Source organism: Paenibacillus sp. NN59 (genome assembly GCF_057597225.1).
Window position 1 is genome coordinate 5420852 of the sequence record NZ_CP199678.1, and the last position, 57671, is coordinate 5478522.

Annotated in this window: 46 protein-coding genes, 1 pseudogene and 1 riboswitch; of the genes and pseudogenes, 12 read left to right on the forward strand and 35 right to left on the reverse strand. The window is 46.3% G+C overall.

Features of this window, described 5'->3' with window-relative positions:
- Positions 1-512: 512 nt before the first annotated feature.
- From ACT89M_RS23800 to yyaC, 4 genes are all read right to left on the reverse strand, one after another.
- Positions 513-1754 carry a class I SAM-dependent methyltransferase gene (locus ACT89M_RS23800; protein WP_090924494.1) on the reverse strand — a complete coding sequence of 414 codons (1242 nt, stop codon included), beginning with the start codon at positions 1752-1754 and terminating at the stop codon, positions 513-515.
- 122 nt (positions 1755-1876) lie between these two features.
- The gene (locus ACT89M_RS23805) at positions 1877-2602 is read right to left on the reverse strand and encodes a DUF6483 family protein (RefSeq protein WP_308723226.1); all 726 of its coding nucleotides are present in this window, start codon (positions 2600-2602) and stop codon (positions 1877-1879) included.
- Positions 2603-2806: 204 nt separating this feature from the next.
- Positions 2807-3598, reverse strand: coding sequence for an alpha/beta fold hydrolase (locus ACT89M_RS23810; protein WP_308723225.1), 792 nt, complete (start codon positions 3596-3598; stop codon positions 2807-2809).
- Positions 3599-3676: 78 nt separating this feature from the next.
- Positions 3677-4216: a spore protease YyaC gene (gene yyaC, locus ACT89M_RS23815; protein WP_308723224.1), complete on the reverse strand. Its 540-nt coding sequence runs from the start codon at positions 4214-4216 to the stop codon at positions 3677-3679.
- A gap of 212 nt (positions 4217-4428) precedes the next feature.
- Here yyaC and ACT89M_RS23820 point away from each other — a divergent pair, with 212 nt between their 5' ends.
- A complete protein-coding gene (locus tag ACT89M_RS23820) occupies positions 4429-4650 on the forward strand; it encodes a DUF1128 domain-containing protein (protein WP_123065974.1) in 222 nt (73 codons plus the stop codon).
- A 104-nt stretch (positions 4651-4754) separates the two neighbouring features.
- On the opposite strand, the gene ACT89M_RS23825 is transcribed toward ACT89M_RS23820, so the two are convergent.
- Both ACT89M_RS23825 and ACT89M_RS23830 read right to left on the reverse strand, forming a co-directional pair.
- Positions 4755-5492: a pirin family protein gene (locus ACT89M_RS23825; RefSeq protein ID WP_090924491.1), complete on the reverse strand. Its 738-nt coding sequence runs from the start codon at positions 5490-5492 to the stop codon at positions 4755-4757.
- Between the two features lie 150 nt (positions 5493-5642).
- The gene (locus ACT89M_RS23830; protein ID WP_154985129.1) at positions 5643-6647 is read right to left on the reverse strand and encodes an asparaginase; all 1005 of its coding nucleotides are present in this window, start codon (positions 6645-6647) and stop codon (positions 5643-5645) included.
- Positions 6648-6826: 179 nt separating this feature from the next.
- On the opposite strand from ACT89M_RS23830, the gene ACT89M_RS23835 reads away from it, so the two are divergent.
- The 4 genes from ACT89M_RS23835 to ACT89M_RS23850 all read left to right on the forward strand — a co-directional run bounded on the left by ACT89M_RS23835 (position 6827) and on the right by ACT89M_RS23850 (position 8838).
- Positions 6827-7528, forward strand: coding sequence for a phosphatase PAP2 family protein (locus tag ACT89M_RS23835; RefSeq protein ID WP_090924489.1), 702 nt, complete (start codon positions 6827-6829; stop codon positions 7526-7528).
- A 131-nt stretch (positions 7529-7659) separates the two neighbouring features.
- A complete protein-coding gene (locus ACT89M_RS23840; protein WP_090924488.1) occupies positions 7660-7917 on the forward strand; it encodes a GlsB/YeaQ/YmgE family stress response membrane protein in 258 nt (85 codons plus the stop codon).
- Positions 7918-7981: 64 nt separating this feature from the next.
- Positions 7982-8389 carry a YtxH domain-containing protein gene (locus ACT89M_RS23845; protein WP_090924487.1) on the forward strand — a complete coding sequence of 136 codons (408 nt, stop codon included), beginning with the start codon at positions 7982-7984 and terminating at the stop codon, positions 8387-8389.
- 83 nt (positions 8390-8472) lie between these two features.
- Positions 8473-8838, forward strand: a complete 366-nt coding sequence (locus ACT89M_RS23850) for a DUF5665 domain-containing protein (RefSeq protein ID WP_139168946.1) — start codon at positions 8473-8475, stop codon at positions 8836-8838.
- Between the two features lie 23 nt (positions 8839-8861).
- Here the strand turns inward: ACT89M_RS23850 and ACT89M_RS23855 are convergent, their stop codons facing one another.
- The 11 genes from ACT89M_RS23855 to ACT89M_RS23905 all read right to left on the reverse strand — a co-directional run bounded on the left by ACT89M_RS23855 (position 8862) and on the right by ACT89M_RS23905 (position 21129).
- On the reverse strand, positions 8862-9881 hold the full coding sequence (locus tag ACT89M_RS23855; RefSeq protein WP_261769624.1) for a magnesium transporter CorA family protein: 1020 nt from the start codon (positions 9879-9881) through the stop codon (positions 8862-8864).
- A gap of 138 nt (positions 9882-10019) precedes the next feature.
- A complete protein-coding gene (locus tag ACT89M_RS23860) occupies positions 10020-10793 on the reverse strand; it encodes a sigma-70 family RNA polymerase sigma factor (protein ID WP_090924486.1) in 774 nt (257 codons plus the stop codon).
- Positions 10790-11242, reverse strand: a complete 453-nt coding sequence (rsbW, locus tag ACT89M_RS23865; protein WP_090924485.1) for an anti-sigma B factor RsbW — start codon at positions 11240-11242, stop codon at positions 10790-10792. Before rsbW ends, ACT89M_RS23860 begins: the two co-directional genes overlap by 4 nt.
- Before the next feature lie 18 nt (positions 11243-11260).
- Positions 11261-11599 (reverse strand): STAS domain-containing protein, encoded by a 339-nt coding sequence (locus ACT89M_RS23870; RefSeq protein WP_090924484.1) that lies wholly within the window; start codon positions 11597-11599, stop codon positions 11261-11263.
- Positions 11600-11686: 87 nt separating this feature from the next.
- Positions 11687-13363 (reverse strand): response regulator, encoded by a 1677-nt coding sequence (locus ACT89M_RS23875; protein ID WP_154891719.1) that lies wholly within the window; start codon positions 13361-13363, stop codon positions 11687-11689.
- A gap of 16 nt (positions 13364-13379) precedes the next feature.
- Positions 13380-14252, reverse strand: a complete 873-nt coding sequence (locus ACT89M_RS23880) for a CheR family methyltransferase (protein WP_308723222.1) — start codon at positions 14250-14252, stop codon at positions 13380-13382.
- A gap of 69 nt (positions 14253-14321) precedes the next feature.
- A complete protein-coding gene (locus ACT89M_RS23885) occupies positions 14322-18047 on the reverse strand; it encodes a response regulator (RefSeq protein WP_154960152.1) in 3726 nt (1241 codons plus the stop codon).
- Complete coding sequence (locus ACT89M_RS23890) at positions 18044-19213, reverse strand: PP2C family protein-serine/threonine phosphatase (protein WP_154891721.1); 1170 nt, start codon at positions 19211-19213, stop codon at positions 18044-18046. Before ACT89M_RS23890 ends, ACT89M_RS23885 begins: the two co-directional genes overlap by 4 nt.
- Positions 19214-19576: 363 nt before the next feature.
- A complete protein-coding gene (locus ACT89M_RS23895) occupies positions 19577-19921 on the reverse strand; it encodes a YflT domain-containing protein (RefSeq protein WP_154891722.1) in 345 nt (114 codons plus the stop codon).
- A 93-nt stretch (positions 19922-20014) separates the two neighbouring features.
- The gene (locus ACT89M_RS23900) at positions 20015-20551 is read right to left on the reverse strand and encodes a hypothetical protein (RefSeq protein WP_154891723.1); all 537 of its coding nucleotides are present in this window, start codon (positions 20549-20551) and stop codon (positions 20015-20017) included.
- 68 nt (positions 20552-20619) lie between these two features.
- On the reverse strand, positions 20620-21129 hold the full coding sequence (locus ACT89M_RS23905) for a DUF948 domain-containing protein (protein ID WP_090924477.1): 510 nt from the start codon (positions 21127-21129) through the stop codon (positions 20620-20622).
- Positions 21130-21351: 222 nt separating this feature from the next.
- On the opposite strand from ACT89M_RS23905, the gene ACT89M_RS23910 reads away from it, so the two are divergent.
- Complete coding sequence (locus ACT89M_RS23910) at positions 21352-21516, forward strand: DUF1328 domain-containing protein (RefSeq protein ID WP_090924476.1); 165 nt, start codon at positions 21352-21354, stop codon at positions 21514-21516.
- Positions 21517-21890: 374 nt separating this feature from the next.
- Positions 21891-22385 carry a hypothetical protein gene (locus ACT89M_RS23915; protein WP_154891724.1) on the forward strand — a complete coding sequence of 165 codons (495 nt, stop codon included), beginning with the start codon at positions 21891-21893 and terminating at the stop codon, positions 22383-22385.
- Positions 22386-22490: 105 nt separating this feature from the next.
- On the opposite strand, the gene ACT89M_RS23920 is transcribed toward ACT89M_RS23915, so the two are convergent.
- Complete coding sequence (locus ACT89M_RS23920) at positions 22491-23420, reverse strand: cation diffusion facilitator family transporter (RefSeq protein WP_090924474.1); 930 nt, start codon at positions 23418-23420, stop codon at positions 22491-22493.
- Between the two features lie 245 nt (positions 23421-23665).
- On the opposite strand from ACT89M_RS23920, the gene ACT89M_RS23925 reads away from it, so the two are divergent.
- A complete protein-coding gene (locus ACT89M_RS23925) occupies positions 23666-23854 on the forward strand; it encodes a hypothetical protein (protein WP_090924473.1) in 189 nt (62 codons plus the stop codon).
- Between the two features lie 107 nt (positions 23855-23961).
- Here ACT89M_RS23925 and ACT89M_RS23930 read toward each other — a convergent pair whose 3' ends face one another.
- From ACT89M_RS23930 to ACT89M_RS23955, 6 genes are all read right to left on the reverse strand, one after another.
- A complete protein-coding gene (locus tag ACT89M_RS23930) occupies positions 23962-25587 on the reverse strand; it encodes an ABC-F family ATP-binding cassette domain-containing protein (RefSeq protein ID WP_090924472.1) in 1626 nt (541 codons plus the stop codon).
- A gap of 257 nt (positions 25588-25844) precedes the next feature.
- Positions 25845-26900, reverse strand: a complete 1056-nt coding sequence (locus ACT89M_RS23935; protein ID WP_308723221.1) for an MBL fold metallo-hydrolase — start codon at positions 26898-26900, stop codon at positions 25845-25847.
- Between the two features lie 92 nt (positions 26901-26992).
- Positions 26993-27265: a hypothetical protein gene (locus ACT89M_RS23940; RefSeq protein ID WP_154891725.1), complete on the reverse strand. Its 273-nt coding sequence runs from the start codon at positions 27263-27265 to the stop codon at positions 26993-26995.
- A 7-nt stretch (positions 27266-27272) separates the two neighbouring features.
- On the reverse strand, positions 27273-28307 hold the full coding sequence (locus tag ACT89M_RS23945; RefSeq protein WP_090924469.1) for a cytochrome d ubiquinol oxidase subunit II: 1035 nt from the start codon (positions 28305-28307) through the stop codon (positions 27273-27275).
- Positions 28304-29650, reverse strand: coding sequence for a cytochrome ubiquinol oxidase subunit I (locus tag ACT89M_RS23950; protein WP_090924468.1), 1347 nt, complete (start codon positions 29648-29650; stop codon positions 28304-28306). The genes ACT89M_RS23945 and ACT89M_RS23950 overlap by 4 nt, the downstream gene beginning before the upstream one ends.
- 381 nt (positions 29651-30031) lie before the next feature.
- On the reverse strand, positions 30032-32881 hold the full coding sequence (locus ACT89M_RS23955; protein ID WP_308723220.1) for an ATP-binding protein: 2850 nt from the start codon (positions 32879-32881) through the stop codon (positions 30032-30034).
- A gap of 339 nt (positions 32882-33220) precedes the next feature.
- Between ACT89M_RS23955 and ACT89M_RS23960 the strand changes: the two genes are divergently transcribed.
- Positions 33221-33919 carry a response regulator transcription factor gene (locus ACT89M_RS23960; RefSeq protein WP_154891727.1) on the forward strand — a complete coding sequence of 233 codons (699 nt, stop codon included), beginning with the start codon at positions 33221-33223 and terminating at the stop codon, positions 33917-33919.
- Between the two features lie 82 nt (positions 33920-34001).
- Here the strand turns inward: ACT89M_RS23960 and ACT89M_RS23965 are convergent, their stop codons facing one another.
- Entirely contained in the window at positions 34002-34418 is a 417-nt protein-coding gene (locus ACT89M_RS23965) for a hypothetical protein (RefSeq protein WP_253491378.1), read from the reverse strand.
- Between the two features lie 253 nt (positions 34419-34671).
- Between ACT89M_RS23965 and ACT89M_RS23970 the strand changes: the two genes are divergently transcribed.
- From ACT89M_RS23970 to ACT89M_RS23980, 3 genes are all read left to right on the forward strand, one after another.
- Positions 34672-35814, forward strand: a complete 1143-nt coding sequence (locus ACT89M_RS23970; protein ID WP_154891729.1) for a virulence factor — start codon at positions 34672-34674, stop codon at positions 35812-35814.
- A gap of 172 nt (positions 35815-35986) precedes the next feature.
- A riboswitch (Lysine riboswitch) is annotated at positions 35987-36205 on the forward strand.
- A gap of 112 nt (positions 36206-36317) precedes the next feature.
- On the forward strand, positions 36318-37808 hold the full coding sequence (locus tag ACT89M_RS23975; RefSeq protein ID WP_154891731.1) for an amino acid permease: 1491 nt from the start codon (positions 36318-36320) through the stop codon (positions 37806-37808).
- Between the two features lie 138 nt (positions 37809-37946).
- Positions 37947-38576, forward strand: coding sequence for a class D sortase (locus tag ACT89M_RS23980; protein ID WP_154891732.1), 630 nt, complete (start codon positions 37947-37949; stop codon positions 38574-38576).
- Positions 38577-38733: 157 nt separating this feature from the next.
- Here the strand turns inward: ACT89M_RS23980 and ACT89M_RS23985 are convergent, their stop codons facing one another.
- The 10 genes and pseudogenes from ACT89M_RS23985 to xylA form a co-directional block, all read right to left on the reverse strand.
- Positions 38734-43278 carry a collagen binding domain-containing protein gene (locus ACT89M_RS23985; RefSeq protein WP_308723219.1) on the reverse strand — a complete coding sequence of 1515 codons (4545 nt, stop codon included), beginning with the start codon at positions 43276-43278 and terminating at the stop codon, positions 38734-38736.
- Positions 43279-43488: 210 nt separating this feature from the next.
- Positions 43489-44616 carry a transglutaminase domain-containing protein gene (locus ACT89M_RS23990; protein WP_090924460.1) on the reverse strand — a complete coding sequence of 376 codons (1128 nt, stop codon included), beginning with the start codon at positions 44614-44616 and terminating at the stop codon, positions 43489-43491.
- 320 nt (positions 44617-44936) lie between these two features.
- Entirely contained in the window at positions 44937-47339 is a 2403-nt protein-coding gene (locus tag ACT89M_RS23995) for a YcdB/YcdC domain-containing protein (protein ID WP_308723218.1), read from the reverse strand.
- Positions 47340-47532: 193 nt separating this feature from the next.
- Positions 47533-48495 (reverse strand): alpha/beta hydrolase, encoded by a 963-nt coding sequence (locus ACT89M_RS24000; RefSeq protein ID WP_253491369.1) that lies wholly within the window; start codon positions 48493-48495, stop codon positions 47533-47535.
- A gap of 211 nt (positions 48496-48706) precedes the next feature.
- The gene (locus ACT89M_RS24005) at positions 48707-49345 is read right to left on the reverse strand and encodes a bifunctional 4-hydroxy-2-oxoglutarate aldolase/2-dehydro-3-deoxy-phosphogluconate aldolase (protein WP_308723217.1); all 639 of its coding nucleotides are present in this window, start codon (positions 49343-49345) and stop codon (positions 48707-48709) included.
- 1028 nt (positions 49346-50373) lie between these two features.
- On the reverse strand, positions 50374-51444 hold the full coding sequence (locus ACT89M_RS24010; RefSeq protein ID WP_373323293.1) for a glycosyltransferase: 1071 nt from the start codon (positions 51442-51444) through the stop codon (positions 50374-50376).
- Positions 51445-51885: 441 nt separating this feature from the next.
- A pseudogene (locus ACT89M_RS24015) lies at positions 51886-52482 on the reverse strand (glycosyltransferase family 2 protein); the annotation flags it as partial.
- 22 nt (positions 52483-52504) lie between these two features.
- The gene (locus tag ACT89M_RS24020) at positions 52505-53254 is read right to left on the reverse strand and encodes a glycosyltransferase (protein WP_308723215.1); all 750 of its coding nucleotides are present in this window, start codon (positions 53252-53254) and stop codon (positions 52505-52507) included.
- A gap of 224 nt (positions 53255-53478) precedes the next feature.
- Positions 53479-54972, reverse strand: a complete 1494-nt coding sequence (gene xylB / locus ACT89M_RS24025) for a xylulokinase (RefSeq protein ID WP_487344855.1) — start codon at positions 54970-54972, stop codon at positions 53479-53481.
- 1137 nt (positions 54973-56109) lie between these two features.
- Positions 56110-57426 (reverse strand): xylose isomerase, encoded by a 1317-nt coding sequence (gene xylA, locus ACT89M_RS24030; RefSeq protein ID WP_308723211.1) that lies wholly within the window; start codon positions 57424-57426, stop codon positions 56110-56112.
- Between the last annotated feature and the right edge of the window lie 245 nt (positions 57427-57671).

Below are 57671 nucleotides of genomic sequence, written 5' to 3' on the forward strand. Positions count from 1 at the left end.
GTATTCACGATTACGCTTCTCACTACCCTTACTCCCCATTTCAATCTCACAACTGGACGCTGATGCCCCGTGCCCAGAGATCAAGAAACGGCGTGGACTGGCTATATCGTTATATGTATTGTGCCGATCTCTGAAATAGCACCCGTTTTTCGGAGGATTACTTGTGCTCACATTCATACTCACTCCCACGAATTCTGATCCGTCAGAGGTTCGCTCTCTGTCCTTCACCCCCATCTCCTACTTCCTTCATTTATTTGAAAATAAAAAAAGGCAGAAGAATCCCTCTTAGGGTCCTTCAGCCTTGGTTTTCATCCTTAACCATTATGAACTTTTTCACGCATCATGCCGACATCAATGGCATCCTATATCTTGCACATCAAGTAAAGCGACCCTGGTACCAGTATGTCCCCTTCTTCAGGTATACAGACCAGTCGTGCACGAAACATCCCTACTTTGGTTCTTCTTGTGTTCTCTTTTGAACCCTTTCTCATCCATTACCTGCATGCCAAACATTAGTGAAGATTACATTTCGCAGACCGCTCTAAGTTTTCCCTGTCCACTTTCCCACCAGTTATGCTTCCTTCAACAGGTAGCAGATCCGCACAAGCACGTTCCAGATATGGATCGGCATGAATGAAATCACGGAATGCAGTGTACTCGTCCCACATGTCCTTCACTTGACCCGCCTGACCGCGAACGGCGCGAATCAGAATATTTTTCGGTGTATTCTCCAGATCAATGAATTCGAGCAACTGTGTTTTATATCCCATAATATCCAGCAGTTTGGCGCGAATCGCATCTGTTGCCAGTGCGGAGAAACGCTCCTTCAAAATGCCGTGAGACAGCAGCGGGTTCATCACCGGAGACTCTACCTGGTCATACAGTTCATGCTGACAACAAGGAACCGACAGAATGACAGAAGCTCCCCAGCGCACTGCTTTCTCCAAGGCCGCATCCGTCGCCGTATCACAAGCATGGAGAGTAACAACCATATCCACTTCGTTCAGTTCATCATAATCCGCAATGTCACCAACGAGGAATTTCAGATCACCGTAATGCAAACGTCTGGCCAGATCATTACAGTGTTCAATAACATCCGCCTTTAGATCCAGACCGATGATGTTAAGCGAACGTCGCTGTTGTACGGACAAATAATGATACAGGGCAAAAGTCAGATACGACTTGCCGCAGCCAAAATCTACAATCGTCAGTGGACGTCCTTCCGGCAGATGAGCAATAACATCCTGCACCATCTCAAGGAAACGGTTGATCTGCCTGAACTTATCGTACTTACGTGCAAGCACACGTCCTTCCTCGTTCATAATCCCAAGTTCAACGAGGAAAGAAACCGGAACGCCCTCTTCAAGTACATATTGCTTTTTGCGATTATGGGACAGATCCACCGCTGTTTTGGATGGGGATTTGGTCAGAATCGATACTTTATATTTTTTGCTGATCAAAATTTGATAATCCGCATCTGCCGTACACAGCAATCCCTGACGGAACGTCTCTTCACACAACAAAGTCATACGCTCCAGCGCTTCAGCCGGGGTCAAATTCTCATGCAGCACTTTATTCGCATAATGAAAAGCAAACTGATAATGAAGCTGATTCTTCAGCGTAACCGGCTTCACCTGCACTTTGGTAAACGAGACATTGTCCCGTCTGCGCAGCTGACTCCAGGTCGCCGTAATCAGCGAGTTCTGTTCAAAAATATCTTGTATAAGCTTTCGCAACGAATCCACGGGGTACATCTCACTTTCGGTTTGGTTTGGTCAACCGTTACCATACCATAATTCCGTTCCCTCTCCAAGTGAAGAGCTACGCTCCATTAGTTCAGTCATCAGATATTCTATAAGTTCAGCGATCCATTCGGTTATTCTTCTGTTACGACCTGCCGACGTTTGGTTTCCAGTGCTGTAATCTGTGCCAGCCCCTCCTCGACCTCAGCCCGCGGCAAACCGCCCTGTTCAAGCCGCTCATCCGTAAGTTCCGTCAACCTCTGATAAAATGCTCGCGCGTCCTCTTCATACTGTACCGGATAATCCGCATCAAGATGCATCAGTCTGTACCAGCCATTCTCCGCCGCATCATATCGGCCCTGTTGCTCCCGATATAACGCAAGTTGCTTCTCCGTTCGCGCAGGAAGCTCATATCCCTTAATTTGCTCTATAATTCCTTCTATACGGTCAGGCACCTGTAATAACTCGCGATTAGCACCATGATTCTGGGTGTACAGGTAAAAATGTAAAGCTCGCATTAAACGAACAAGCGCCGCATCTTCTGCATCCATTTTCTCCTCATCATCAATGCCTTCGACTCTGGCCTTCTCGTGATAGATATATGCTTCTTCCTCAATCAGTCTCGCCGCTTGCTGCAGATTGTCCACCTCAATGACGCCGCGAAAACGGAACATCTCAATCACATCCTCTGCAGGCAGAGAGTTCAGCAGATTGAGATTCATGCCAAATTGTCTGCGCATTAACTCATCCAGTTCAGATAAAGCCTCCGTATGTTTACGTTGTTGTCTAAGCGTAAAAGCCTTGCCAATCGCCTCTGTCATTTCCTCCATCATGCGGAGCAGATAATCCTTCCTGAACATCGGTGCGCCCCCTTATATCTTCACTCATTTATCGCATACTTTATATCGCGTATTCATATGATTTATTTTAATTCATGCCGTGAAAAAAAGCGAAAGTCCTGCTCTCCTGCTTCCGAAGCCGGTCAGCAAACACATCAAAGCCCCTGCTTGTCCATATGGACACACAGGGGCTGCATATACAAACTCGATTGAGTGATCTTATGGTTAGTCAGACAATCCCGTCATAAACTGTTGAATTACCTGAATCAATTGTTCCGGCGCTTCATACATACTCATATGTCCTGCACCTGCAATGGTGGCCTGCACAATATGAGGCTTGTCACTCGTAAAAGTACGTTCCGGTGGAATCAGCCCATCCTTCTCCCCTGCTACAAGTAATACTGGAAGCGGTGTGGCAGACAATACATCATGGCGATCTGGACGTTCACGCATAGCCAGTGCCGCGCCAACCGCACCTTGAGGGGCAGTTTGATACCCAATTTCCTTCACACGATTCACATGTGCCGACATCGATTCAATATGCTCTGGAGCGAACAGACCAGGTACCAGCCCGTCCACAAAATTCACAATGCCTTCGGTCTGAATCGTAGATACTGCACGCAAACGTTTCTCCTTCGCTTCGTCGCCGTCCGGATACGCTGTTGAATGGATCAAACCGAACGCGTTGAGTCGCTCCGGATGGTGCTGTGCAATGGAGAGTGCAATATATCCGCCCATGGAATGTCCTAGAATCACTGCTTTTTCCACGTCTAGCTCATCGAGCAATTGCAACACATCGTTGCCCATCTGTTCAATGGTGTAACTGCCTACAGGTGCATCCGTTTTGCCGTGCCCACGCAGATCAGGTACGATACAACGATAGCTGCGGGCCAGCTCCGGTACTACTTCATCCCAATAGGATGAACTACCGCAGTAACCGTGAAGCAGTACAAGCACTTCTCCCTTACCCTGCTCAGCATAACAAATCGTTGTTCCATCACACATCACTTTTTCCATATTAATCCCTCTCTCTGCGCGAATGTAATATTTCAGGTTGTATATTATTAAGCATTCATCTCATAAATGAAACGTTTATCATACATTCCAGGCTTCCGTCACCGCATCTGCAATCGTTTGTGACATGCCCATGACCAAGTACAGCGAAGTCATCTGCAAAATCGAATAGGGTCTTGGTCCGTTGGCATTTACTACTGCAGCTACACTGTATTCTCCAACAGGTGGCAAATGACCCCCAACGGATTGGGCAGGGCGCAAGGATGTTGCCGATACATAGTATGTCCCGGTAGCATCTTTTGGGCCCAAACATGCATCTATTGCTATAACCTTATGGTGTGAAGGAATGTGGGCCAGTCTCTTTTCAAGAGTATCTGCATCACAAGGCGTTGCCAGTGTACCGATTACATGAGGTATGCCACGCTCCTCCAGCAAAGCCCCCGTCATCGGTCCAAGAGCATCCCCGGTCGAGCGATCTGTGCCGATACATAGAAACGTAATCTCGTTCAGTTTATGGAGCTCGGAGATCTCCTTGAAAAAAAGGGCCATCTTGTCTCCAGGCACGCCTTTGCGTACACCTCGGCTCTGTTGCCGGACAAGTTCCCGTTTATATAAAGCCAAACTGAATTCCTCCTTGTTACACATGAGAATATTGGACAACCCTAGTGCTACCTTTACTTCCAGTCGTTGTGATCTATTCTCATATTGTAACCGATGCTCCATTCTCCCGCAAAATCATTGGCTTGTCCCCTTCTACTCATGCTACAATAACAGAAGTTCCGTTTGGACAAATGAGCAACCCATCTCCGGAGATGGAAAGGATGAAGTTAACGATGGATTTAACACAAGCAACAGCAGAAAATATGGAATATATGATTGAAGCGATCAAAACCAAGCTGCGGATGGCCAGTGGTGCCGCGATGCAAGCTTCAGCGTTCCCGCTTGAGAAATATGAAGATTTGCAGGATTTGTACGAAATGGTGATGAGCAAAGAACATTTGAGCATCTCCGAAGTAGAAGCGGTTGCTTCTGAACTCGGTAAACTCCGCAAATAAACTTCTCTCTCCACATGCGATCTTCACACCTGGCACAAGATGAGCAACAAAAAGGACCTGTCTTACATCAGAACACTGATGCAGGACAAGTCCTTTTTGTTGTATTAAGGAAGATCCACAAGTACGAATTCAGCAGGCTCGCTGCCCGTACTTGTCATTTGTAAATCACAGCTCTTACGGATACGGGCCGCATCTCCGGGCTTGAGATTAAAGTTTCCGTCGGAACACTGCATTTCGAGATGTCCGTTAATGAGAAACAAATGTGTACGACGCTCCTCATGTTGCGGAAACATTAATTTCTTTCCTGACTCCAGCTTGGATAGATAACAGGTTACATCCTGAGCGATGCGAAGTGAGTTTTCTTCTATCGATTCATCCGTTTGGCCAGATGCACCTGACACAACTGGACATAGCCGGTTGAGCTGGGCGGACTCTTCTATTTTCCGATAAGCATAAGATGGCTTCAGCATGCGCTGAGAGGGCAAAAACCACATTTGCAAGAAACGTACCGGTTCATCCGTGGCTGGATTGGTTTCGGAGTGCTCTACGCCTGTGCCTGCACTCATCACCTGAACTGTCCCCGCTTCGAGCAACTGTTCTGTGCCCATACTGTCTGTATGTTTAAGCGTGCCTGATATCACATAACTGACAATTTCAAGGTCGTGATGTGGATGTTTCTTAAAGCCTTCTTGCGGCATCAGTATGTTGTCGTTGTGGGCTAACAGACAGCCAAAATGAGCATTGCTCGGGTCCTCATAATCCGCAAAGGAAAAGCTGAATTCGCTGTGTATCCAACCGCGATCCGACGTGTGTCTTTCTTCCGATGTCACTACTTTAATCATATTCATCCACCTCCAGAGGATTGGAACTGCCGTATGGCAATAATCCATGCGTGTTCAAAATGATATAGGTCAATACCAGTTGGTATGTGATCTTTACCCGGGGTCCGGTCATTCTAATCACGTTCCTTCTAAAGGTTACACGCTATCTTTTCATGAGTGGAGCACAAATTCACTATCCATCCGACCCACTATAGTGCCTGCATCATTACGAATGTCTGCAGAAAATACTTCAGCCAAGCGTGCAATGGTTTTAGGGTTGGAATAGTTTAGTTGCTTCAATATCGATTGTGCAATGGAAGCCCATTCTTCCTCAGAGCCATCCAGCACTTTGAAGGTGATGCCCAATCTTTCTTTTTTCAGTGCAAAACCAAATACACCCTTGAATCCGCCTTTGGCGACAATATTATCGTCTTCCAGCAACACCGAATCCACCCGATTCTGGCCACCGACCATCAGAGGGTGCTGATTCATAGCCGAAGTGATCGTCTTTACAGCCATGCGTGTAGGCTCATCTGCAATCAGGTCAGGACATGCGAGCTTGAGATATGCATTGGCCAGTGCAGACAAAGGTAGCGAAAATACCGGAAATCCACAGCCATCCGTCCCTAGTTGAATCTCTTTTTCTTCAATGCCTGCGAGACCTGCCAGTGTTTCTAGGATTTCTCGTTGCACTGGATGATCCGGCTCGGCATAGCTGCTCAAATCAAGTTTTCTCATCTGGCTATAACCCAGAATGCCCAGATGTTTCCCCGAACAGTTATGCAATATTCTGCGTTTCTCTCCTTGCGCCCTCAACCAGTTATTGCGGCTTTCTTCATTAAGCGGATAGCTTGGTGCACAGATCAGACATTCCTCACCAAGTCCGATTTTATGAGCCAGATGCTCCAGCACTTGAATATGCTCCGGCTCAGAGCGATGTGATGAAGCCATGATTGCAATCTCTTGTGGCTTAAGACTATAATGTCGATCAATTCCGGCCCGAATACCTGGAATCGCTTGAAAAGGTTTGGCCGATGAACGTGTGAACGCTCTGAAATGAGGATCACCAGCCGAATATACAACCCGGCCATGCTCATCTGTAATACATATGTGTCCGTAGTGAGCGCATTCCATCACGCCCGCACGGTATTCTTTAACTAACAAAGCACTCTCCACGCGAGTTTCTCTCCTTTAAATTGCTAATTTCTTCTCTGCTTTGCTTCACGGCGCCGCATGGGATATCCTCATTAGTATAGTACAAAAACGACGGTTTTACAGTTTTTTCGACAGTCGTTTCGGGTAAAGCTTTATCAGCCTTACTGAAGGACTACTCTTTATAGAAGGGGATACGTTTCATGCTACGTAATTCTCAACATCTATCATCTGAATCATCTCATGTGATGTCTTTGCAATCTCTGCTGAAATACGTCCTGATTGCTTCACTGCTAAGCTCAGCTACTGTTTTATTATTGGCTGGTGTTGGAGCCTGGCTGGGTCTGGAACGTTTAATTCGACTGGACAGTCAAGTTCAGCAAATGTTTTATCTCCACTCGCAATCCCGTCTGTCTCTGCTACCCTACACTTCCTTCATCACGGCACTGGGTTCATTTAAAATATCAGCACTTGCTGCAGCAGGGTTCGCACTATTATGTTTCTTACAGCGTCATCCCAGAACGATGATGTATGGTTATATCATCTGCGCAAGTTTCGGAATGATGTGGATTTTGAACACGTTTTTAAAAGAAATCTTTAGACGAAGCAGACCCGAACTGGATCACCTTCTCGTTGTGCATGGATATAGTTATCCCAGTGGTCATGCCATGATTTCGATGGGTTTTTACGGTATGCTTTTTGTCATCTGGGCCATCGAATGGAAGGAACGGGATGTAATTAGAAGATGGCTTCCTGTTATTTGCGGTATTCTATTTGTTCTGTTGATCGGCGTGAGTCGGGTTATGCTGGGGGTTCATTATCCTACCGATGTTTTTGCCGGATTTGCCGCAGGCTTCGTCTGGATTGGCTGTATGATTCAGGGAATAAAACACCCTGCCATTTGATCCCCTGTATCTAATTTCCAGCTTATTCATCGGACAGTTAGTTGTTTCACCATGTTGCACGGCGTTTATATACGAAGTAAGCAAACGCGAACAGACAACATCCTGCATCAAGTTGAAAGGAGGCGGTTGTTATGTGGGGCATTATTATCAGCATTGTCATGGCGATCATTATCGGTTTGATTGGAGATGCACTTGCCGGTCATAACATGCCGGGCGGCGTGATTGGTGCGATGATTGCCGGATTCGCCGGAGCCTGGCTGGGAGCACTTTTGCTTGGTAACTGGGGACCGGTTATCGGTAACTTTGCCGTCATTCCCGCCATCATTGGTACAGCGCTCTTTGTATTCTTGCTGGGGCTTGTGTCCAGACTGCTAAGACAGGCTGCCTGATTCGGGTTAGATGGTGTTCGTTGTTTCGTATTTCTTTCCTAAATTAATGAAGGAGTGATTAGACATGAATAAAGCAGAAGAGCAATATCCTGTACAAAGTGGTTCGACTTTCGCCAAAGGCATTTTCATCGGAGGTTTGTTGGGCGCTGCAGCTGCCCTGTTATTCGCCCCTAAACCAGGACGCGAATTGCGTGGTGATCTTTCTGAAAAGGTAGGTATGGTGACTGACCGTACAAAGGAAGTGGCCACAGTTGTTGGTGACAAAGCTTCTGAAATTGCCAAAACGGTATCTTCCAAAACGTCCGATCTGGCAAGAACAGTAAACCAAGGTCGCAATGACGTTATGGATTCCGTAAGAAAAGCTTCAGCAGATGTTGCTGAGGAAGCAACACGTGCATCTGAAGAAGTGGCTGCCGCTTCCGTAGAAGCGAAGGAAGATGCGCGTAAACAATTGAACTCGACAAGCCTGTAAGGCTTGATGAGATCGAGCAATGAATAGCCAGCTGCATTCCAGCTGGCTATTTTTTATCCAAAGCGAACGGAGGAATGACAGATATGAGTAAAGTCACGATTAATGGCAACACCTCAGTACCGGGAGGAACACCTGCACAGCAGTATGATACCAGTGAACATCCATTCGAATTGCGTCACGAGGTCAAGCGCCTGAACACACGGCTTGATCAGATTGCCGACAGTCTGGAGAGGGCTCAGATCAAAGACATCATTGAAAATTACAGTAGTCCCAAGAAACGAATCATTACCAACTTTACAGCAGGTATGGCTCGTGGACTTGGATTGACCGTCGGAACGTTTGTTGTGCTCGGTTTGCTTGCCTTCATTCTTAGCCAATTTGTCAATATGCCTATCGTGGGTCAATACATCGCCGACTTGCTCGGTTACATTGAGGATTACAAAAAATAAAAAAGGAACCGCCCAGTCTGTGACTATCGCGGTTCCTTTTTTCCTCTGTCCCGGTTTCCCCGAGCGGAGGACTGTGCAGATTTTACTTTTAACAAATCCCCGGTCCATCCTTTCATCATCATCCATATATACATACTGATCATGCTGCAGATGATGAGTACAATAACAAGCACGACTCCCCATGTTTTGTCGATCAGGGGCAAATTCTCAAAATTCATCCCCCATATAGCACCTGCGGCTGTTGCAGGTGTGAATACGGATGTCACAATCGTCAGTGTCTTCATAATTTCGTTGCCGCGTACGCCTGATATCGCGTTGTCGATCGAGATTAAGGTATCAATCTCCTTTTCATAATGCTGGAACAGACACTCCATTCGTTCAACGCGGTATTGAAGTTGCTGATAGAAGCGATTCTCTGTAATTTCTTGAAGATAGGCTTCCCGGGAAGCGGCCATTAATTCGGTATAAGGAATGAACAGGTTACTCCAGTACAGCAATTCGAAGCGTGCTGCCAGAATCTGATCCATTAATGTCCGCGCATTCCGTGATTCCATTCTCCGTTCCAGGTCACGCAGATTCATCTCAAAATGATCCATACCGACATGGTAATAATGTAGAATGGCCCGAAAAAGCACAAACATACCTTCTCTAGCCTGCGTACATTGGTGCAACATGTGCATTCGTTCGCCCGATTTCATAATGCCTCTCGTATTGTCGTCCAAATTAAGCGTGACCAAATTCTGCTTGTCGACATAAAAAAACATCTGATTATCTCTTCGTTGATCTTCTCTCTCATTTTTTACAGCATATAAAAACGAGCCAAAAATAACCGCATCTGTGCCATTAAAATAACGAACGGACAAGTAGTTCGATTCGGCTTCTGGTATTTTGCTTAGCCAGTATTGCATCTCTGGAAATGACTGTTCTAGATCACGAAGTGCGCTCTCCATACTACTAGAATCCGGAGCTACCCAATCCCACCACTGCCAATCTTCGGAGCAGGATAACTGATCACGCCGAGCTTCCAGTTTGATTTGGTCCACCTGACATTCCTCCTGAACATGTTTTATTCTATTGCCACTAAACTTTCCTCTCAATCAATTCAAAAAGGACACGTATGCATTCCAGTGCAATACCGTGTCCTCGTCAAGCCGTATTGGGGCAACAATTAGAATAATGGTTCATAGCAGAGAAGCGTTAGACATAATCTGCTTCAGTTTCTCCGTAGCCCTTTTCTGAATCCGGGAGACGCTCATCTGCGAGACACCCAGTTTCTGGGCTATAGCCCGCTGTGACTGTCCATCCTGAAAGGCTAAAATAAGTACTTTCTGTTCTTGTTCCTTAAGCTGGCCTAATGCCTGCTGCAAATCCATTCGTTTTTCCACCGAATCAAAGTCATTCACATCCGCGCTGATCAGTTCTCCTAGTGTCGCAGCACTGTCATCCTGAGATAATGGAGAATCCAGAGAAACATAGTGGTAACACTCCCGACCAGCCAGAACTTCAATCGTTTCCTCCGGAGTAAGATCCAGGTACTCAGCAATCTCATTAACCCCGGGTGAACGCTCCAGCTTTACCGTCAGCTCATCAATGGCATGTTGCACCAATGCCCCTTTTTCCTTGATTCTTCTCGGTACTTGAATGTACCATGACTTATCCCGTAGATAATTTTTCATATGACCGATCATACTTTTCATCGCATACGGTTCAAATGGAATCCCCAGATTGATATCATATTGCTTCAACAATCGGATCAATGCCATTTGCCCTGTCTGGTACAGATCCTCGTATAAATCAGGTCGATTCCGGGCAATTTTACCCGCAGCCATTTTGACCATCGGCTCATACTTGCGGATCAGAACCGTAGCGATTTCGTTGTCCTGTGTTTGTTGGTATTCCCAGATCAAACCAATCGCTTCAGACATGGACTCTGGGGGAGTCACTTTCTCATTCATACTTTCTCCTCACTTTTTGCAAGACGTTTTACGAGTACTACTTTCGTACCTTTGCCCGTCTCACTTTCAACACTGACATCATCCATCAAGGCTTGCATCAGGTAGAACCCAAGTCCGCCAATCTGAGCGTCTGTCAGTTCTTTGTCATGAAGTCCGGAACGTGTTGCGGCTGGGTTCACATTCTCGAAGCTGGAACCCTCGTCTTTGACAGTGATCGCGAGCATCTCACCATCTACTTCAAAAACGACTTCAACCATACCGCCTTCATGAGAGTAGGCATACAATACGGAATTGTTACAGGCTTCGGATACAGCAACCTTCATATCCTCAATGTCTTCATAAGAGAATCCCATTTTGGACGCAACACCATATAGATTAAGTCTTACAATATCCACATATTCAGCTGTCGCCGGTAAATTCAGCGTAATTCTTTGGACTTCTGCATTCATTCCTTTTTCGATCCTTTCCTATTGGGAATTCTTCTGTGTAACAAAGAATTTAGCTATACCCGTCATATCAAAAAGTTTCTGAATTTGCGCAGGAACTTCCTGTACTTCAAAGCGAGCTTCCATTCCATGTCTGGCCTTGAGAACAGATAACAGGATACCAATCCCTGTGCTATCAATGTACTTCAGATCTTTCATGTTAATAATCAGATCCTGCTCCTTGTTGTCCACGAGCGGTTCCATTACCAAACGGAAGTCAGGAGCAACCGACAAATCCAGTTCGCCAGTCAAATACACTGTGCATACACCGTCATGTGTTTCGGTTCTTGCGTTGAATTTTTCATTTTTATTTGTATTCATTAGACATCTCTCTCCTGATCAATGGTTTCCTTACCTTATAACCCAACTTACGCACGAGTGAAACAGGAAACATAACTGGTAAAAACTTCAATTGGCCTGATTCATTGCTGAACCAGCCGGATTAATAACCTGGCGTTTCTTCTGATAATGGGAAAGTTTCTGTTTGACACTTCCCATTTTCACCGGCTTACTGATATAATCGTCCATTCCTGCCTCGGTACAGCGCTGCTGTATACCTTCCATTACGTTAGCTGTCATGGCTATAATGACAGGTTGTTGCTTCTGAGACACGCTTGCGCGTATTTTTCTCGTACATTCCAGACCATCCATCACTGGCATCTGCAGATCCATAAAAATAAAGTCATATGGCGACGAGCTTTCGAGCACCATGTCGAGAGCCTTCTGCCCATCTTCCGCAATATCTGAGAGAAGTCCAAGCTTGTGCAACATGATGGCCATCAACTTCTGATTGATCGGATGGTCATCCACGATTAATACCGTTGCATGTTTATCTTCATGATTAACGTCTGTCAGCTTCTCTTCGCCGCTACCCTGAACCAGTTCCGTTTCAATGTAACGCTTGGCCTGAATGGTAAACACGAAGGTAGCCCCCCGCTTTTCAGAGATATCAAGATAAATCTGCCCACCCATCATTTCGACCAGTGTTTTACAGATGGCAAGGCCAAGGCCAGTTCCACCATATTTTCGAGTCATGGACGTATCAAGCTGAGAAAACGGCTGGAACAAGCGATCCACTTTCTCAGGTGCGATGCCTATTCCTGTATCTTTGACAGCAAATTCCAAAGACATATTGCCGTCCTTCTCTTCGTTCACGGACACAATGAGATACACACCGCCCTGCTCCGTAAACTTCACCGCGTTGGCAATCAAATTCAGCAGCACTTGGCGGAGACGTGCCATATCTCCATAGATTAATTCAGGCACAGCATCTTCAAGGAAAAAATCCAGTTCCAGACTTTTCTTACCTGCTTCTGCAGCGAACAGACCGAGCACTTCACGTATGCAGGAAACGAGTTCAAATGGATGCTCCTCCAGCTCCATTTTGCCGGACTCCATTTTGGTGAAATCTAGAATATCATTGATTACCGTGACGAGTGCATCGGCACTGCGGCGAACGATATCCACATATTCCTTCTGATCTTCCTTCAACTCGGTTTCCATCAACAGGTCAACCATGCCAATGACTCCGTTCATGGGCGTACGAATCTCATGGCTCATCATGGCCAGAAACTCCGTTTTGGCATTAGCCGCAATCTCGGCTTCTTCTTTGGCCTGCACGAGTTGCTGATTCATCTTCTCCAGTTCCTGTGTCTTCTGGTGAAGCAACATTGTCTGTGTCTTTAGTCTTTTGTTGGAGATAAACATCTCTACAAAACCCTCGATTTTGGACTTCAAAATCTGGGGAATAAACGGTTTGACCATATAATCAATGGCTCCCGCTGAATATCCGGCAAACAAATGCTCAGCCTCTCTGCTATTCGCCGAAATGAAGATGATGGGCACATCTTTGGATTTGTCTCGTGCTTTGATTAATTTCGCTGTCTCAATCCCGTCCATCCCAGGCATCTGCACATCAAGTACAATGACCGCAAATTCGTCTTTGAGCAGACACCGGAGTGCCTCTTCTCCGGAATTTGCCTTGACGAGTTTGTATTGCTCTGATTCCAGAACCGCTTCGAGCGCAAGCAGGTTCTCAGGGCGGTCATCTACCAATAATATGTGGATTGGTTCATTGAGCCCCATAACTAAGCCTAACCCCCTATTTGATTTTCCGGTATATTTTTTCGGTCCGGTCTAACGGCTCATAGGCATCGCTATATTCTGTAAAATGAATGGATTCTTTCGATCCCAGAACGAGTATGCCAAAGTGGCTCAAGCTCTCATGAAACAGCCCGTGCACATGGTTCCGCAGCTCATCGTTGAAATAAATCATGACATTGCGGCAAAAGATAACGTTAAACTCATTAAACGACCTGTCAGTTGCCAGATTATGTTCGGCAAAAATAATGTTTTTCTGAAGAAACGGGTGAAATATAACGGAATTATATTTCGCTGTATAGTATTCGGAGAAGGCTTTCGTGCCCCCTGCCTCCAGATAATTTGTTGTAAACAACTTCATTTTCTCAATACCGTATACGCCTCCCTTGGCCTGTTGCAGTGAGCGGTCATTCATATCCGTTGCATAGATTCGTGCCTTGTCATACAGACCTTCCTCATGCAGCATAATTGCCATGGAATACACTTCTTCACCCGTAGAGCAGCCTGCATGCCATATCCGAATATAAGGATAGGTTCTCAGAATAGGAATGATCTTCTCCCGAAACATGCGAAAAAGCGATGGGTCTCGGAACATTTCCGTTACCGGAATGGATAAATTCTGTACAAACCGTTCAAACGATGAACGATTGTGCAGTACCTTTTCCTGTAGTCCGGATATGCTTTTCACTCCTTCCGCATGCGCATAATGCCATATTCTTCTTCTTAGGGATGGCAACGCATAATTTCTGAAGTCATACCCATACAAACGATGCATTCCTTCCAGCAGCAATTCAATCTCGATCAGTTCCCGTTCTTCATCTTGCGGTATACGGATCGTATCTGCTCCCGTCTCGTTAGGTTCCCACGGTGTCATAACTTCTCTCCACTTCGTCTTTGGTTACTTGCGTATGCGTTATTCTCCTTCATTACCCAAACCATACGCTTACGAATACAGCCATACCCGCATTAACGATAACAATTGATCGGTTTGAATCGGTTTTTTCACATAATCGGATGCCCCAGCCTCAATACATTTCCCTCGATCCTCTTTCATCGCCTTGGCTGTGAGGGCAATAATCGGCAATTTATCAAATTTCGGGTTCTGTCTGATCCGTGTCATCGCCTCGTATCCGTCCATCTCTGGCATCATCATATCCATCAGCACCAGATCAAACTCCGGATTTTTCTCGAGTGCCTCCAGCGCCTCACGACCGTTCTCAGCAAATGTAACATCCATACGGTACCCTTCAAGCACACTGGATAATGCAAACACATTCCGGATATCATCATCGACAAGCAATATTTTTTTGCCTTCGAACAAGGTTTCTTTATTATGAAGCTTCTGCAAAATACGGCGTTTGTCCTCTGGCAGGTTGGCTTCTACCCGATGCAGGAACAATGTCGTTTCGTCCAATAATCGCTCCGGTGACTTCACGTCTTTGATAATAATCGATTCCGCATATTTACGAAGTTTCATCTCTTCCTTGGAATCCAGCTCTTTACCCGTGTAAATGATGATTGGCAAATCATTCAGATATTCATCATCCCGAATCTGATCAAGCAATTCGAAACCTGTCATATCCGTTAGCATCAGATCCAGTACCATACAATCGTAACGCTGGCTGTGTAATTCATTCAGTGCCTCTTGCCCTGTAGAAACAGCCGTGATAGCCACATCATCATGACCGATCAATTCAATGATTGCTTTGCGCTGAATTTCATCATCTTCAACGATGAGCAGTCGTTTTAATTGATTTTCCGTATAGGATTGGATATGGGAGAATGCTTTATCCAACGAATCTTTGCTGGATGGTTTTTTCAGATATGCGATGGCCCCCATCATCAACCCCTGTTTCATATCATCCACAACCGAAATAACATGCACCGGGATGTGACGTGTTACGGAATTACTCTTCAGTTCACCCAAGATCGTCCAACCATCCATCACAGGTAGCTGTATATCCAGAATGATCGCATCAGGCAAGTATTCCCGAGCCATCTCCAGCCCAGTATCTCCCTGAAGGGCAACCAATGCCTTGAAGCCGCGGCCTCTCGCCATGTCCATCAGAATATGAGCAAATTTCACATCATCTTCGATGATCAGCAACGTTTTATCACCTTCTACGATGGTGTTAGCATCGTCTTCTATTCGTGACAGCTCTGCACTGCGAGCAGGCGATAATTCAGCCATACGACTTTCTTCCGGTTCAGATGCCAAAATGGATTGTTGCGGAATACGGACAGGTTGAATATCCGGCACCAGCGTTTGTTGTTGTTCTGAAGATACTGCCGCTTCTCTTGTTGCCTTTTCCTCCGCCCATTCAGCCTCTTCATGATTATCCGGCAGGAACAGGGTAAAGGTGCTTCCCACGCCTTCTGAAGATTTCACCTGTATTGCCCCACCAAGCAGACGTGCCAATTCTCGGCTAATCGATAAACCAAGACCCGTACCGCCATATTTGCGACTCGTCGTACCGTCTACCTGCTGGAACGCTTCGAAGATCAGATCCGTCTTGTCTGATGGAATGCCAATGCCGGTATCTTTGATGCTGAATCCAAGATATTGCTGATTCGTATTCAGATATCCAGGCAATTCCTCTGGCTTCATACGCTTTGCAATCAGACTTACCGAACCACGGTTTGTAAACTTGAATGCATTCGATAACAAGTTCCTTAAAATCTGTTTCACTCGATGACTGTCTGTATAAATCCATTCCGGTAGTGAACTATCAAAATCAATATTTAGATCCAGTTCCTTCTTGTTAGCCATCGGACCAAAGTTCTGGGTGACAAAGCCCGTTAATTCATCCAATCGGACGGTTTCGTAGTTGATGTCCATCTTGCCTGCGTCTACTTTTGACAGATCAAGAATCTCATCAATCATCTTCAGCAAATCTGCACCTGACATATAAATGGTTTGTGCATATTCCTGCTGTTTGCTACTGAGATTGCCATCTTTGTTCTCCGACAATAACTGAGACAATATGAGCAGACTGTTCAGTGGAGTACGAAGTTCATGCGACATATTAGCCAAAAATTCTGACTTGTACTTACTGGTCATCGACAATTGCATCGCCTGTTGTTCCAATTGTGTCTTCGTTTTCTCTATTTCATCATTTTTCTCTTCCACTTCACGTACCTGTTCTTCAAGCGCACGCGTTTTGGCAATCAGTTCGGTATTAAAATGTTCCAATTCCTCCTGCTGACGCTGTAGCAACTCCTCAGAACGTTTAAGCGCATCCGTCTGTTCTTCCAGATTCTCATTGGAACGGCGCAATTCTTCCTGTTGTGTCTGCAGTTCCTCGGATTGCACCTGTAACTCTTCCGTAAGCGCCTGCGACTCCCGCAGCAGCTCTTCCACACGAAGACGTCGCCGAACATTATTGAGGATGACACCCAAATTCATAATCAACTGACCGAACAACTGCTTGTGCATCTCATTAAAACCTTCGAACGAAGCCAGCTCCACCACACCGATTAATTCGTCTTCAAACACAACCGGGTAGATCATAATTCCTGCAGCTCGCGCAGAACCCGAAGCAGAACCGATGCTCACATATTCGTCAGGTGTATGATCCAGCACAATTGGACTCATATCCAGGGCTGCCTGACCAATCATGCCTTCCCCGATCCGATACACCTCTTTACCGAGCTCACCATTTTCTTCAAAAGCATATGAACCATAACGTCTCAGCTCATCCGGATGCTTCTCTTCGTCAATCAAATACACCACACCAAGCTGTGCACCAAGCACAGGTGTAAATTCACTGATAAACATCTGGGAAATTTGACGAATGGAGCCGATTCCCCGCAGAAGTTCGGGCACTCTCGCAATGTTGGAACTCATCCAGTTTTGATCCTGCTGAGCCTGTACATAGGCTTTCTCGATCTCAAGCTTCTCTTCCAGATCGTTAGAGACTTCTTTGAACACGGTGGCAATCTGACCAATCTCATCCGTGGACTTGATTTGAATTCGGCGGATGGTTCTGTATCGCCCTTTGCCAAAACTCGTAATCATCATCGACACTGTATTCAACCCACGTGTAATGCTAGGAAGCACCCACAGGATGACCCCCAAGGCAAGCAGTAATCCCGCGACCATAATACTGATCGTAATCTGAACCGCTCTGGTATATGCAGCGTTGGCATCTTTGATCTCGGCATCAATCTCCTGATCCTGATAACGAGACAATGCATTCAAGCTGTCCACCGTTTCCTTCTGCACCGCAAGTCCAGTGGAATTACGATAATTGTTAGCGTCCTCCACCCGTTTCTGGGACATCAAGCTGGTTATTCTTGTAGCATAATTCGTGTATGCATCCCACGCATTATTCACACGGTCTACAAGTTGATGTTCAGAAGCGGTATCTGCCCGGTCTCTCACCTGCTCTAGATAACGGACACCTCTGTCCTTCATTTCCTTCAGATCTGCTTCTGTCGCACTGACAGAATTGCTCGGGTTTAACAACAAGTTAGCTAGCACTTTGGCAATATCATTGACTTCTCCACGTGCCGCGGAAGTAAATCGCACCTTGAGATAACGTTCCTGATACATCTGGTCGATCTGTTTATTACTGCTGTTAAGCCGCTCATAGCTTACAAAAGTAAGAGCAATCATAATGGCCATCAAGGCGGTAAAACCAATCAGCAGTTTATTTCTGATTTTCATTCCGTTACCGCCCCTTTATCTAGCGTAATCCATACGAGACATTTATCATCATCCCGTTCCGGATTCAATTCATCATCGAAGAACAATGCCTGCATCGCCTCTTCATTCCATGCATGGGAGCCTCTTAATTGCTCTTTCAAAAATTCCAACTGTTGCTCCTGATCGCCCTGAACGGCTTCAAGCAAGCCATCCGTATACAGCGCAATATGTCCATCGCCTTCGTAATGAATAGTCTGCGGTTCAATATCCATTTTGTCGAACAATCCCACTGGGTAGCATACGCTGTCAAATGAAGTTACACTGCCGTCACTACGGAAAAACAGAGCTGGAGGATGCCCCGCATTCACATAATCAATCCGTTTCATACGCGTGTCTACGACTAAATAGATCGCTGTAAAGTAATACTGCACCAGTTGTTTTCCCAGATGCAACTGGTTAAAGCGACGATTTAACTCCTGAATAACCTTCTCCGGGTCTACATATGTCGTCACTGTATCCTTAAGCACAGATGCGATAAACATCGTGAACAGGGATGAAGAGATGCCATGTCCCATCATGTCCAGAAGCAAAACCCCGTATCGTCCCTCTCCAAGCGGGAACCAGGAGTAAAGATCACCTGCGAGCTCAAAAGATGGTTTATAGATGGCATGTACCTGAAACAGCGGATCTTCGATGGCATGACTCAGCACGGCACTTTGCACCATTGCTGCCAGTTTAAGCTCATCCTGAATCCGCTGGTCACGCTCCTTGTGCCAGTCTTTCTCCTGTTTCAGCCGCAAGGCCAGCCGGATTCGGGCCATCAATTCCACTTTGTTAATCGGCTTCGTTACATAGTCCGATGCACCTGCATCGAGCGCTTCGGCCAGCTTCTTGGAATCACCAATCGCAGTCACCATAATAATCGGGATATCTTTCAGGTTTTCATATTTTTGTACAATACTGCATGCTTCGATGCCATCCATTTCAGGCATCATCATATCGAGCAAGATCAGATCAATATCCGACGGCTTGGGACGTAGTTCGCTGTTATCTTCACCAATTCCCAATACTTCGAACATCTCCATAGCTGAGCTTGCTGTCACAATATCGCGGTAATTTTCTTTTTTCAAAATTTCTCGAATGATAATGACATTCGTCGGATTGTCGTCAACAATAAGTATTCTCATTTCTATCTCCTTATCTTTGGCGTCCGGGTTTGTCGATAGTTATCTATTCAACGAACAACCTTATTTATACAAAATTTGCATCTAGAGCGGGCAGTAGACATAACAATTCATAGTCTAACTATAATGATAAATCCAGAAAATGACTATCAGCAAATCAAACCATTAGAGGTAGCTTTCCCTTGATTTTATGGTTTTTGCACCGGTTTATACCAGGGGTTTGGCCCATGACTGAGGCAGAACTTGCAAAAACATAGATAAGGAATGGGGTTTCCCCCATTCCTTATCTATGTTTTTGATTAAGTCTGTCCCGGTTCACCGCAGGGCACTACTTGATATAACACTCCTACGCTCAGGATGTACATATTAGTCTTTCTTTTTGGCAATGATCAGTACCTTGCCTTTATCCAATTCACTTTCATAGAAATCAGCCTCGGCTTCGGTAAAACCCATCGATACGATTTTGGCCCGAAGTTCGTCACCGCGTGAACGGAACAGATTCGCCATGGAATCAAATACACCTTCCTCCTTGATGCCAATCTCGTTAGCATCTGCGGTATCTGCAATGCGATCTGTACGATCCTTCTCATGGGCAAGAACGAAGATATGATCAGCTAAGTATCCAGTCGTCTGCAGTTCTTTCACCGCTTCTACTGCTTGAACTCCGTTTTCTACCACTTTGGCATACGCCTGTGCATTGGTTGAATTCATCGTTTCCACTCTCCTCTGATTAATCTTCTTTATCGCGCTCTTATAGTATATAACCATACTATTTTACGTTGAAACGGAAGCTGGATCAGAATCTCAGGAAACCGTATCGTCGAAAAAGTCAACAGCGTCAATCTGCTTAGAGCCTGATTTCATATATACTTTAATCGCGTAATGACCACGAAGAAACACCTCGCCATCCTCAGCAACAGCGTAAGGCTCGCCCAAGATTTGATGAATAGCATCCATGTGCATTGGGACAGACTCCCCATTCAAGTTCAAGTAGTTATGCGAACCATCCACACGTATGAACTGAATCATGTCTGTGTCTTCACATATCCCCACATTTACATGACGAAAATGATATTCTGGACATCCCATATAAGGATCTTCTTTGATGGCATCTGGCTGACCTAACTTGGCAAATAATTCATGCTTTCCATCCTCTAGTGAAACGCCATTCAGAGTCCGAAACTGCTCGAACGTCTCGGAACGATCCATAGCCAGAGTCATCTCTGGCTCCTGTTCCTCCATTACCGTCCATTGCATGTCGTGAGCAGCTGGTGTTGCTGCCGGTTGAACGGAAAAGGGAGAAATTACGCTAAACATAGTCACTAGCAGTAGTTTCATCATGATTCTCACCCTTTCATCAAGTTCATCACCGCCCTGAAGGCTTCATCGATTATCAGAGAGCAGTCATGTTATTTACGCATCCGTTGCCACACATTAGCGGCGAGATCAATATAATTCATCCAGTTCTTCCCGCCCTTTGTTTTATCCTGATATGTAGCTTCGTAGGATTGCACGGTGCGCTCCGCAGGCGTCGCAGGTGGAGCTGTTACCTGATTGGATTCAGACGTTTTGCCTGCTTCTGCTTTGGAGGGTCTATTCTGAAATCGGGTCATCAGTGTAGTGGACACCTGCTTGGCAGCTGCCGTTACTTCACTCAGAACTTCTCCCAAATTCTCAACGGATTCCATTACCGGGTCAATCTTCTTCATTTTGTGCTGTACATCAGCCGTAATGTCATTGGCATGTCGTACTGTCTGTTTTACTTCATAACTGAGTTCATCAATCGTTTTTTGTACTTCCTGTAGTGTCTGAGAAACATTGTCCAGTGAGCTCTGGGCAGATTTTAACGTGCGAATCAAAAAGAAAACCAGTACAGCAAATGCCACTGCGATTAGGGCCACGCTCAATTGATAGATCATAAAAGAACCTCTCTTTCCATGATTGCGTTCGGTTTTGTTATTGCTATAGTTACCCGAGGTTTTCCCGGGCGAAACAAAAGAAAAATGGTCCTTCAGCGATGTATAGAAGAAGAAAAAAACACCATGTTTCAAGTCATTGGACCTCGGTTAAGGTTAGACTACACAGGGCAGTGAGACAGCACAGTTCACGCCACAAACTTTAACACGAAAGGATGAATTCTCATGTTAAAATGGTCTGTCATATTTCTGATTATTGCACTGGTTGCCGGTATTTTCGGGTTCTTCGGAATTGTTGAAGCGGCTGCTTCGATCGCAAAAGTACTGTTCTTCATCTTTGTAGTACTCTTCGTTATCTCCCTCATTACGGGACGAAGCCGAATGCGATAAAAGCGGATGTCTGAATCTGATGATTGCATTACATACGAAAGCCGATGATGCCTCCGGGCGCGTCGGCTTTTGTGCGTTCCAAGACAGGTACACCTACCTATTTTCTATATTTATGTATTACACTCCCTCCTGCTTTATTCCAAAACACACCGCCGAAGAGTCCTGAAAAACAGGACTTTAATGATATAGTCAGCCCGATTTTATGCCTCGTAAGTCTGATTTTTACAGGCTTTCTATTTACCCACATATGCGCCAGTTGACTCTGGAGGAACCAAGAAAAAATTGTTATAATTTGTGATTCATAGACCAGCTTGCTTGGTTACTTTTAACACAGGACATCAAAAACTACATATTTAACCGAGGAGGAAAAACAAATGAAAAAAATCGTAAGTTTTGCCGCTGCTTTAACATTGATGGGTTCCATGGCTGCCGCTGCAGGTGCCGAGGAAGCGGTTACCGGCACGGTAACACCAACAACTTCCGGTACTGAAGCAACTACAACTTCACCGGCAACAACAAAACCGGCTGTAGAAGTGAACAAACCTGCTGTTCAGACTGTTGAAGGCAAGGTTGAAACCGTTACAGGCAGTACCTACAGCGTAAATGGTAATAATCCTGTGCCTGGATCTGACTTAATGTTTGAAGAGCCGCTTGTAAAACCGGGTGACGAAGTTGTAATGCCAACCATGTTGCTCAACTTGCTGGAACGCACATGGTTCTATGATGCACCAAACGGTAAACCAATCGGTGCTCTGAGCGCGCAAGTTGTTGATACAACAGGTGAAATTGTTGACGGATTCGACGGCGGCGAATGGGTCCAAGTATACACTTGGAAAGGTAAAGCCTGGATTCACGTTGCGATTCAATAATATCGTATAATCGTTTCTAACATAAGTAAAGAGGACAGTACGCCACACTCGCGTCTGTCCTCTTTTTGATATATCTATTTTGTGAAAACTCCTGCTTTAAGTGATTTATGGCAGGTGTGTTTCTTCAGATCGAGGCTCTACATGTACATGAACGTGCATAATGTTATGCGAACGTTTCAGTCGTGCCTCCACCTGATTACAGATTTCATGACCTTCTACCAGTGTTAATCCTCCGTCCACTTCAATGACTACATCTACCAAAACATGGCTACCATGTACTCGTGCCTTCACATCCTTGATCGTTTCTACACCAGGAACTCGGGCAACGGCAGATCTTAAATCCGTCAACTGCTTTTGATCAAATCCATCGGTAAGCAGATGAGTCGAATCACGGAAAATTTCCCAGGCTGTTTTACAAATTAGCAGACCTACCAGGATAGCAGCCACTTTATCCAGCCAAGGGAGTCCAAATTGTGAACCAACGATGCCAACGGCAGCACCGATACTCACCCAGGCATCGGAACGATTATCTTTAGCCGCCGCGTGCAAAGCCTGGCTATTAATTTTCTGGGCTAGACGCGAGTTGTAACGGTACACCCCCAGCATAACCACAGCACAGATCAAAGCTACGCCGGCTGCCCACAGGTTCGGAGCAGTGTAATCGCCAGCATACCAGGATCGTACCGCCTCAACCAATACTTGAAGTCCTACAACTGCCATAATAAATGAGGCAAGTAATGCCGCAATCGTTTCGGCCCGAAAATGACCATAGGCATGATCCGAATCCGGCGGTTTTTGCGATATGCGCAGGCCAACTAATACCGCGACAGAAGCCACAATGTCCGTAGCATTATTGATTCCGTCTGCAACCAGAGCACTGGAAGCAAACAAATACCCACAAATCAACTTAAATGCAGATAATACGAGGTAAGCCGCGATGCTAATCCAGGCTCCCCGCTCTCCTTTACGTATCTCTTCATAAGCGTTCAAGGGGACGACACTCCTTTTCACGTTTCCAATAACTAGTTTTTCCATGGTACCAAATGCAAGCCGTGTGGGTCTATAGAAACAGTGTTGCCGGGTAGCATGGCTGTAGGCAAGCCGAAACAAAGTTTCCAAGAGGCAGGGCTTTAGTGATGAAGAAACAATGTTGGTTCAGGTAAAACTGGTGGAAAACGGCATTTTATCAGGTTGCCCTTGTGAGGCCTTTATAAAACGTATAAAATGAGTACATCCCGTCCAAATTGGACGGCTTACTGCAAGACCGGGAGGGATATATAATGAGCGAAAATAATGAACCGAAAAAGGTCAGCTTGCAAGACGCGATCCGTCAAAAGCTGGCACAAAAGAAAGAACAGCAAAACTCCGGCAACCAGTCGGGTGCTTACTTTGAAGGCGGCCCTAAAGCCATGAAGAGCCAGAACAACAAAAAGCCGAACAACCAGCGTCGCCGTACAGGCGGGTCTTAGGTTCGCGCCAGCATAAGAGCTGTATATCAGCATGAGCACGACAAAAAACCGCATGCCCTCCACTAGGAGGACTTGCGGTTTTTGGCTTGCACGTATTTAAAGTGGAATTAAGCTTCCACCGGGTACATTTTGTTGCGCAGTTCTTTGATTTCGTCGCTTTCCAGATATTCATCATAGCTCATTTGACGATCAATCAGGCCTGTAGGCGTGATTTCGATAATCCGGTTTGCGATCGTTTGGATGAACTGATGGTCATGGGAAGTAAACAACATCGTTCCATCAAAGTCAATCATACCATTATTTAGTGCAGTAATGGATTCGAGATCCAAGTGGTTCGTTGGCTCATCGAGAATCAATGCGTTTGCACCTGTCTGCATCATTTTCGCCAGCATACAGCGAACTTTCTCTCCCCCGGAGAGTACGCTAGCCTTCTTCTGGGACTCCTCACCAGAGAACAACATACGGCCCAGGAAGCCACGCAGATACGTTTCATCCTGATCTTTGGAATACTGACGCAACCAATCTACGAGTGTCATATCCACACCGTCAAAGAATTGGGAGTTATCTTTCGGGAAATAAGCCTGAGTTGTCGTCACACCCCAAGTATATTCACCGCTGTCCGCTTCCGTTTCACCCATGAGAATATCAAACAATAGTGATTTGGCATTTCCGTTCGGGCCAACAAATGCAATTTTGTCACCTTTGTTCACCACAAAGCTCACATCTTTCAACATTTCCACACCATCGACGGATTTGTGAATACGATCCACCGTCAGCAATTGTTTCCCTGCTTCACGCTCAGGTTTGAAGTTAATAAACGGATATTTACGGTTGGATGGACGAAGGTCATCCAATGTGATTTTGTCGAGTTGTTTCTTCCGGGAAGTCGCCTGTTTGGACTTCGAAGCATTCGCGGAGAAACGTTGAATAAAGGCTTGCAGCTCTTTAATCTTCTCTTCTTTTTTCTTGTTGGCATCCCGTTGCAACGCAAGAGCCAATTGGCTGGACTCATACCAGAAGTCATAGTTACCTACGTACATCTGAATTTTACCAAAGTCAATATCTGCGATATGCGTACATACCTTGTTCAGGAAGTGACGGTCATGGGATACAACAATAACGGTGCCTTCATAATCCATCAAGAAGTTCTCAAGCCATTGAATGGATTCGAGATCCAAGTGGTTGGTAGGCTCATCGAGCAACAGGTTGTTTGGACGGCCAAACAACGCTTGTGCCAGCAATACGCGAACTTTTTCGTTCCCGCTCAGCTCTATCATTTTTTTGTCATGCATGTCACGATCAATGCCCAGACCGATCAGGAGTGCCGCTGCATCCGGCTCAGCATCCCAGCCGTTCTGCTCAGCGAACTCCCCTTCAAGTTCACCTGCACGCAAACCGTCTTCTTCTGTGAAGTCTGCCTTCGCATACAAAGCATCCTTCTCTTTCATGATGGAATACAGACGAGCGTGACCCATAATAACCGTTTCGAGAACCGGATACTCATCATATTCAAAGTGGTTTTGCTTCAAAACGGCCATACGTTCGCCCGGGGTGATGTGCACCTCTCCCGAGTTGGCTTCAATCTCACCGGACAAAATTTTCAAAAACGTTGATTTGCCGGCTCCGTTCGCACCGATCAGGCCGTAACAGTTGCCTGGCGTGAATTTGATATTCACATCTTCAAAAAGTGCACGTTTTCCGTAGCGGAGCGTGATGCCGCTTGTACTGATCATTAAGCATACCATCCTTTATTCGTTAATCTGCATACTGCATGAATAGCAACCTGCGTAAAATCATGGATTCAATATCCGATGCCTATTCTGGCACCATATTATAACACAAAAAAGCGGCAAATTCGAAAATCAGCCGCTTTTTACGGATTAAAGTTTTGGTAAATATGCTGTTCATGCACGTATATTTATAGATTACCATATCTGGCTGGCTTTTGTTAGCCCAGTTATTGTACTTTTCATGGAATTTTAATGAATAATCACTCGGTCTCATCAGCTTCATGTCGAATGCGAAGAGTCTCGCCATGTCCCAGCACCCGAATCCGTTCCTTGGCAATACCGAGCCGTTCTCTCTCCGCCTCCAGCCGGTCCAGTGCTTCCTTGGGTGTGTCGTCCGCCAGCTTGAAGGTTCCATAATGCATGGGCACCATAAGCTGTGAGCCTGTCTCCACGAATCCTTGCAAGGCTTCCTCTGGTGTCACATGCTGGGAAGTCATAAACCATTCGGGATCATACGCGCCAATCGGCATCAGCGTTACGCCAATGTCGAAGCGTTCACCAATCGTTTTGAACTCCTTGAAATACCCGGTATCCCCGACAAAATACAGGACAGGTGGATAACCTCCTGCTTGTTTGTCATCGTGAGCTTTCTGCGATTCAGAAATTGCTGAAGCGGACTGTTCCGGCACTTCTCTTGCTGCCGCACTCTCTTCTGATGCATGTACGACATGATTTGGCTCCAATACGTAACCGCCCCAGTGGGACGTATTGGTATCAAATAACGTTCGGCGTGTCCAGTGCTGAGCAGGCACAAACGTAATCTTCACTCCACTAAGCACCATATGATCCCACCATTTCATCTCCTGACAGCGGTGAAATCCCTTACGGATCATCTTGCGTTTCAAGCCGTCCGGCACAATCAGCAGTGTCTTCGATGTAATCAATTTGCGCAGGGAAGCCAAATGCAAGTGATCATAGTGTGAGTGAGAGATAAGGATGACGTCGAGCGGTGGAATATCCTGAATCGGAATGCCGGGGTCACCCAGCCTGCGTTGGAATCCCATCTTTTCCGCCCACACCGGGTCGGTCACGATATTCAGTCCATAATATTGGATGAAAAAGGTGGAGTGTCCGATCCACGTGATCGTGGTTTCTTCCCGGTTGGCATGTAAATAATCCAGTTCAGGCTCGTGCTTCGGCACCTTGTAGGAATAGTCCTTTACTTTGCGGCGCCGCTGTTCTCTCCACTGCTTGAACTCCTTCAGCGTTTTGTCTGTACTGACATTATCGATATTGTTATAACGAATTTTGGGCATGAAGGGGCCTCCTCCCTTCCTCAGTTCTTAACATCAGATTACCCGTATCGGCAGTGGACGTACCACCTGACATAAGTACAGTGTCAATGTAATCAGTCCTTTGGATTTTTGCATACCGCCATATAGATAAACAGAAAGACAATCGCGGTCACCATAATCAGAGGCGGAGCATACATGATCGTAAACGTCTCAAAAAAGCTAAGCCCCGTGATGCCCGGTATGCCTTTCACCCCTTCTTCCAAAAACGGATGCAAGTGCAATCCCGGATAAATACCTGCGGGCCATGCAGATCTCAGCACCGAAAGTTGCCGGGGTAGCAGAGCAGACAGCATATAGAGAATATTCGAAATCGTCGTCGCAAACATGGCGAAGTCATCCTTTCTTTTTCCCGGCGTTACCGCGTACATAATTGGCATCAAACAGGAACAGCTTCATAATCAGCACCAGAGATGGGATGAGCACCAGGAGCCCGAGACTGAATGCTGTGATCAGCGCAATCCCCATCGTTCGGTTCGTGAAGCTATCGTAAATATTGATGTACGGGTACAGAATATAGGGCAGATGTGAGCGACCATATCCGTACCAAGCAAAGGCAAACTGGAGCATCACCGCGATAAAACACCAGCCCAGGTATTTCTCCTTCCACACAAGCGACACCGCGATAACAAAACAGATAAAGGATGCGATAAACATCCAGGACATGTCCACCATACGTTCAAAGTGAGCCGGATTTTGTTTGTTAATTTGCAGAAAAGCCAGAAAACTCGCAAAAATCGTGGGCAAGCTCCACAACAGCGCATACTCCCGAAGTACGCCAAAGGCCGGTTCATCCCCGGCCCGCTTCGCGTAATAGGACAGGAACATCGCCGAAATGTACAGTACACTCACCAAAGCGAGCAATACAACAGACCATGTATAGGGATTTGTCAAAAATTCACGCCAGCGAAAGAACACCTTTTCGCCCACCTGTTCGATAATCCCGCCTTCGGATATCGCCAAAATTGTGGAGAACACTGCCGGGATCAGCAATCCCGTTGCTCCGTACAATGCCAGATAGATTCTGCTATTTTTCCCGTGGTTACCATAAGTATTGTAGGCGTAATACACTCCCCGGATCGCCAGTAGAACAATCGCCAGCGAACCCGGAACAAGCAGGGCTGTACCGTAATAGAACGCACTGTCGGGATAGAAGCCGACCAGCCCCACGACAAAGAAGATGAGAAACACATTCGTCACTTCCCACACCGGTGAGAGGTAGCGCTGAATAATGTTATGAATTTTGTTTTCATGTCCGGTCAATATGCTGTAAAAACTGAAGAAACCCGCGCCGAAGTCAATCGACGCCACGATCAGATAACCGAACAGAAACGTCCACAATATCGCGATGCCCGCAATTTCAAAGCTCAATGCACGATGCCTCCTTCCAGGCCAAGCGAATCCAGTTCCTTCTCCGCTTCCTTGTTACGGAACAACTTGCTGATCACACGAATGCACGAGAAACACAGCACCAGATACAGCAGGATAAAAAGCACGAGCATCCACCCCACCGAAGTCGAGGTCGTCGCCGCCTCGGACACCTTCATATATCCGCGCAAAATCCATGGCTGTCTGCCCACCTCGGCAAACATCCAGCCAAGTTCAATCGCAATCATCGCCAGTGGGCCAAGAAGCACGATGCCAAGCAGTAGCCATTTCGGATAAGGTTTGCGTCCGGGCAACCAGCGGCGTAACACGTACAACACGGGGATCAGCAGGATAATGACTCCTGTTGTTACTTTCAGGTCAAACATATAATGAATGGACAACGGCGGCCTGAGATCGGCAGGATATTCTTCCAGTCCCTTCACTTCTGTATCCGGTCGGTTACCAGCCAAAATGCTCAGCGCATAAGGGATTTCGATGGCATATTTGACCTCGTTGTTTTCATCGAGAATACCGCCATACACCAGCGGTGCTTCCTTCATCGTTTTGAAATGCCACTCGGCAGCGGCCAGCTTCTCCGGCTGATATTTCGCCAGAAATTTACCAGAGGAGTCACCGATCATGACGGTGCTGATCGCAAACACAAGCGCAGATACTGTTGTGAGCTTGAGTGCTTTTTTGTAATAAACATGATCTCGTCCTCGCAGCAGACTGAATGCCGCAATCCCTGCCAATACACCGGCACTCAAGGTATAGGAGGAAGCAAGCACGTGGGATACTTTCGTTGGTGTCGCCGGGTTAAGCATCGCGGCAATGGGATCGATATCTTTCATGATGCCGTTAATCAAGGTGAAACCTTGTGGCTGGTTCATGAACGAGTTCACGGTTGTGATAAATATCGCGGAAGCGGATGAGCCAAGAGCGACCGGAATGAGCAACAACATGTGCGTGTATTTCTTTTTGAAACGATCCCAAGTGTATAGGTAAATCCCGAGAAAAATCGCTTCTACGAAAAAAGCAAATGTCTCCATAAAAAGCGGCAACGCAATCGCTTGACCAGCGACACGCATAAACATGGGCCACAGCAAGCTCAGCTGTAAGCCGATGGATGTGCCTGTGACTACACCTACGGCCACCGTAATGACAAAACCTCTCGCCCATCGACGAGCCAGCAAGGTGTAATGAATGTCATTGGTACGTAGCCCCCGCCATTCAGCCAAAGCAATCATGAGCGGAACACCTACACCAATCGAAGCAAAGATGATATGCACAAACAGGGTCAGACCGGTTAGAATCCGGCTGAGCAGTACAGGGTCCAGAGATGACATGGGTACACTCCTCTTTCAGCGTAATCGTTATTGTTGTTTGATTGTTTCGTTGAATCGTTATGGGTTATGTACATGCCTGAACGGATTTTTAATAACTCATAATACGAATGATGCTTTTGACTACGGCGTACAGTACAACTACAGCCGCCACCAAACAAACGATGATGAGCGTTTTCTCTTGTTTGCGAAACATATACGTGGTGCCCTCCTTTTGCACAGAATGCAAATTATGGCTCTATATACAGTGTGTAAAAGTTCCCGTTTTTTTATCCCAGATGACGAAAAACAAAGTTAGAACAATAAAAAAAGCCTTTACCTTTCCGCACGGTCACGTGCCAAAAGATAAAAGCTCACGATATTATAATAACGATATGTTAAGAACTAGAGAACAACGTCCTGTTTGGGCAACCTGACTTTGAACGTACTGCCTTTCCCTGGCGCCGACATGAAGGTCAGACTTCCTTGATGATCCTCCACAATTTTGCGGGAGATATACAGACCGAGGCCCGTGCCACCAATCTGACGATGATCCGAATTATCTACACGATAGAATTTGTTAAACAGTAGATCCTTCTCACTCTCGGCAATCCCTATGCCATAATCCCTTACATCGATGCACAGTGCTCCCTCTTCTTCCCATAATGTGACGTCGATTCGCTCTGCTCCTGGAGAGTACTTTACCGCATTGCCTATCAGATTATGCAATACTTGAACCATCCGGTTCTGATCCGCATAAGCAAAGAGATCACCATTAAAGACATGCACATAGATCCGCTGAGAAGACTTCATGTTCCATTGTTCTGCTACACCTTCAACAAGGTCCACGAGAGGAACGTAGGTCATATGATAAGTCATCCCTTCATTGTCGAGACGCTGGATATCAAGCACATCATCCAGCAAGCTGCTCAGACGTTTGCCTTCAGACGCAATAGTCTCCATAAACTCCTTACGTTGGGATGTCGGGAGGTCATACATTAACATCAGTTCAACATATCCCATGATGGTAGCCACAGGTGTACGAAGTTCATGAGAAACAACGCTAATCAACTCGTTTTTCATCCGGTTCAGCCGCTCTTCACCCGTTAAGTCACGAAATACGAGCAGGAATCCATGATTTTTCCCTGGCACGTCCATCTGTTTCATGTACAACGAAAAAACGCTTTGCTCCACGTTATCAAAATAGAAATTGGTCTCGATGAATGCTTGTTCTCCATCCAGAAATGCTCTTGTCTGTTCTGTCAGATTGAAGTTATCCGTCTGTACCATCGAATCGATGGCTTGAGCCAAGTCAGTGATGGATTCTCCTAGAAAATTACCTAGTCCAAACATCTCTTCTATTCGGCGATTCACAATTGTAATCGTGCCTGAACGGTCAGACATGACAAGTCCTTCGCGAACCGATTCAATGAATTGTTCACTGATATCGCGCTGTTCCTGAATTGCTGCCTTCTCTTGGAACAACTCCAGGTTAAGGTGCTCCAATACAAGGGCATGACGCACCCGGTCTTCTTCTGCACGAGTACGTTCTGTAATATCTTTGATGAACAGATTGTATAACGTCTCGTTTTTCCCCAATTGAATCTCTACAATTCGATACTCAATCGGAAAAACGGAGCCGTCATTGCGAACACCTAATATTTCATCAACCGTGATATACCGTTTGCCTTCGACATACTCATATTGCTCTAACATCAACTTAATTTCCTGTAAACTAATCCCCTGGAAAAGAGATGAGGCTTCCTTCTGCAACAAAACCTCTTCCCGCCCCAATCCAAACATCCTTTCGGCCTCAGGGTTAAACTCAATGATCACCCCTTGGCAATCAACCGAGATAATGGCATCAATTGAAGATTCAATAATGGCACGTTTAATGCCTTCGCTGTTCTTCAGTTCCTTCGTACGAGCAATGACCCTGTCCTCCAGTGTTAACTTATCGAGTCGAATCTGTTCGAATTGTTCGAGTAACACATCCGCCATCTTGCGTAAGTTTCCAATGAGGATCTGCACTTCGGTCACATGACTGCTCGGCCAATCCATATTTCCGTTTCGAAAAAGTAGACGAGGAAGAGAACCTGTTAACCGGGTCAAACGAAGTAAGGGACTAACCACTTTGCTACTCAAAGGAGCTGCCACAATCATGGATGTAACGATAATAACGAATAAAGATTGAAAAGTAGTCAGATAGATCTTCTCAATTTGCGTGTAATACTGGGACGAATTGGTTTCAACAAACACCTGATAAGGGGTAATAGCCGTTTCCTCAGCCTCATAGATAAAAGAAGCTTGCCTCCAATGATCCAATATATCGCTGTAATGAGCTTTCTCTGAATTTAAAAGAATTGGGCCGCTCCTGGATGTCAGCACCTGAAAACTATCCAGGTTTATGAATTCTCCCGGAAGATACTCGGGGATTCCAGAAACAACGACAGTTCCACGCTGATCTAGTAAAATCACATTCATACCCAGCAAATGGTGGTAACGCTCTACATTTTCTGCAAGGTTATCCGGCGTTACATACTGTTCATCTAAATCCTGAACCACAGCATTCGCTGCATGTTTCATATCCCGTAAGATGGATTCGTTCATCTGGCTCAATTGTCTGCGACTATCCACTGACAACAGGACAAGAGAGACAAACACAACAAAAGTAACCACATATTTAAAAGCAATTCTCGCTAGGGGGATCGTGCCTGCACGTTTCGCCTGATGTTCACCCAAAGTGATCCAAAAATCAACCACAATGCCTGCTATCAGGGCGTTGACCATGCTCACGACAGCCACGTACATATATTCATATTTGGTCACTTCCACAGTCAGGCCTAAAACATAATATCCGTAACCAATTGCAGGAAGTAACATCACAATCCAGAACACAGCGTTAGCTTTGATCAGACTGCCTTTTTTATAATACCTCTGCCACCCCAGCATCCAGATCAGCTCTATAAAATGTCCAGCCATGACATAAAGGTTATGCGAATCCAGCCCAATGATTAGGCTTTTAGATAGATAGACTAACGTAAGTGATACAAAACCGTATATCCCTCCATACAAACGAAGGGCAACCAATGCTGTGGCACTAATGAGTACAAATTGAACACCATAGAACAATGTAAACGGAAAAATGGAACTTAGTGTGCCAAAGAACACCAGAAGACATGTTCCAATCCAGGGTCTTCTCAGGTGCAGTAGAATCCGTTCCAACAGGTTCCTCGCTTCCGTTATCCCATACATATACATCTGTCCTCACCGTGGATTCGAGGTACTTCTGCCCTCTTTGTTCTCTCTAACAACATCTGTTCCCCCTAATAGCTGGCGATAACTTCGAACCTTTTTTCCCTTTAAGCACTCTGATCCATTATACTTTAATTAACATTCAAAATACGTATGGCAAAAATTATGATTCGGCAAAAAAAGTAATCTCATGATAAACTACACTATCAAGGTAAAGTCTTTTTGCAAGTTGGTGCTACTTCCTATATTCTGGAATAGAACCATTAAATTTTTTGCGGTATTTTTCATCATTTCATCGTAATTTCTTAACAAATCCTCGTTCGTAAGGAGTGTGAAGCTATGTCAATCAAAGTACTTCTTATAGAAGATGAAAAGAATTTAGCGGACATGATCGCTTTTTTTCTTGATGAGGAAGGATACATAACCGAGCGGGTTCATCATCCCCGTGAAGCACTTCATTTATTTTCCCAGTTTCAACCTGATATTGTGGTGACAGATTTGATGTTGCCCGAAATTGACGGTAACGAACTTGTTGACTCTTTTCGGCAACATTCCACCGTTCCTGTCCTGATGATATCTGCGAGTACGATGTTAAATGATCGACTTCGAGCCTTACATAACGGTGCTGACGATTTCCTCTGCAAGCCGTTTAGTCTGAAAGAGTTGGACGCCAGAATTAAAGCATTGTTACGCAGGTCGATTATCACTTACCAGGATAAACCCGTTAAAGAGAATCAGCCATCTGAAATGACAGGTCACATTAGTGTAAATGAATACAGGAGAACGCTATTTGTAGATAGTGTTGAAATCGATGTAACCCATATCGAATTTGAGATTATGAAGGAATTGTATCGCAATCCGGGCAAAGTATTTACCCGTAATGAACTGATGGACCGCATCAAAGGCTCAGAACGCGCCTATCTGGATCGAACCATCGACGTACATATCTCTAGTCTTCGCAAAAAAATAGAGCCCGACCCCAAAAATCCCCGTTTTATTAAAACGGTATGGGGTACAGGCTATAAATATATGGTCTAGTTGGTCGTAGGTACAGCCATCACAAAACATAAACATAACAAAGCTGTATAAAAACAGTTGCAAGCACCATGCTTCTTTCGTTTTACCTGATGTGTAAAGCGGAAGGCATGGTTATTGGTGTTTCGTACCCGAAAGTTTGCAGCCATTTCTCGATGCCGCTAACCAATTGATCGGGGTCTTGTTCATTCCAGAGCATCAACTTCGTAACACCAATACCTGTAATCTGTTGCAGATGACGCTTACGAACCAAGGATGTAAAATCGGTAATGACCAGTAGAGGAACATCCGGTACAAAAGCACGGATGGCTTTCGCCGCGGCTATGGCCTGATCAGCGTTCCTATAATCCACAATGCAAAAACGGGAATTCTCCCAATCCCCTCTTCCTGTTCCCTTTACTGAATCTGATGGCGCAGAAGCAATCCAATCCTCAAACAAAGGTTTGATTTTCTCAAAGTTAATACAACGCTCTCCATCCGTTAGCACAGTAACAGGCTCCATAGATATAACCTCCAATAGCTTCTTACCTATATTGTGTCAGGTTTCATTTAAAAATGTTTGTGCACGAACATGAAAGAAGTGTTAACAATCTTCGCACTTCTTCACATACCTGCGCTAATGCTTCTCCTCGGCATGTAATTTCGCAGTTTTCCTGATTTCATGTAAAATAGAGGTGTCCGTTAAAATAAAGGTACTGTGTGATTTATTTTACGGGAGCTTATGTATCAATCTGCTATTATAGGAGGTTTCAACCATGAATATAGTTTCCATTGAACCAACACCGAGTCCAAATACGATGATGTTACATCTCGACGAACGTCTGGAAGACGGGATTCGCAGAACCTATACACTGGACAACGAACGTTCAGCCCCGGCGTTTATTCGCCAGATGTTACACATTCCAGGCGTGAAAAGTGTATTCCACACGACCGACTTCGTTGCTCTGGATCGTAAAGGCAATGCAGACTGGTCTGTGATTCTTGGTGAAGTACAGAGCCGTCTGGGTCAGGAAAGCGTAAATCTGGACTGGATTGAATCAGAAGATGCTTCAGGTGAACACTTTGGAGAAGCACAAGTTTTTGTTCAGTTTTTCCGCGGAGTGCCGATGCAAATTCGCGTCAAAGCCGGAACGAAAGAGGAACGGATTTCACTGTCAGACCGTTTTGTCAAAGCCGTTACGGAAGTTGCCAGCGCTACAATGATCAAAGAACGTAAACTGAGCGATTACGGGGTACGGTACGGTGAGCTACCGGATATTGCGCGTGAAGTTGAACAAGAACTGGAAGCGGCTTATCCACCGGAGCGATTGGAGCAGGTTATTCAGCAAGCTATTGCGCATGGTACAAATACAGAAGAATTCGTTGAGCATCGGCGTGCGCTGGTTGGACCGGAACTGGAAGAAGCTCTTCAGAATGAAGACTGGAATGTACGCTATGCCGCACTGGATGGTATGGAACCAACAGAGGAAAGACTGCATCTGGTAGCAAAGGCACTGCGTGACAGCAAAATGCAAATTCGTCGCTTGGCCGTTGTCTATCTGGGGGATATTCGTACACCTGAAGCGATGGAACTTCTGTACGAAGCGCTTCGGGACAGTTCTCCCGCTGTACGGCGTACTGCCGGGGATACTTTATCAGACATCGGCGACCCTGTTGCCACACCGGCCATGATTGAAACGTTGACGGACAAGAGCAAACTTGTGCGCTGGCGTGCGGCTCGTTTTCTGTATGAAGTCGGAACCGAAGAAGCGGAGCAGGCTTTACGTCTCGCCGCGGAAGATCCCGAATTTGAAGTGAGCTTGCAGGCCAAAATGGCGCTAGAACGTATCGAGTCTGGTGAACAGGCGGCCGGAACGGTGTGGCAGCAGATGGCAGGACGAAATAAAAAGCAGGATTAGATTTATCTTTTAGTTTTGTCCTTTAGGAACCTTCCAGGGAACAATCCAACATTTGTTATTGCACTGTAAATCGATGAGCGGTATACTTGTTTTCTGTTTGATTAACAGGTTACACGCTGCTCAAAGCGTGATTTCTAATTTCATAAACAATAGATACACCTCATCCATTGCATGGTGAGGTAGAGGTCGCGGGTGCGATCAGTAAGCTGAAGAAGGCGCTAGGAGCCGCTGTTGAGATCAGCCGAAAGGTGTACCCGCCGAAGTTTACTGGACGTTCCTTTATCGGTCCGGTGAGCTGGGGCTGCAGCCGAAAGGTGCAGAACTGTCACAGAAGTATTCGTATCTTTTTCTAAAAAAGGTATGACTTCTTCTGTGTTGAGCTATCTTAATCATCTGGGACATGGTGCGGATATAAATATCAAGACCGCAGGCTCATGCCTGTGGTCTTTTTTTGTTTATGGATCTATGATCTGCATCAGCAATACAATTGAAGGAGTGTTTTCATGCAAGACCGCAGCAACCAATCACACACAACAACAACTGGACCTACACTGAAAAAAGGATTGCGTGCACGTCACATGACCATGATTGCCCTGGGCGGCTCCATTGGTACCGGACTCTTTCTGGCAAGTGGTACAGCCATCTCCACTGCCGGCCCTGGCGGTGCATTACTTGCCTACGCGGCTGTGGGAATCATGGTTTATTTCCTCATGACCAGCTTGGGAGAACTCGCAACCTTTATGCCGGACTCCGGTTCTTTTAATACGTATGCCGCACGTTTCGTTGACCCCGCTCTCGGCTTCGCCATGGGCTGGAACTTCTGGTACAACTGGGCGGTAACGATTGCCGCCGAACTCGCTGCGGCTACCGTTCTGATTAAATATTGGTTCCCGGACAGCTCATCCATGTTATGGAGTCTGCTGTTCCTGGTACTGATCTTTGCCTTGAATATCCTGTCCGTCAAAGGATACGGGGAATCGGAGTATTGGTTTGCCATTATCAAAGTGGCCACAGTTATTATCTTCCTGAGTGTCGGCGTATTAATGATCTTTGGTATTCTAGGCGGTGAAGCTGTTGGCTTCAGCAACTTTACAATCGGTGATGCACCATTCCACGGTGGCTTCTTCGCTGTGCTCGGCGTGTTTATGGCCGCGGGTTTCTCCTTCCAGGGAACGGAATTGATCGGTGTCGCCGCAGGTGAAAGTGAGAATCCACGCGAAAACGTACCTCGTGCCATTCGCCAGGTCTTCTGGCGTATTCTGATCTTTTACATTTTGGCGATTACTGTAATCAGTTTGATTATTCCTTACACTCACCCGAATCTGCTCAAAGGTGATCTGGAGAACATCGGGGTCAGTCCGTTTACGCTTGTCTTCGAAAAAGCAGGACTTGCGATTGCGGCTTCTGTCATGAATGCCGTCATCCTGACTTCCGTGCTCTCTGCCGGCAATTCCGGCATGTACGCTTCAAGCCGTGTGCTCTATGCACTTGCCCGGGATGGCAAAGCTCCACGTTTTCTTGGCAAGCTGAATAAACGAGGCATTCCGATGAACGCGCTGCTTGTCACAACCGCTGTTGGCATGCTTGCATTTTTGGCTTCCCTCTTCGGTGACGGTATCGTCTATACTTGGTTGCTGAATGCATCCGGCATGTGTGGATTCATTACGTGGCTGGGTATTGCGATCAGCCATTACCGCTTCCGAAGAGCCTATGTCGCACAAGGCCGGGATTTGAGAGATTTGCCTTACCGTGCGCGGTGGTTCCCGTTTGGGCCGATCTTTGCCTTTGTGCTGTGTATTATCGTTATTCTTGGACAGAACTATCAGGCATTCACAGGTGACCAGATCGACTGGAGTGGAGTCCTTGTTGCTTACCTGAGTGTACCGTTATTCCTGATACTATGGCTCGGTTACAAATGGATTAAAAAGACCAAAGTTGTCCCTCTACAGGAATGCGACTTCACACCTGCTGAATCTTCAGGTATTAAGGAGTAAAAGACTAATCCTCATCCCCTGTTCTACAGAGCAATCTGTTTGGAACAGGGGATTTTTCTGTCCATATTTTGTATAGGTTGATCCGTACAATAGATAAGGGAACACCTATTATACTCTCAACCGAAGGAGAGATGTACTTTGAAAAAGTGGTCTGTCCTGCTTGTGCTATTAGGCCTGTTGACGATCAGCTTTCCAACGCTGCAAGGAATGTATTATGACTGGCAGCAGAGCCGAGTCCTGAGTGAACTGAAACATCTTCAGTCCGGCCTGTCTCAACTGAATCTTACCTTTGAACGCAGTATAGATACCGGTCATTCAGACCAAGAGGGAACTACCGGGGACATTGCCGCCAATAATTCCCTTGCACCCGGAACACTTGGAATTATCTCTATTCCGGTTATTGATGTGCGCTTGCCTATTCTGGAAGGTGCGACTCAGGAAAATATGAAGTTTGCTGCAGCCCATCTGATGGAGACAGCTTCAATCGGACAATCTGGTAATGCGGCGATTGCTGCTCATCGTGCTCATCGAAAAGGTCGATTATTCAACCGGCTGGGTGAGCTTCAAATGGGCGACTCTGTAGAGATCATACTTGCCAATCAAACAACCATACACTACAAAATCGATCAGATTTCCGTTGTAGAGCCTTCCGATGTATCTGTTCTGGAAGACCCGGGCCTTGGAGAAGTTCTAACGTTGATCACCTGTGATCCGCTGATCGATGCAACACATCGGCTCATTATACGCGCTGTAAAAGTAAACACTTAAATGGACTGCTACACCGTGATACAGCCTTAACCAAGAAAAAAACGTCAAAACACCCTCCCGCCTGCTCACGAAGATCAATTCTTCGTGGCATAGGCCGGAGGGTGTTTGATTATACGTTATTCGTATTTGTCCAGGTCAGGGTGTCCAGCATCTCACTTTAGCGTTGGAACTGCTCTCTGCGCCGGAAGTACAAGTACCCTGCACTTCCCATAACCATCAGCATTAATCCCGAGACCGTGTAAACGATGGAGCTCTCTTCACCTGTCTTGGGCAGCATGCCTTGAGCTGACGTATGGCTGCTGTTCCCTGATGAAACCTCACGATCAGAATCTGTACCCGTAGGACGTGTAAGCTCACCATCTTCGCCCGTATCATTTCCTTCTGTCACCTGAGGCTGCGTCTCATTTCCATCGACCGTTTCAGACGCTGGAGGCGATGTCTCGGAATCATCATCCGGCTTGCTTCCACCCGCGCTTCCTTCTGCGGGTTCCGAAGGCTTCGTTACAATCGTACCAGGCACGGATATTTCCGGTGTTTTCCCATCAGGTGTATTTGGTTTCGTTGGTTCTGGAGTGTTGCCAATGTTAGGCGTACCCGGATTATACGGCTCACTCGGCCCGCCTGATACCGGAATAGCCCGGTTTGTCTTTTCTACAACAACGGCCTCGGTTTGTCGATTGGTAATTTCAAATACAACTGGCGTCTGATCCAATTGATAACCAGCAGGGGCCTTCACTTCAACCAACTGATACATATTGGGTTCAAGCTGCTGTAATTTAATCTCACCGTGGAGATCGGTTGTCAATAATGTCGGGTTGATGCCTGTAACCACGTTAAACAGCCATTCTCCATCCGGCCCCATAAGTGCTGATTGAGCACGTAATTCAAAGACCGCACCTTGCAGATGCTGCGTTCGGCTTGCATTATATTTCACCAGCTTTACCGAACGGTCATTTTCCTTGTTTTCGATCGTCACTTGAGTGTCTGGCTTGGTAATGGATACCGAAGTCTCCGGGGTTTCTATCACGAAACCTTCAGCTTTGGTTTCCACCAGTGTATACACATCATAAGTCAGATTGCCAAATTCAATGATACCCTGTTGATTCGTAACCCCGGTATCCACAATCGTGTTGGAGGAATCACGCAGTTCGAACTCAATTCCGCTCAATGGAGCTTGATCCTTGGCATTTACTTTCGTTACGGTCAGTTTACCTCCCGTACCGATGTGGTTCGTTTTTGTAAGTGTCACAATTTGTGTCTGGTTCGCAGTAATCGTGAACGGAATAGGTGTACTATCCACTGTATAAAATTCCGGCGCCTGAATTTCAATTAATTCATACGCCCCTGCTTCCAAATCTCCTTTGGTGATTCTGCCGTTCACTCCTGACGTGAGTTCATTAAGCTTCTCACGCGTTGAGCCCTGAATGTGATATAACTCAAAAACGGCCCCCTCCAGCGTCTTGGCTGGATTTGCTGCATCTACCTTGGTCAGTTCAAAGCCCTGACGAATCTTTTCGTTTACAATCTCGAAGGCTGCATCCGCATCCTTGAACTGTATCGTTTTGCCTGAAATAGAACCATACTCAGCGTCTGTTAGATATCCAGCGGGTGCTGCAACCTCCTTGAGACGGTAGGGTACACCACTCGTGAGATGCAGTCGATAATTCCGACTGCTTTCGGCCATTCCGTTCGCATCTGTCGGTTTCAATGTTTCCAAAAGAATTGTTCCAGATGCATTATAGATCGCGAAGATGGCTCCTTCCAGCGGTTGTCCGCTGTCATCCACCTTATGCACTTTGATTTTCCCCACTCCGGTGGATGCCCCTCCGCCTGCACCAGCCATCGATACCTTGATACCAGCCTGGCTACCTTCTCCCGCAACGGAAGAGGACTGTCCTGCAAAATCAACCTGATTTTGAATTCTCTCGCCATCATCAGCATTGATGTAGGACTGATATTCCAGAAGATATGCCGTGTTTAAGTCGTGCTTAAATGTGAAAGTAAATGTGTTACCGTCCACTGCCAATTCATATTCCGATGGATCAACCAGCCGATCCTTCACCGAAACATCGCCTGAATTGTTTGCAGGCAGTTGAATTTCATACAGCTTCATTGAATCGGCAAGCAAAATCTGGTTGCCGGATAACGTGTCCGTTAATTCAGAACCCGCGGCAATGAATGACTGACTTGGATTAATGTTTACAACCCATGAGGCCAGATCTGATGTCCCCACCTGACGGCCTGTTTTGTTCACATATACTCCGCCATGGGCTGGAGTAACTACAGCCTTCTTGTCAAAACGTACAGGCCCGCCTTCAGCATCCGTCAGAACAGCATGATTGCTGTACGAACCCTCCACTGCATACGCTCCGTCCAGACTCGTTTGATACACCACGCGATAAGCTTTTTTGCCGATGTCACCCAGATTCAGCGTAAAACCTTTGCCATCCGGGTTAAGCTGGAATTGACCCGATGTCAACGTGACCTCATCACCAACTGATGTAACATTGTTGGCACCCCTCAATTCAAGCTCATTCACTTTCAATGATCCATCCACAAAGGATTGATTCCCGATATAGGCATCCTTGAGAATGGCCTCCTGAAGATCGAACAGATTGTAATTCACATCAATGGTCCAGGTAATCGCTTTGTCTCTGGCGCTGTATTCGCCCCTCTTGTTACCATTCTCAATTGTGTAATTCTGGGGTCTGACCACAGCAAACTTTGTTATAGCGGTCTGCGGAATGCCTGATTCATTCCAGTTTAGCGTTGCCGTGTTGCGATATTCATTGTTTGTTGGCATTCCAGCCGTTGGATCAAAGCTTGTTTTATAAGTGATCACATGTTCTTTATTAATCATACCGCCAGGTTTCAGGCGAATCGTAAACCCTTTTTCAAAATTCACATCCGCCGGGTCTGCTACAGGTTCTGCCTCGAACTGATCCTGCTGATCGCCACTGATCTGCAGACTGCCCGGAATAAGCTTCATATGTCTGCCTGTATAATCATCTGTGATGACGATGTCCGTCATCTCCTTCTGATCCCGGTTCAGCACAATCTGCCACTCGATTTCCTTGGCATTGAAATTTTCATTTTTTACACTCTTCGCAAAAATAACTTCCTCAATATTTTTTTGACCTTCCTTAGTCGTGCCATCCTGTGTGTTTACTGTATTAACTACAGTCTCATTTTCGTATATCCGCTGTATGGCCTGGGTGTCATATTCAATCTCATAGGCTTTATCAATATCGTTGTTGAACTGTAGCTTAAAACCTTCATTAAAACCGGTGCCGACACCAGTCACCGTATAGTTTGCAGGATCAACCTCTGTTCTTGTACCAGGGCGACCATCCGATTGAATCTGTACTTCATATACGCGAAGTGAACTTGCAATGAGCCTCTGTTTTGCCGTATCGAAACGGTCTTCAAGCCATGCACTTGCCTGTGCAATGGTTTGCTGATTATAGTTGTACTGAACCTTCCATGTAATCGTCTGAGTAACAGGATCGTATGCACTTTCTTGTCCCGACTTGTTCAGCGGTTCATTGAAACTAACCGCAACACGTCCAAGATCGGATTCATTATACTCGCTCTGATCTGCTGTCAGCGTCACTTCATTGGAATAAGTTACACCTGTATAGGGAGCACTAGTCGGTGCCTGAATGTTCGTCTTGTATGTGACACGATATGCTTTGTCGATATTGCCCAAGTTTACAGGGAACTGAGTTGCTGTATTAACAACAGGACCTTCCTTCACGGAACCATTTAACTGGACCTCGAGCTCGCGGATCTCAATATCCCCTTGAAGTGACAGCCCCAGCGGTAATGTATCCTCCAAAACCACATTGTTCATGATCTTTTCGGCCTGATTAAAATCTACGGTCCATTCAATCTCATCCGAATTGAAATTATTTTTGTTTGCTTTCCCTGTCTTCTGAAGTTCATCCTTCGCGGTGTTTGCAAAATTCACATCAATAATGCCTTGACCTGCACCACTAAAATCAATCTTCTGTTTCAGTCCATCTTGCATCTTGCTCTCGTCAAATTTGATCCACACATAGAAGTTTCCTTCCAGCTTGGCATGTTCGAGCATTTCATTAAAGGTAAACACAATGGTGCCGTCCGGGTTCACGACGTATTCTCCGACGCCCCCGTCCAAACTGCCCCTCAGCTGTGAGCCTATCATAAACTTGTCAGGCAGGTGGAATGTGAAGGTCGATCCATCCCCGTAAGAATGGGTATCATCCCCAAATCCCCATTTAAAAACAACCGCAACTTCATCCGATATCCGTGGGCGAATATCCTCAATCTTGTCTCCCTTGACTTCGATCTGACCGTTGCCGTCATAATCCGGCTTCTGGTTGTACATCTGCACACTCGTAATCAGATTCTCCTGAATCTCGGGAGCTGCAGCAGCGGTAGCCATAAGGCTTACGTTTGTATGGTTCGCTTCCTCTACAGATGCCGTTTGATCCACATCTCCCTGGACTGATTCATCATCCGTAGAAGTATCCGTATTGTCCTGTTCCTCAGGAACCGTGTCATCCTCTTCTGGTGAAGGTGGTTCTAAATTATTCATTGTACCCGCCGAGATCAGGTTCGTGTCATCCTGAGCATGCACAGTTGATGTTAACACCATCCCTTGTAGCAATTGCGTAACCAGCAAAAGTGCAATCATCATGATGCCCACTTGTCTCTTCATGTTCCGCATATCCTCCTCGCTCATAATGTTGGCAGACGCCGAGGAATAGAATAACAGGGGAACCTATACAAAAAATAGACAATGGACATGCTGGCAGACTGGACAACAAAAAGAGCACCCGTCATGCGGTGCTCTTGGTACGAAGATACGTTGATACAGTTATATTTGACGCCACTGAACCTGAACCAGACTATATGCTCCTGCCCTCTATTACAAGGTCCAGTTAATTTTGACACGCAGATCTGTTGTATCTTCCATCTTGGAGACAAAATAAGAGATTGACTTCATACCCAGCTGGTACAGATCCTGCAAATCTTCGATCAAACTGCTCTCTGTGCCCTTATATCTGAAGGTTAACGAAGTTCCGCCCTCATTTAGCACACCCTGAACTTTGGTTTTGAGCACTGCGCGTTCCTTGACTGCATCCTGTTCATTATACAGAGAATACTCCAGTGCATGGTACAGCTTTTGGTATACCTCCTGCTTGTTTCCGTCCGTCTTCGCCAGTTTAAGCAGAGCATCACGGTAAGGTGCATAGGCTGCAGGGTACTTGTTTTTGCCTGTCCAGACATGGTCACGCGCCATCTCTTTATCACTTAACAAGTAGTAGCTATGACTCACAACGCCTTTGCGATCAGGTGTTGGATCATCCCACGTCGTGTCCATATGGTACCACTTTCCATCCAGCTTCACCAGGTTCCAGGCATGAAGTTGCCCGCCTGCTTGACCTTCAACGATGCGATTTTCAATCCCTACCCGCTCCAGCATGCGGTAAGTAAGCAAGGAGTATCCTTGACATACGGTACTGCCTGTCGCAAGTCCGTCATAAGCCGTATATTTTTGTAATGAAGTATCATAAGCAAGATTCAGCACAATCCAATCATGAATAACTTTAACCTTCTCATGACTCGTCATGCCGGGTTTAATAATTTCTTTGAGCACACTAGCTACTTTCCGATTCACATAATCGGTCTGCGCCTTCGTTTCCCGGTAAGAGAGGGTCACATCCACCTCGGCCGATGTATTGGAGCCTTTATAGTTAAACGCATAACTTTTCACTGTATATTGAATATAAGGATCACTCTTCATTGCTTCATCGATAGAGGTCTGCAACTGTTTCTTGAGGCCCTTCACATTCCCCTTGTAGGTAAACACCACTTTCTCTGTACGCTGCGACATCGCATTCAACAGTGTCTGACGCAAATCCGTCGCTGTAGATAGTTCGGACGTGCCTGACGCTGCATACAATTGATCCAGGTCAACTGTACGCGGCAACCAAGCGGCAACAAGACAGCCTGCCAGCAACATGGTGATCACTCGTTTACCGTTCTTACCCATGAAAGGACCCCACCCTTCTTCGTAGCATTCTCATGCCCTATTGTATCATAAAAGGTCTTGCTTTCATTGTTGTATATAAGTTGAATTAAAAATTTCACACAGTCCACTTCGTTAACGTGTAAAAGAATAATTCGACTTGTATCTTTCCAATCTTAGTGGAATCAAGTGGAAAAGGGACCTTCTCGGAAGGCCCCTTGAACTTTAGTTGCAGTCATCATGTTTGCCGCTTCACTTCATCCTATGTCTTTCTGGAGCAATTTATGAGTGGCTTTGCATGCGTACAGATTCGTACACATTAATGCAGGTCAGCCTGCCTGGAATCAATAAAGGCGGCTACCCGTCATGAACGTGTCCGTCTTCCCTTGCAACTTGGCAAGTCGTTCAAGAACTTGAGATGCCTCAGATACCGTTACTTTGCGAGCAGGCATGAATCTTCCCTCAATAGAAGGTAACAAGCCAAGCTTCAAGCTCAGAGAAACAGCGCCCTTATTGTTGATCGCACTGGCGTCGGCAATGTTAGGCAAATCTGACGGCTGCATATAGAATCCGGCGAGCTTCTCATAACGCAGAATACGCATCAGCAAGACCGCCAATTCCTCACGTGTCATTTCTTCCTCAGGTTTTAGCTGCTTCTCAGGGTCAGCTCCACCGATCCATCGTTGATCTATAAGGACTTTCACTGCCTTGTAATACGGACTTTCTATCGTTACATCAGCAAAAAGCTTCTCATTGCTCTCGCTGTTATAGTACATGTCCATGTTCGGATTAATTGCTCTTGCCAGATAGTTGAACCAATCCCCCCGGGTAATGACCCGATCCGGAAATACACGTCCCTGCTCGTCAGCAATCAACACCTTATGCTTGGTCATGTTACGCAAAGCTGATTCAGCAATATGACCCGCAATATCTGTCGGTTCGATCTGAGATGCCGCATGGTCTAGACCGTACATGAAGAACCATTGACCTGTATTAGCATCCAGCAATTCATTCAAATTGTATAGAGATTTCTTACCGCTTACAGGTACATAAGCCAAATTCACCCCCACAGGTACAGGTTCACTAGTACCCAAACCGAACCCACCGTAACGAGCATAATTCAACGTTAACGTATATTTCTTCAGATAGAGTTCTTTAGCTTTTTCGTAAGAGATTGCAGGTGTAATATCTGTCGGTAGTTGCTCAGGAGATGCCGCGAGGCGTGTATAGAATTCAGTAATATCCCCATTGTTCCTTACCTGCACCTGTGCCGTGTCATCCTGAACCCGAATCCCGTTCAAATAACGCTGAAATACAAACGTACGAGCATCGTCTGCTTCTATCATTCTGGCCAATTGATACTGCTCTTTGGCTTGTGGTACAGCGGCAATGATCGTATTTATTGCAAGTTTCTCGGCCTGTGTTGAAGTAACCGTCTTTTTCTCCTTCTCTTGAGAAGGCTTTTCCTGCCCCATCTCTGGTCCAACCCGTTGCATCAAGTTGTAGCTGTAGACCTGTCCGGTAACCGCATCGACCTGCGCCGAAATATCACGCATGAACATATAGGATATGTTTGCATTGCGATTGCTCCAGCTTAGACTCCAGACCTGGCTGTTCGCATTGCCATAGTAACCTTTGGTTAATTGACTGTGTTCGAGTTTGTAATCCTTGGGTATGTCAAAATTGGCTGCAACCCGCTCTACTGCCTGTTGCACATTTAAGCGCTGACCGCTGGCTGCAACAAATGCCGGCCGATTGCCTGTTACTTTTTTATTTTGTTGTGAACTGCTCTTGTCCACGGCTTTTCCTGTCATCACGTCAATTCGGTCTAACGTGTTAGCGTTAATCGGCCCCATACTATCACCTTTGGGCAAATAACCGAGAACATATTTTTGCCCTTGTCTGGATGACCATTGTTCTTTGGAGATATAGGCAAGCTCTACATCAAATCCATCTTCAAATACCTGTCTGGCCTGCTCTTCCGAGGCCTTCGGCTTGGAGGAAGGATATTTCGCCGAGATGGTCGAACGTGAATACGATGTGGCTTGACCTCTCTCATCCACAGTTATGTAGACTGTCTCTGCATCCGACACGACGCCATCATGTTTTAAGTTATAGACAAACTGATATTCATTGCGGCCAAATAACGCTTGTTGTTCCACAGGTGAAACCGTGTCTCCTAGCGGCACATACTGTCCTTCCTGTAGTTCAGGAATTGCCTGATGTAGCAGTTCCAAAGCTGTTTTTTCAGCTTCTTCCTTGGTAAGTTGAACATCTGAACCGGATGACAGCTGACTCTCCACAAATTCAGATGGCAAATGTACGCTTAGGACTTCCCCCGTACCTGCATGCACATTCGCGCTGAATCCCATGGAATGATTACCTTGTACAATTTGAAATCCAATATCCCATACCTTGTAATCCGGCGGTGGATAGGAATTGGATACATCGAAATTAGCGGACGAGATCGTCGCTTTTCTTAATAACGGAAACAGCTTTAATATATTATCAGCGGCTTGCCTGGATGAAATTTTTGCACCCTCCGGCACGTCATTGCTTGTTACGTCTAGTTGATCGTTTTCCCCCGACACTGCTTCATTCACTGAGCCAGTTCCCGCCTGAGCAGCGGATGCGCTCCCCGTCAAACCCGGTACCTGTGTCGTAAACAGCAGAGTTGCCATTGCTGTTGCTGCGGCTTTGGCTGTGAACGTTTTTAGCCTTCCATTCATGTTCCAATCCCAACTCAAAATGGTTACCTCTCCCTTCAATCTCATGCAGGATGCATCATAAATACTCTCGCATGAATTTTGCCATTCTAATCTATGATACCATAAGCTTCCTTTTTAATCGCTGTTTTCCGGGTAATTTTACAATTGTGAATTTCTGTATAATGAAAAAACAAAAAAAAAAAAACGCCAATCAAGTTGGCGTTTCCTTCTATCAACCTGCACTATGATGCAGATCTGTTCCGTCCTGATTTATTGTAGCTTCATCATGCGTAACTCGCTCTGGAGCAGAACGAACATGCATTTTCAGGAACGGAATCACCGTGTCCCAGAAAGCCGGGTCTTCCTCTGAGCAACTGTGTCCTTCACTGTTAACCCATAGATGCTCTACCGGCGGATCGGCTTTGGACATAAAATATTCCAGTTCACTCGGCGGAATAAAGTTATCCCCTTTGGAGTGTACCATCAGGAATGGCAACTGCATGCTTCTTCTCCGCTCATTCAGCATCATTACGGCATCATTCTGCTGATAAGTCTTTAAAGACTCACCTAACCGCCAAAACCAGATTCGGGGGATCAACTGTGCCAGTGGGAACAGCGGCAAACGCCGGCGTCTCAGTTCCGAACTGACGATCACCTGAAATTGGGATGGCATGGAGTCGGTAACCACGGCGGAAACTGGAATGCCTTCTGTAATTGCTAGAATCGTCCCCAGTCCACCTAAGGAATGCCCCAACACGCCAATAGCTTCGGGATCAATCTCGGAACGGCCTGATACATAGGTCAACGCAGCCAGTAGATCGTCCCTGAACAGATAGGCCGATGCAGCACGAACAGGATCACTGGCTCCATGACTACGTACATCATACATAAACAGTGCATACCCGGCCTCCCAGATGGGGCGTGCATAGCGTAATACACGAGAACGATTGGAACCCCAGCCATGTGCGATGATTACGAGCGGCCAGGGCTTAGGAACATCGGGTCTCGCTGGAATGAACCAACCTTGCACCTGTCCCCCTCCACTTTCAAAGGTAATATCCTCAAAAGGCATCGGCGGTGTTAACGTAATCGGAATTTTTTTGGGTGTCTGGCTTTTTACCGCCGCCTTCCATAAACCACCCGCAGTTACAGCGGCCACTGCCAACATACCGCCAATCATCGTTCTCGCTTTCACAAGGCCTCTCTCCTCTCTGGCTACTGACATACGCTTATCATACGATAACAGGATCAACTACACGTTAAATGATCTCTACTTTTTGTTTGTTATAACGATTAACCGTGTAAACTCTTTATATATATACCCCATTACGCCTAATTTACTTATTTGTTCTTAAATTAAAACCTCTACTCCACTGCCTTTACTCTTACCGTTACCTAACCTCAGTCTACCGGTCTGTTCTCGTTGTCGCCGCCTTCACAAATGCTCTCGCTCGCTCTGCAATCTGTGCACTATCTCCTGAATTCAGAGCTTCTTTTGGCAAAAGTGCACTTCCCAAGCCTACTGCGGCTGCACCTGCCTCATAATAGGAAGCGATATTCTCCAGCGTCGCACCACCCGTTGCGAGCAGTGGGATGTGATCGAGAGGTGCCTTGATTTCACGCAGGTATGGAATACCCAGACTAGCCATAGGAAACAGCTTTACAGCCCGTGCTCCTGCTTCATGCGCAGCAACAATCTCCGTAGGTGTCATGGCCCCGGGCCAAATCTCAACACCGTGTTCTACAGCATATTCAATGACAGACAGATCGACATTGGGGGAGACCAAAAATTGTGCCCCTGCAGACACGGCCTCCTTCGCCATGCTCACATTGAGTACCGTGCCTGCGCCGACATAGGCTTGTCCTTCGTGACGTTCGCGCCAGTCAGCAATGATCTGATGCGCATTCGGTGTATTCAGCGTGACTTCCATTAGACGAATGCCGCCTTCGGTCATCCCCTGACCGGCTGTCACCGCCGCTTCCCGGCTTATGCCACGTACAATTGCGACCAGTCTGGATTCGAGTAATACTTCTGTCAGATTCATATCCATTCACTCCCTTACTTCGTTCAGATTCGGCAGCCGAGGACCCGTCTTGGTGTACACTGCTTTTCTGTTAAAAACTATTGTAATGCATATGCTCCATTGGATGAAATACATTAATCCATATTAGGGAACTGTGGACGTAGTGATGTGAAGTTAGGGAATTTAAACAAAGCAACAATAAGTCCACCAGTGGTGTCAAGACATCAAGACATCAAGACATCAAGACATCAAGACATCAAGACATCAAGACATCAAGACATCAAGACATCAAGACATCAAGACATCAAGACATCAAGACATCAAGACATTTTCATTATGTGGTTGCAATTTATGAAAGCCGATTCGGATTAGGCATAGCATTATAGCATTTAAATCTTCTAACGATCACCAGTGAGCTTATTTGGCCTGATTCGCCACTTTTTATTTTCTAACGATCTCCAGAGAGCTTATTTACTCAAATTAGTTATGATTTCACCCGATTTTGTCCATTTTTGGCGAAATAGCATCTGTGGTGATCATTAGAATTTTCAACCCCCCAAAAGTCTTGAAATAAGCTCTCCTGTGATCGTTAGAATAAAGTCGGAGCCAATTACCCACGCACCATGAATCCCATTAACGTAATGTAATAACCGCTCCGACATTTTAACATCCACTCCGAGATACATTCTCCAAAGAAAACTCGGAGCGAGGGTTTTCCACAAACTTATCCTTCGAGATATTACGTTCTTCCTCGAGATCCCCAAGCGCCTTCGTTTATGTTTTGGATAAAATTCACCGCTTGTTACTTAAATTCTTCATTTATAATGCCACCGATGTTCTCCCATGTGGATACACCTCCTTAATTTTGGTTTTTAAAATAGAAACAAAAAACCTCTTCATCGCGAAGAGGCGGACTCTTTTAACCTTGGGATTCATTCTAGTTTTTTTGAAAAGGAGGAGTTACACATGCAACATCTCCGTGCATTACATGCATTATGGCAACTAACGTGCTGATCATGTATCGCTATTCAAACCCATTAAACTAAACTCTATGCGTTCTCCATTACACTTTCCTTCGCCAAATCCTTAAAATATCGATCATTGTACAACATGCTTGGGTGAGTTGGATGATAAGTTAGGGCAATATCGTTGTGCTCCTTCGCTTTCGCTCGGTTGCCCATTCGATCATAACATACACATAATTGCAGATGCGGCATCCAAGTCCATGCGCCTTCATTCAGTACAACCATCGGATCACCTGGACGGTTCGCCTGCACAGCCTGTTCGTACCAGAATATAGCTTGGCGGTAGTCTTCTCTGTCAGCAAAATATCCACCCAGTCGGCAACACACCTCTGCTCTAGGCAAATCATAGGCAAAAGAACGAAACAACGCCGCCGATTCCCGTTCCGGACGTTTCAGTACTGCCTCGCAATCCGCGATTTTCTGGCAGGCGGCAATCCGATCCTCCACCCATCCCAGTCCGGTGTCCAGAAATTTCTCATAGTAGGTTATGGCTTCCTCATGAAAAGCATGGTCTTTCAGTTCATTGCCAAAATAATAGAGGTCACGTGGTGAGAAGTCTTCACCGGCCTGTTCACGTTTGCGATATATTCGCAAATTTCGATCTGTATACACCTTATCTTTCTTATGGGTCACAGCCACATCACTATGCAGCAAATTGCCTGCTACAGCAAGATATTCATGCACTGCACCAATCCAGCGAAACTGGCGATCCCGCCGCACCAGACGATTTCGCCGCAGACTATACGAGACCTTGCCCTCTGGCGTGAAGGAGAGGTTGTAATCCATCGTTACACTGTCCACAGCCGGATCAAGCGACTGTTTCAATGCGATCAGCTTGGCGCGATCCTGCGGTTCAAACACATCATCCGCATCCAGCCACATAATATATTCACAGGAAGCTTGGTCGAAGGCGAAATTACGTGCCGCCGCAAAGTCATCCACCCACTCAAAATCGAAAATACAGTCGGTGTACTGAGCCGCAATTTGCCTTGTATGATCCGTGGAACCTGTGTCCACGATGACGATTTCATCGGCAATTCCTTTTACGGAATCCAGGCATCTGGCGAGGGAAGTTTCTTCATTTTTTACAATCATACATAAGCTAATTCGAATTCCCTCTTCGCCTCGTTTAATTCTGCGGTTATAGGCCGCCGCCCCCGGCAAATCGGACAAACGATAGATATGATAGGCTGGGTAGTGGGTGTCCACAAACAGTTGAAATCCGTATGCCTGTGCACGAATGCAGAAATGACGATCCTCTCCCCAAAAAGAAACATTCGGAATACGGTCAAAATTCACTCCCGCTTCAAGTACAGATCGCCGAATTAGAGTACAAGCGCCTAACCCGCCCACCTCATAACAACCCGGAATACGTAGCTGGTTTAGAAAGGCGCTTGCCTGTGCGTCCTCATCCTGCGCCTCTGTTGCTTCGAGAGCTGAACCCCCCCGCCGATAGAGTGCATATTCATCCTGAAGCCATACTTGCGGCATTTCCTTTGTTCCCGGTTGCCAGCTGGTCCAAAAAATATTGGATACAATCTCGTTTTGGTTCGATACCAATTGTTCCAGCGTTCGAGGGTGCAACACCAGATCAGAATCGATCAGAAACACGCCATCATATTGATGTTCACGTGCGTACTGTAAAATGTTATTTTTCAGCCTGGCCACTCGCCATACCTGTTCGTTTCTCCAGTAATGCCCACCTTCATCTTTGTTGTAGTTTCCTGGGTCGTCCGCGTCCCCACTCCCCGTACCATTCATATCGCGAACATGAATCACCTTACCGTTATGTCGAAGTACAAAATCGTTCAACATTTGGGAGGAGGCTTCCTCCTCATTATCATCTACAAACAAATAGTCTGTACGCACCGTCTTTCGCTCAAGGCTCTGCAGGGAATTCAGAAATTCATTCAGAATGGCAGCTGTCTGCCGTACAGGGCTAGCAATCAGGATACGCTCACGGGTACTTTGCGAGATGTCCTCATCCTCATCCTTTTCCTTTTCCTTTTCCTTTTCCTGTGGCTGTGGCTGTCGATGTTGGCTCTCCTTCTGAGATTTGGAGGGTATGGTATCCGCTTGTGTTTCACCTTGGACACTTTTGTTACTATTTTTACGTTCTAACGGGTCTTTCACCAATGAAGCTCACTCCCTTCCCTTAATCAGACCATGGAATAAGCCGAGGCTCTGCATCCAATATCGATTCATATTGCTCTTTCCAGCCATACCTTGCTTCGGGGTCCAGTGTTTGGTATCTCTCATATTTGCGAACGCGGTCTTCTTCTCTTGCCCAGCCATAATGCTTTACTCGCGGGGGATGACAGGCATAGGGCAGATGCTGAATGCTCAACGGGAATCGTCCGCAATGCTGCGGTGTTTCCTTCCATTCATAGACCATCCCGGGACGATACTTGACTAGAAAAGGCCGATAATACATATGAGCCTGCCAGTACATATCTTCCCGGTACGCAGTCTCACTCCACATATCATATAAACGGAAGTAAATCGCTTCTTCCATTCCACTTAAGAGGTCATCCCTCAAAACACCAAAATCCGGCGTTAAAACCTCGTCTGCATCCAGATTAAGAATCCATTCCGGGTTAGTTGAAAGGGTCTCCTCCCATTGTTGTTTTCGCAGACTCACCTCATCGGAAAAACGCGAGACCGGATTCTGCACTAGTACTAGAGGGATACCGTGTAAAAGCTCCCTACACATAGCAGCCGTCCCATCCGTGCTTCCATCATCAATAATGACAGCCCGATCAATCCATGCACGATGTGTCATAAGTGCCTGCCTAAGATATCGCTTCTCCTCGTTGCATACAATCATGGATAAGGTGATATGCGGCCTTTTCCTAACTGGTTGTTCCTTGCCCTGTTCCCGTTTGTGTTGCTCCTGTTCTTCCAACCCCACACCCCCATGCTTCCGGTTCTTTTAGACGCAAACCCTCTATATCCAATCTATGCTAAGCTGGAATCCGGTTATGCAGGGCAAAGTGTTCCGGCATAGCCACCTCGGGATTTACTTCACACCTAACACAAAAAAAGCACTCGCTTGCGCGAATGCTTTTGGATCAGGATACTTCTATTCTGTTTATTTTTGAATACGGACTACTTATGAACACCTTCGATTTAACGATATGCCGCCAAACGATCATTCAAGCCGCATGTCTGTCCGTACACCTCTTGATAAAGGGCAAACAAACCGTCATATACCGCTACCGTCTCCGGGTTTGGTACGTAAGATTTCGCTGGACGAATAAACGCCGCCGCACACTCTTGCATTGTCGGGAACCAGCCACTGCCATAAGCCGCCAGCATAGCTGCCCCCATCGCCGGACCTTGCTCACTCTCCAGCTTCACAATCGTTGCATTGAAAATGTCCGCTTGCATCTGCAGCCAAGCTTCGTTCTTCGCTCCGCCTCCAATGGAGATCACCTCATTGACCGTCTTACCTGCACCACGCAAAATATCAATCGACTCACGTAACGAGAAGGTGATGCCTTCCATTACAGCACGTCCAAAATGCTCCAGCTTATGCCCGGCATCCATGCCGATAAAACTGCCGCGAATGTTGGCATCCGGGTGAGGTGTGCGCTCCCCTACGATATATGGCGTGAACAACAGACCGTTGCTTCCTGCCGGAATCTGGTCAATGCCCTGTAGAAGAGCATCAAATGATTTGTCCGCTGCGAAGGTGTCTTTAAACCAGGAGAGACTGTATCCTGCTGCCAGCGTCACACCCATAATATAGAAGGCATCTTTCTCACCATGGTTAAAAAAGTGCACTTTCCCTTCGAAATCGAGATCCTTTCGTTCTTCGTACGAGAGAACAACTCCGGACGTACCGATGCTGCACATCGTCTGTCCTTCACTCAATATGCCTGCACCAATTGCACCGCAGGCATTATCGGCACCGCCAGCAAATACTTTGGTTGCTGGCGCCAAGCCTGTTTGCTCTGCAATCTCAGGCAACAAGGTGCCGACTTCGTCGAATGATTCAACTAGGCGCGGGCAAAGCGTCATCGGCAGATTAAATGCGGATGCGATCTCCGTGCTCCATTGTTTGCCTGCCACATCCAGCAGCAACGTACCCGCTGCATCGGAATAATCCATCGCGTAATCGCCAGTCAGGCGGTAACGGACGTAGTCTTTTGGCAACAGAAACAAAGACGCTTGTTCCAGCAATTCAGGTTCATTTTCCTGCACCCACAAGATTTTAGGTAACGTAAATCCTTCCAATGCACGGTTCCGGGCAATGCTGAGTAACTTGCTATCAAGAACCTTCTCAATCCGACGGCACTGTGCTGTCGTTCGGGTATCGTTCCACAGGATGGCATTGCGCAGTGGTTTACCTTCTGCATCCACCAGCACCAGCCCGTGCATCTGCCCGGAGAAGCTTAATCCTTCAATCTCGGAAGGCTGTACGCCAGATACTTCCAGCAATTTGCGAAGCGACACAATTGTCTGCTCCACCCAATCCTCTGGATTTTGTTCACTATATCCAGCTTTAGGCTGGTACAACGGATAGGCCTCCGATGCTTCAAATGCCACTTTGCCTTCACGATTGACCAAAACGGTCTTAACCGCGCTCGTTCCGAGATCGACGCCAATCACATAACTCATAAGTATACTCCTTTCGTTTATACAGGATTGAAACCTTGGGTGCGGCATGCCCGGTCACTCCGTGTGCAGAAAACCCTCCGATCGCCCCTTACCCCCGGATTTCTTCACTTCCCCTTTTCAAGGGTGAAATCCGGTTGTAAATGCGAACGCTCCGCTTCTCCGGGTCCTTTCTGCTCACTCCGTTTCTGCATGCTGCTTCTAACGTTGCTTTCAAACGGTACAAACGTACTCGTTTGGGGTAACTTAGGTTCCAATGACATTTCAATCGTCATTGGTTTATTTAAAAGCATAAAGCGTTGGTGGTGCGCCATGCCCGGTCACTCCGTGTGCAGAAAACCCTCCGATCGCCCCTTACCCCCGGATTTCTTCACTGTCCCCTCTTCATAGGTGAAATCCGGTTGTAAATGCGAACACTTCGTTTCTCCGGGTCCTTTCTGCCCACTCCGTTTCTGCATGCCGCTTCTAACGTTGCTTTCAAACGGTACAAACGTACTCGTTTGGGGCAACTTGGGTTCCAATGACATTTCAATCGTCATTGGTTTATTTAAAAGCATAAAGCGTTGGTGGTGCGCCATGCCCGGTCACTCCGTGTGCAGAAAACCCTCCGATCGCCCCTTACCCCCGGATTTCTTCACTGTCCCCTCTTCATAGGTGAAATCCGGTTGTAAATGCGAACACTTCGTTTCTCCGGGTCCTTTCTGCTCACTCCGTTTCTGCATGCCCCTTGTAACGTTGCTTTCAAACGGTACAAACGTACTCGTTTGGGGCAACTCGGGGGCCAACAATGACAACAAACCGTCCCCGCCTTCCCAGAGGAAAGCGGGGACGGTTTGAATGTCACGCTTATTCAACGTCCAGGGTGCAACATACTTTTGCACCGAGTAGGAAGAGGTATGATTCCTGCTTTATCTACGGCAATGATCTAGCCATAGGCAGTACGCTTGGGCAGGAATCTACTCTTCCTCTAAGACTGTTATCGGGGCGTGTCTTGAAACCCACTGAAGTGCATCTTTTACCCCTTTTCGCCCCATACTGCGTCACTTTCCCTTGACGTGCCCCGGCACGCCTGCGGTAAACTCCCTGGTTTGGAACGAAAATTCGGCAAAATCTGCTTCCTTCAGCGTTTTCAGACCCACCCTAGTCAGCCAGGATGTATTGGTTAAGCTTTGCTCTCAGCAATTCCTGACGTCCGGATTGGTTTTTGCGTGGGTTTTCGTTGTTCAAAGCATACTCCGCGAGGGAAGCAAGTGTTGCTTTACCTGCAACAACCTCTGCACCGATGCCTTCGTTGAAGCTGCTGTAACGTTGCTCGATGAATTCATCGAATACACGGTCTTCGATCAGCTTGGAAGCGACTTTCAGACCTTTCGCATACGTATCCATACCTGCGATGTGAGCCAGGAACAGATCCTCAGGTTCGAAGGAGCCACGACGAACTTTCGCGTCGAAGTTTACGCCACCTTTGCCCAAACCGCCGTTTTTCAACACTTCGTACATGGTCAGAGTAGCATCATACATATCAACCGGGAACTCGTCCGTATCCCAGCCAATCAGCAGATCGCCTTGGTTCGCATCCAGGGAACCGAGCATGCCGTTGATACGCGCTACGCGGATTTCATGATCAAATGTGTGACCAGCCAGCGTTGCATGGTTCGCTTCAAGGTTCAGTTTGAACTGTTTGTCGAGATCATATTTTTGCAAGAACGCAATGGAAGTTGCTGCGTCGAAGTCGTATTGGTGTTTTGTTGGCTCTTTAGGTTTAGGCTCAATCAGGAACTGAGCGTCGAAGCCGATTTCTTTTGCATAGTCAACAGCCATATGGAACATACGAGCAATGTTGTCTTGCTCCAGTTGCATGTCCGTGTTCAGCAATGTGTCGTAACCTTCACGGCCACCCCAGAAAACATAGTTTTCTGCACCGAGACGTTTACCTACTTCCAGACCTTTTTTGATCTGCGCTGCTGCGTGAGCATATACGTCTGCGTTGCAAGTGGATGCTGCACCAAACATGAAACGTGGGTTGGAGAACATGTTAGCTGTGTTCCACAGCAGCTTTTTGCCGCTTGCTTTCATGTGCTCTTCCAGCAAATCAACGATGGTGTCGATGTTGCTGTAGAATTCACGCAGTGATGCGCCTTCTGGAGCCACGTCTACATCGTGGAAACAGTAGTATGGCAGATTCATTTTTTCCATAAATTCAAAAGCCGCTTCCACACGAACTTTCGCTTTATCCAGACCGGAGTAGCTATCCCATGAACGTAATGCTGTTTCAGCGCCGAACGGGTCACTACCGCCTGCAGTTAATGTGTGCCAGTAAGCCATACCGAAACGGAAGTGTTCTTCCATCGTCTTGCCAGCAACAACTTCTTGCGGATTATAATGTTTAAAAGCAAATGGATTCTTGGAATCTTTACCTTCGAATGCAATCTTATTAACGGATTCAAAATAGGCCATGTGATAAATGCCTCCTCAAAAGTTTTAAAAGAGTTTGTTTAAGAAATCGTTTACACCGTTATCCTAACACATCAGATTTACTTTGTCTATTGGTTAAACAAAGTAAAAATAAAATTGTTTTTTCCCGCTTTGTTTACGCTATAATAGTCGAATAGCTTCTTAGCGGATGTACATGAGAGCCTTTACTTATATAAGTTGAACCATTTAATTTACACATGAACGGAGAGGACAGAAAAAACCTGTAG

Bases quoted from the DNA above. Each gene is read 5' to 3' on its own strand.
- ACT89M_RS23800 (WP_090924494.1), bottom strand. From the start codon at position 1,754: ATGTACCCCGTGGATTCGTTGCGAAAGCTTATACAAGATATTTTTGAA.
- ACT89M_RS23805 (WP_308723226.1), bottom strand. From the start codon at position 2,602: ATGTTCAGGAAGGATTATCTGCTCCGCATGATGGAGGAAATGACAGAG.
- ACT89M_RS23810 (WP_308723225.1), bottom strand. From the start codon at position 3,598: ATGGAAAAAGTGATGTGTGATGGAACAACGATTTGTTATGCTGAGCAG.
- ACT89M_RS23820 (WP_123065974.1), top strand. From the start codon at position 4,429: ATGGATTTAACACAAGCAACAGCAGAAAATATGGAATATATGATTGAA.
- ACT89M_RS23825 (WP_090924491.1), bottom strand. From the start codon at position 5,492: ATGATTAAAGTAGTGACATCGGAAGAAAGACACACGTCGGATCGCGGT.
- ACT89M_RS23835 (WP_090924489.1), top strand. From the start codon at position 6,827: ATGCTACGTAATTCTCAACATCTATCATCTGAATCATCTCATGTGATG.
- ACT89M_RS23840 (WP_090924488.1), top strand. From the start codon at position 7,660: ATGTGGGGCATTATTATCAGCATTGTCATGGCGATCATTATCGGTTTG.
- ACT89M_RS23845 (WP_090924487.1), top strand. From the start codon at position 7,982: ATGAATAAAGCAGAAGAGCAATATCCTGTACAAAGTGGTTCGACTTTC.
- ACT89M_RS23850 (WP_139168946.1), top strand. From the start codon at position 8,473: ATGAGTAAAGTCACGATTAATGGCAACACCTCAGTACCGGGAGGAACA.
- ACT89M_RS23860 (WP_090924486.1), bottom strand. From the start codon at position 10,793: ATGAATGAGAAAGTGACTCCCCCAGAGTCCATGTCTGAAGCGATTGGT.
- rsbW (WP_090924485.1), bottom strand. From the start codon at position 11,242: ATGAATGCAGAAGTCCAAAGAATTACGCTGAATTTACCGGCGACAGCT.
- ACT89M_RS23870 (WP_090924484.1), bottom strand. From the start codon at position 11,599: ATGAATACAAATAAAAATGAAAAATTCAACGCAAGAACCGAAACACAT.
- ACT89M_RS23875 (WP_154891719.1), bottom strand. From the start codon at position 13,363: ATGGGGCTCAATGAACCAATCCACATATTATTGGTAGATGACCGCCCT.
- ACT89M_RS23880 (WP_308723222.1), bottom strand. From the start codon at position 14,252: ATGACACCGTGGGAACCTAACGAGACGGGAGCAGATACGATCCGTATA.
- ACT89M_RS23885 (WP_154960152.1), bottom strand. From the start codon at position 18,047: ATGAAAATCAGAAATAAACTGCTGATTGGTTTTACCGCCTTGATGGCC.
- ACT89M_RS23890 (WP_154891721.1), bottom strand. From the start codon at position 19,213: ATGAGAATACTTATTGTTGACGACAATCCGACGAATGTCATTATCATT.
- ACT89M_RS23895 (WP_154891722.1), bottom strand. From the start codon at position 19,921: ATGAATTCAACCAATGCACAGGCGTATGCCAAAGTGGTAGAAAACGGA.
- ACT89M_RS23900 (WP_154891723.1), bottom strand. From the start codon at position 20,551: ATGATGAAACTACTGCTAGTGACTATGTTTAGCGTAATTTCTCCCTTT.
- ACT89M_RS23905 (WP_090924477.1), bottom strand. From the start codon at position 21,129: ATGATCTATCAATTGAGCGTGGCCCTAATCGCAGTGGCATTTGCTGTA.
- ACT89M_RS23910 (WP_090924476.1), top strand. From the start codon at position 21,352: ATGTTAAAATGGTCTGTCATATTTCTGATTATTGCACTGGTTGCCGGT.
- ACT89M_RS23915 (WP_154891724.1), top strand. From the start codon at position 21,891: ATGAAAAAAATCGTAAGTTTTGCCGCTGCTTTAACATTGATGGGTTCC.
- ACT89M_RS23920 (WP_090924474.1), bottom strand. From the start codon at position 23,420: ATGGAAAAACTAGTTATTGGAAACGTGAAAAGGAGTGTCGTCCCCTTG.
- ACT89M_RS23925 (WP_090924473.1), top strand. From the start codon at position 23,666: ATGAGCGAAAATAATGAACCGAAAAAGGTCAGCTTGCAAGACGCGATC.
- ACT89M_RS23930 (WP_090924472.1), bottom strand. From the start codon at position 25,587: ATGATCAGTACAAGCGGCATCACGCTCCGCTACGGAAAACGTGCACTT.
- ACT89M_RS23935 (WP_308723221.1), bottom strand. From the start codon at position 26,900: ATGCCCAAAATTCGTTATAACAATATCGATAATGTCAGTACAGACAAA.
- ACT89M_RS23940 (WP_154891725.1), bottom strand. From the start codon at position 27,265: ATGTTTGCGACGACGATTTCGAATATTCTCTATATGCTGTCTGCTCTG.
- ACT89M_RS23950 (WP_090924468.1), bottom strand. From the start codon at position 29,650: ATGTCATCTCTGGACCCTGTACTGCTCAGCCGGATTCTAACCGGTCTG.
- ACT89M_RS23955 (WP_308723220.1), bottom strand. From the start codon at position 32,881: ATGTATGGGATAACGGAAGCGAGGAACCTGTTGGAACGGATTCTACTG.
- ACT89M_RS23960 (WP_154891727.1), top strand. From the start codon at position 33,221: ATGTCAATCAAAGTACTTCTTATAGAAGATGAAAAGAATTTAGCGGAC.
- ACT89M_RS23965 (WP_253491378.1), bottom strand. From the start codon at position 34,418: ATGGAGCCTGTTACTGTGCTAACGGATGGAGAGCGTTGTATTAACTTT.
- ACT89M_RS23970 (WP_154891729.1), top strand. From the start codon at position 34,672: ATGAATATAGTTTCCATTGAACCAACACCGAGTCCAAATACGATGATG.
- ACT89M_RS23975 (WP_154891731.1), top strand. From the start codon at position 36,318: ATGCAAGACCGCAGCAACCAATCACACACAACAACAACTGGACCTACA.
- ACT89M_RS23985 (WP_308723219.1), bottom strand. From the start codon at position 43,278: ATGAAGAGACAAGTGGGCATCATGATGATTGCACTTTTGCTGGTTACG.
- ACT89M_RS23990 (WP_090924460.1), bottom strand. From the start codon at position 44,616: ATGGGTAAGAACGGTAAACGAGTGATCACCATGTTGCTGGCAGGCTGT.
- ACT89M_RS24005 (WP_308723217.1), bottom strand. From the start codon at position 49,345: ATGAATCTGACAGAAGTATTACTCGAATCCAGACTGGTCGCAATTGTA.
- ACT89M_RS24010 (WP_373323293.1), bottom strand. From the start codon at position 51,444: ATGATTGTAAAAAATGAAGAAACTTCCCTCGCCAGATGCCTGGATTCC.
- xylB (WP_487344855.1), bottom strand. From the start codon at position 54,972: ATGAGTTATGTGATTGGCGTCGATCTCGGAACGAGCGCGGTTAAGACC.
- xylA (WP_308723211.1), bottom strand. From the start codon at position 57,426: ATGGCCTATTTTGAATCCGTTAATAAGATTGCATTCGAAGGTAAAGAT.